Here is a 56,602-nt window from a genome sequence, read left to right on the forward strand (position 1 = left end):
GCTGATGAACGCCGAGGCGCTGCTGTAGCCCAGGTCCAGGCCAATGGTTTCCACGCTCTGGCCACGCTCGAGCAGGGCCAGGGCCTCGATGACTTTCAGGCGCTGGCGCCATTCCACCAGAGACATGCCCAGGTCCCGCTGGGCCCGGCGCATCAGCGTGCGTTCGGTGGTGTTGGCGGCGCGGGCCAGTTGCGGCAAGGAGCGCGGGTCGCTGGGATTCGCCTCCAGGGCCCGCAATACGGGGCCCAGCAGTGGATCATCCGAGAAGGGCAGGTAGCTACCGGCCTGGGGCGCCTGAGTCAGCTTGTCCACCAGCACCTGCAACAAGCGCTGCTGCTCGGGTGTCTGCGGTTGGCTCGGCGGGTAGCAGCGCAGCTCTTCCAGCAATGCGCGGATCAGTGGGCTCAAGGTCAGCGCGCAGGGTACGGCCGGCAGCGCAGCGCACAGTTCGGCCGCCAGGTACAACGAGCAATGACAGGCCTCATGCCGATTGAACCCAACGTGTTCCATGTCCGGCGGCAGCCAGATGCCGTACTGCGGTGGCGCCAGGTAGTGGTGCTGGGCGATCTCGATTTCCATCACACCGCTGTAGGAATAGACGAACTCGCCCCAGGCATGCCGATGCCGAGGGTAAGTGGCGTGGGCCGGCATGCAGGCGCTGCGAAAGAAAATCGGCGAGGGCAGGGCCGCGTCGAACGGAGGCATTTTCAGATGTTGGGCTGGAGGCTGCATATCGACCGCAATGGCGGATTACCGGGATGGCTTGTCGGGTAATCACTATATCCAGCAAAGGTGTCAGGCAGACAATCCTTTCATCCATTTCTGCCCAAGGACCTTTGCCATGACCACCCGCCGCGCCCTGGATGGCCAGGTCAGTGCCCTGATGACTGGACTCTGTGCCATCTGGGGTTTCCAGCAAGTCGCGATCAAGGCCAGCGCCGCCGACATGGCGCCGATGCTGCAACTGGGCGTGCGCTCGGCCATCGCCGCGGTACTGGTCTGGCTGTTGGTGCTGGCGCGGGGTGAACGCCTGTCCCTGGCCGATGGCAGTTGGCGTCCTGGCCTGTTGGTGGGGTTGTTGTTTGCCCTGGAGTTTGTGATGGTGGGCGAAGGCCTGCGTCATACGACGGCTTCGCACATGGTGATTTTCCTGTACACCGCCCCGATGTTCGCCGCCCTCGGCTTGCACTGGAAACTGCCGAGCGAACGCCTCAAGCCGGCGCAATGGTTGGGCATCGCCGTCGCATTCGCCGGAATCGTAGTGGCCTTCAGTGGCGGCTCGGGGGCGGCGAACGGCAGTTCATTGCTCGGTGACGGCTTGGGGTTGTTGGCCGGTGCGCTGTGGGGCGCGACTACGGTGACCGTCCGTTGTTCGCGATTGACGAACCTGCCCGCCAGCCAGACGCTGCTGTATCAATTGGTCGGCGCCGGGGTGCTGCTGATCGGGATGTCGGTGGCGTTGGCGCAAACGACGATCAACCCCACGCCGCAACTCATTGCCAGCCTGGCGTTCCAGGTGTTGCTGGTGTCCTTCGCCAGTTTCCTGATCTGGTTCTCGCTGCTGCGCCACTACCTGGCTTCGCAGTTGGGCGTGCTGTCGTTCATGACGCCGCTGTTTGGCATCGGTTTTGGTGTCTGGTTGCTGGATGAGCCGCTGGAGGCGAACTTTATCGTTGGCGCGGTTCTGGTGCTGGGCGGGATCTTGCTGGTCAGCGGTTACGGCTGGTTTCGCCAGCGTTGGGGGCGGTGGTTGGTACTGCGTCGGGGGTAGCCGAAGCAGCCAGTAAAAAGCCCACCCTTGCCGAGGCAGGGGTGGGCTTTTTCATGCAGGCACTGAGCAGGCGGGTGCTTAGGTCAAACCTTGACGATCCAACCCGCCGGCGCTTCCACGTCGCCGGTCTGCACGCCGGTCAGTTCTTTGTAGAGCTTCTGGGTGATCGGGCCGACTTCGGTTTCACTGTGGAACACGTGCAGCTTGTCCTTGTAGCTGATGCCGCCAATCGGTGTGATCACCGCCGCAGTACCACAGGCACCGGCTTCCTTGAAGTCCGACAGCTTGTCGATGAACACGTCGCCTTCGATCACTTCCAGGCCCAGACGCGATTTGGCCAGTTCGATCAACGACAGGCGAGTGATACCCGGCAGGACCGAAGGGGATTTGGGGGTGACGAATTTGTCGTCGTGGGTGATGCCGAAGAAGTTGGCCGAGCCGACTTCCTCGATTTTCGAATGGGTCATCGGGTCCAGGTAGATGCAGTCGGCGAAACTGGCTTTCTTGGCCTGGGAGCCGGGCATCAGGCTGGCGGCATAGTTGCCACCGACCTTGGCCGCGCCGGTGCCTTGCGGGGCGGCGCGGTCGAAGCTGGAGATCAGGAAGTTGTGCGGGGTCAGGCCGCCCTTGAAGTAGGCGCCGACCGGGATGCAGAAAATAGAGAAGATGAACTCGGGTGCGGTGCGCACGCCGATGTTGTCCCCCACGCCGATCACGAACGGGCGCAGGTACAGCGCGCCGCCGGTGCCATACGGCGGGATGAAGCGCTCGTTGGCGCGGACCACTTGCTTGCAGGCTTCGACGAACTGCTCGGTCTCGACCTGCGGCATCAGCAGGCGGGCGCAGCTGCGCTGCATGCGGGCGGCGTTCTGGTCCGGGCGGAACAGGTTGATCGAACCGTCCTTGCAGCGATAGGCCTTCAGGCCTTCGAAGCACTGCTGACCGTAGTGCAGGGCGGTGGAGCCCTCGCTGATGTGCAGCACGTTGTCGTCGGTCAGGGTGCCCGCGTCCCAGGCGCCATCGCGCCAGTGCGACAGGTAGCGCTTGTCGGTCTTGATGTAGTCAAAGCCCAGTTTGTCCCAATTGATGCTCTCGTTACCCATGACACCCTCTATTACTTAACAACCGTCGAAACGGTTCAAGGCTTCTGACGTTTTTTGGATGGGGACAACAATACTTCATTCCGGGGCTGTTTCGCAGCCCGCTCGACAAGGTGCAGACAGATAAATGATGGTGTTCTTGAAAATCGCGAGCAAGCTCGCTCCCACATGGGATTGTGTTCCCATGAACGACCGATATCACCTGTGGGAGCGAGCTTGCTCGCGATAGGGCCCTCGCTCACACCATCAATTCCCCTGAATCACAGATGCAACGCATGCCCCAACGCCCGCAACGCCGCTTCCTGCACAGCCTCGCCCAGCGTCGGATGGGCGTGGATGGTGCCGGCGATGTCCTCCAGGCGCGCCCCCATTTCCAGGGACTGGCCGAATGCCGTGGACAGCTCCGATACGCCGACGCCGACCGCTTGCCAGCCGACGATCAGGTGATTGTCCCGGCGCGCCACGACCCGGACGAAACCGCTTTTCGATTCCAGGGTCATGGCCCGGCCGTTGGCGGCGAACGGGAAGCTGGAAACCAGGCAGTCCAGCCCGGCAGCCTTGGCCTCGTCCGGCGTCTTGCCGACCACCACCAGTTCCGGGTCGGTGAAGCACACCGCGGCGATGGCGGTCGGGTTGAATTCCCGATGCTGGCCGGCGATCAGTTCGGCGACCATTTCGCCCTGGGCCATGGCCCGGTGGGCGAGCATCGGTTCGCCGCTCAGGTCGCCGATGGCCCAGACGTTGCGCATGCTGGTCTGGCAACGGCTGTCGATGTTCACCGCCGAACCGTTCATCGCCAGGTCCAGCGCTTCAAGGTTCCAGCCCTGGGTGTTGGGTTTGCGCCCGACCGCCACCAGCACCCGGTCGGTGTCCAGGTTCAGCGTGTCGCCATTGGGATCACGCACTTGCAAGGTGCTGGCCTGGGCATCGAACCCTTCGACGCTGTGCTTGAGGTACAGCTTCACGCCCAGTTGCTTGAGCGCCTCGTGCACCGGCTGCGTCAACTCGCCGTCGTAAGCTGGCAGGATCCGCTCCTGGGCCTCGACCACGCTGACCTCGGCGCCGAGCTTGCGATAGGCGATGCCCAACTCCAGGCCGATGTAGCCGCCGCCGACCACCGCCAGGTGCTTGGGCACCGAGGTGGGGGCGAGGGCTTCGGTGGAGGAAATGATCGGCCCGCCCAGTGGCAGCATCGGCAGGTTGACGCTTTTCGAACCGGTGGCGAGCAGCAGGTGTTCGCATTGGATGCGGGTGTCACCGACCTCGACCGTCTTGCCATCGATCGCCTTGGCCCAGCCATGAATGACCTGGACCTTGTGCTTTTTCAGCAATGCCGCGACGCCGGTGGTCAGGCGATCGACGATGCCGTCCTTCCATTCCACGCTCTTGCCGATGTCCAGCGTTGGCGCCGCCACCGTGATGCCCAGGGCCGAGCCCTGACTGTGATGTCGGGTCTGGTGGAACTGCTCGGCCACATGGATCAACGCCTTGGACGGGATGCAGCCGATGTTCAGGCAGGTCCCGCCCAACGCCTGGCCTTCCACCAGGATGGTCGGGATACCCAGCTGGCCGGCGCGGATCGCCGCCACATAACCGCCAGGACCGCCGCCGATGATCAGCAGCGTAGTGTTCAAAGTTTGCATTGCCTGCTCCATTGATGATTAGTCCACGAACAGGGTGGCGGGTTGTTCGAGCAGGCCGCGCAGGGCCTGGATGAATTGCGCCGCGTCCATGCCGTCGACCACCCGGTGATCGAAGGAGCTGGAGAGGTTCATCATCTTGCGGATCACGATCTGGCCCTTGATCACCATGGGCCGCTCGACGATTTTGTTCACGCCGACAATCGCCACTTCCGGCAGGTTCAGCACCGGCGTGCTGACAATGCCGCCGAGGGCACCGAGGCTGGTCAGGGTGATGGTCGAGCCGGACAACTCGTCGCGACTGGCCTTGCCCGTGCGCGCTGCTTTGGCCAAGCGGGCGATTTCCGCCGCGCTGTCCCATAGGCTACGGGCTTCGGCGTGACGCACCACCGGCACCATCAAGCCTACGTCGCTCTGGGTGGCGACGCCCACATGCACCGCGCCTGAGCGGTGGATGACCTGGGCTTCGTCGTCGTAGCGGGCATTCATCTGCGGAAAGTCCCGCAGGGCCACGACCAGCGCGCGGACCAGGAACGGCAACAAGGTCAGCTTGCCGCGACTGGCGCCGTGTTTTTCATTCAAGTGAACCCGCAGCTCTTCCAGGGCTGTGACGTCGATTTCCTCGACGTAGCTGAAATGAGCCGCGCGCTGGGTCGCTTCCTGCATGCGCTGGGCGATCTTGCGGCGCATGCCGATCACCGGGATCTGCTGCTCGTCGTGGCGTTCGGCATAACCCGAACCGCCCTTGGCCTGGGACGACGGCCCCTGGGCCAGATAGGCTTCGAGGTCCTCGTGCAGGATCCGCCCGGCCGGGCCGCTGCCCTGGACCAGGCGCAATTGAATGCCCAGGTCCAGCGCGTGTTTGCGCACGGCCGGCGAGGCCAGTGGACGCTCGTCGGGGTCGCGGGCCACCGGGGCTTGCGGCGCCGGGCGAGGGGCGGCGGTCTTTTCCAGCACCGGTTCAGGGGTGGCCACTGGCGTCGGCTTCGGCGCCTGCGCTGTCGCCACTGGTGCCGTCTGTGCCGACTCTTTCAAGTTACCCGCACCCTCGACTTCAATGCGGATCAGTTCGCTGCCCACCGCCATGACTTCACCCGGCTCGCCACCCAGGGCGATGACCCGGCCATGCACCGGCGAAGGGATGTCCACCATTGCCTTGTCGGTCATGACATCGGCCAGTACCTGGTCTTCGACCACCATGTCGCCGACCTTGACGTGCCACACCGACAGTTCCACTTCGGCAATGCCTTCGCCGATGTCCGGCATCTTGATAACGTGCGTGCCCATTCAGACCTCCATGACCCGTTTCAACGCCGCGCCCACTCGGGACGGCCCAGGGAAATACGCCCACTCCTGCGCATGCGGGTAGGGGGTGTCCCAACCGGTGACACGCTCGATGGGCGCTTCCAGGTGGTGGAAGCAGTGTTCTTGCACCAACGACACCAGTTCGGCGCCGAAACCACAGGTGCGGGTGGCTTCGTGGACGACCACGCAACGGCCGGTCTTCTTCACGGATTTGACGATGGTTTCAAGGTCCAGCGGCCAGAGGCTGCGCAGGTCGATGACTTCGGCGTCGATGCCGGTTTCTTCGGCCGCCACTTGGGAAACGTAGACCGTGGTGCCATAGGTGAGAACGGTCACGTCCTTGCCCGGACGGGTGATGGCGGCGACGTCCAGCGGCACGGTGTAGTAACCGTCCGGCACCTGGGCCGAGGGGTGTTTCGACCACGGGGTTACCGGGCGGTCGTGGTGGCCGTCGAACGGGCCGTTATACAGGCGCTTGGGTTCGAGGAAGATCACCGGGTCATCGTTTTCGATGGAGGCGATCAGCAAGCCCTTGGCGTCGTAGGGGTTGGAGGGCATCACGGTGCGCAGGCCGCAGACCTGGGTGAACATCGCCTCGATGCTCTGGCTGTGGGTCTGGCCGCCATAGATGCCGCCGCCGCAGGGCATGCGCAGGGTCATCGGCGCGGTGAACTCGCCGGCCGAGCGATAGCGCAGGCGCGCCGCCTCGGAAATGATCTGGTCCGAGGCCGGGTAGACGTAGTCGGCGAACTGGATCTCGGCCACCGGCCGCAATCCGTAGGCGCCCATTCCGACGGCCACGCCAACGATGCCGCTTTCGGAAATCGGGGCGTCAAACACCCGCGAAGTGCCGTACTTGTTCTGCAGGCCTTCGGTGCAGCGGAACACGCCGCCGAAGTAGCCCACGTCCTGGCCGAACACCACGACGTTGTCGTCGCGCTCGAGCATCACGTCCATGGCCGAGCGCAGGGCTTGGATCATGGTCATGGTGGTAGTGGTCATGGCGGTGTCCAACGCAATATTGTTGTTGTGATCGTTCATGTCAGATCCCCAACTGCTGACGCTGGCGCTTCAAGTGCTCCGGCATCTCTTTGTAGACGTCTTCGAACATGGTCGCGGCGCTTGGAATCTGCCCCCCGGCGAGGGTGCCGTACTGTTCGGCTTCCTTCTGCGCAGCGATCACCTCGGCTTCGAGTTCGGCGCTGACCGCCGCATGTTCCTCTTCGGACCACTGCCCGATCTTGACCATGTGCTGCTTGAGACGGGCAATCGGATCGCCCAGCGGGAAGTGGCTCCAGTCGTCGGCGGGGCGGTACTTGGAGGGATCGTCCGAGGTGGAGTGCGGGCCGGCGCGGTAAGTGACCCATTCGATCAGGGCCGGGCCGAGGTTGCGGCGGGCGCGTTCGGCGGCCCAGCGCGAGGCGGCGTAGACCGCCATGAAATCGTTGCCATCGACACGCAGGGAGGCGATGCCGCAACCGACACCGCGTCCGGCGAACGTCGTGGCTTCACCGCCGGCAATGGCCTGGAAGGTGGAAATCGCCCATTGGTTGTTGACCACGTTGAGGATCACCGGCGCCCGGTAGACGTGGGCGAAGGTGAGGGCGGTGTGGAAGTCCGATTCGGCGGTGGCGCCGTCACCGATCCAGGCCGAGGCGATCTTGGTGTCGCCCTTGATCGCCGAGGCCATGCCCCAGCCCACGCCCTGGATGAATTGCGTGGCGAGGTTGCCGGAAATGGTAAAGAAACCGGCGTCCTTGACCGAGTACATGATCGGCAACTGCCGGCCCTTGAGCGGATCGCGCTCATTGGACAGCAGTTGGCAGATCATGCCCACCAGCGGCACGTCGCGGGCCATCAGGATGCTTTGCTGGCGGTAGGTGGGAAAGCACATGTCATCGATGTTCAGCGCCAGGGCCTGGCCGCTGCCGATGGCTTCCTCGCCAAGGCTTTGCATGTAGAACGACATTTTTTTCTGGCGCTGGGCGACCACCATGCGGTTGTCGTAGATACGCGTCTTGAGCATGGCGCGCATGCCTTTGCGCAGGATCTCGACGGGAATGTCCGCCGCCCAGTCGCCCAAGGCATTGCCCTGGTCATCGAGCACGCGGATCAGGCTGCGGGCCAGGTCGGCGGTGTCGGCGGGTTCGACGTCGATGGGAGGTTTGCGCACCGTGCCGGCATCGGACAGATGCAGGTAGGAAAAGTCGGTCTTGCAGCCGGGACGGCCCGAGGGTTCGGGGACGTGCAGGCGTAGCGGTTCATACGCTGGGTTCATGGCTTTCTACGCTCGATCTTGTGAATTTCTTGTAGTGGGCGCGCTAGCTGACGAATGTCCCCGGGTAGGGGAAATTGTCCTACAACAATCATAGGCTCGGCGAAGAAGAATATTTTTCTCTGTTGGCTTGCTGTTCAGATCATTTGCAGATAAAAAATCTGCACAACGATAAAAAACAGGATTATTTGTCTCATGCGTAAATTGGATCGCACCGACATCGGCATTCTGAACAGCCTTCAGGAAAACGCCCGCATCACCAACGCCGATCTTGCCCGTTCGGTCAATCTGTCGCCGACGCCGTGCTTCAACCGCGTCCGGGCGATGGAGGAGCTGGGGGTGATCCGCGAGCAGGTCACGCTGCTGGATGCCGACCTGCTGGGGTTGCACGTCAACGTGTTCATCCATGTGAGCCTGGAGAAGCAGGTGGAGGAAGCGTTGCAGCACTTCGAGGAGGCGATTTCCGACCGGCCGGAGGTGATGGAGTGCTACCTGATGGCCGGCGATCCGGACTACCTGATCCGCGTGCTGGTGCCGACCATCCAGTCGCTGGAGCGGTTCATGATGGACTTCCTGACCAAGGTCCCGGGGGTGGCGAACATCCGTTCGAGCTTTGCCCTCAAGCAGGTGCGCTACAAGACCGCGCTGCCGTTGCCGGCCAATGGGCTGACCTTGGGGACCTGAGGCTCCATTGTTGCCTGACCCACTGCCATCGCGAGCAAGCTCGCTCCTACATGGGATTTGCAGTGTTGCCGGGTTCTGCGACCCCCCGCCAATCCCTGTGGGAGCGAGCTTGCTCGCGATGAGGCCATTACATTCAGTACAAGCTTCTAAAGCTGATTGATCGGAATCTTCAGATAGGTCACGCCATTGTCCTCGGCCGGCGGCAGGTGGCCGGCCCGCACGTTGACCTGGATCGCCGGCAACAGCAGCGTCGGCATGCCCAGTGTCTTGTCGCGCTGGGTCCGCATGGCCACGAACGAGGCTTCATCGATGCCATCGCGGACATGAATGTTGTGCTGGCGCTGCTCACCCACGGTACTCACGCAGTGGGATTCGCGTTCCTCCGGTGGATAGTCGTGGCACACGTACAGCCGCACTCCGGCGGGGAAGGCCAGCAGCTTGCGGATCGAGGCGTAGAGCTGATGGGCATTGCCGCCGGGGAAGTCGCAACGGGCGGTGCCTACGTCGGGCATGAACAGCGTGTCGCCCACCAGGATCACGTCGCCGTCGATCAGGTAGGCCATGTCCGCCGGGGTGTGGCCGGGCACGTGCAGGGCGGTGGCCTTGAGGTTGCCGATCAGGAAGGACTCGTCGGGCGCGAACAGACGGTCGAACTGCGAACCGTCGACGGCGAAGTGCGGCTCTAGGTTGAACAGGGTCTTGAACACGTTCTGCACCTGGCCGATGGACTCGCCGATGGCGATCTTGCCGCCCAGCTCCCGCCGCAGATAAGGCGCGGCGGACAAGTGATCGGCATGGGCGTGGGTCTCCAGCAGCCATTGCACCGTCAGTTGATGTTCCCGCACAAACGCGATCACCCGATCCGCCTGCGCGGTGCCGCTGCGGCCCGAGGCCGGATCGTAGTCGAGCACCGGATCGACCACCGCGCAGTGCCCGCCATCGTGTTCATACACAACATGGGTATAGGTCTTGGAGGCGGGGTCGAGAAAACTTTGAATCTGCGCGGGCATGACAGCGAACCTGTACGGGAAGAACTCATGAAAGGGGCTGCTACGCAGCCCAGCGGGAGCAAGCTCCCTCGCCACATACCAATCTAAAATAGCTTGTTGCAACGCTTGGGACTTACAACATATGGTCCGCAGCTTAGTGAGGGACAAGGCGTCCTGCAAATGCGATCGCACCTGCCAACAGGTGTGCGCGGCTTGAGAGAACCTGAATGTTACTGGCAAGTTTTTTTGGTGTGGTCATGGGCCTGGTCCTTGGCCTGACGGGGGCGGGTGGCGGCATCCTGGCGGTGCCGGCGTTGGTGTTGGGCCTGGGCTGGAGCATGACCCAGGCCGCGCCAGTGGCGTTGTTCGCGGTGGGCAGCGCGGCGGCGGTGGGGGCCATCGACGGGCTGCGCCATGGCCTGGTGCGCTACCGTGCGGCCCTGCTGATCGCACTGCTGGGCGCGGTGTTTTCGCCGCTGGGCATCTACCTCGCCCACCAGCTCTCGGAAAAAATCCTGATGATGCTGTTCAGCCTGCTGATGGTGCTGGTGGCGGCGCGCATGTTGCGTCGCGAAACGCCGCAAGTCGGCCCCAGCGATCATGGCGCCGCCAGTTGGGGCCAGAAAAACTGCATGCTCGACCGCCAGACCGGCCGCCTGGCCTGGACGCCTCGTTGCACCGCCACGCTGTCGGCATTGGGCGCAGTGACGGGCATGGTCTCGGGGCTGCTGGGCGTGGGGGGCGGCTTCCTGATCGTGCCGGCGTTCAAGCAACTGACCGACGTGCAGATGCGCGGGATCGTCGCGACGTCCTTGATGGTCATCAGCCTGATTTCGTTGATTGGCGTGGTGGGCGCGTTCCATGCCGGGGTGAGCATCGACCGGGTAGGGATGGCGTTCATTGCGGCGAGCATTGTCGGGATGGTGCTCGGCCGGCAAGTGTCGGCCAAGGTTCCGGCCCGGGCGCTGCAGGTGGGGTTCGCCGGGGTGTGCCTGGGGGTGGCAGTGTTCATGTGGGTGCGGGCGTAGCGGTCATGAACCGGGACTGCCCATGGCCAGAGGGGTTACAGCAACCGGCACTGCATCGAAAACCCCAGCGCCACCGATTGCCCTTGCTCCAGCAAACGCAACCCCGGTCGTCCCGGCAAGTGGTGGGCGTTGACCGGGTGGCTGACCGGTTCGATGCAAAAGAAATCCAGGCCCACGGGGCAGTACAGCAGGAAGTAATCGCAGCCGCTGGCCTGGCACTCCAGCTCATAGCCCAGGTCCGGCTGCTGGATCAGGCAATGCCCGTCCCAGCCACCGAAGCCATTGTCCACGAGGGTGTCCGGCAGTAAACGGGCCTCCTGGAAATTCCAGTGTTCGGGAAGGTCGATCCGTTCCGTCGGCAGTTTCGTGGCGTCGCACAGCCAGGCTTCGCTCGCCCGGGTTTGCAGGCGCGTGCCGGCGGTGCGCGGGAAGTACGGGTGAAGGCCGAGCCCATGCCACGCCGGCTGTTTCGCCGTGTGGGTGACGAGCATCGCGATCTGCAACTGGCCGCCGCGCAAGCGGACACGCAAACTGGCGCAATAGCCGAACGGGTGCTGGGTGTCGAGTTGCAGCAGCGCTTCCTGGGCATTCTGTTCGGTCACTTGCCACGGTTGCTGCCAGGCGCTGCCATGGATGGGGAACGGGTCGTTGGGGCTGTTGGCGTCCAGGGCCAGCCAGCCATCAGGGCAATCGAAACCGCCGTTGGCGATCCGGTTCGACCAGGGGATCAACGGGAAGCCACCGAGCTTGCCGGGCAGGCCGTTTTCCAGGGCTTGGGGGGCCGGCGGGCGTAGCAATGGCGCGCCGCTGCTGCGCAAGGTCCAGTCCACCAGGCTGGCGCCCAGGTGCGGGGCCAGGGTGAGGCGGGTCAGTTCGTCTTCGAGATGGAGAAGGGGTGGGGTCATGGTGGTTGTCTGCTGGATTGAAAAGCAGTGAGGAAATGCAGATTTTGTGTGGACGCTGTTGTGGCGAGGGAGCTTGCTCCCGCTGGGTGGCGAAGCCGCCCCAAAATTTGTGCTGAAACAAATAACTTGGGCCTGCTTCGCAGTCCAGCGGGAGCAAGCTCCCTCGCCACAAGGGGGCTTGCTTGCTGATGGAATGGTTACAACACCAGGTGCGGCAACCACAGCGACAGGGCTGGCACGTAGGTCACGAGCATCAGCACCAGGAACAGCACGGCGTAGAACGGCAGCAGCGCCTTGACGGTGGCTTCGATGCTGACCTTGCCGATGGCGGAGCCGACGAACAGCACCGCCCCCACGGGCGGCGTTATCAGCCCGATGCCCAGGTTCACCAGCATGATCATGCCGAACTGCACCGGGTCTACGCCGATGCCGACGATAACCGGCATCAGGATGGGCGTCAGGATCAGGATCAGCGGCGCCATGTCCATCACGGTGCCCAACAGCAGCAACATCACGTTGATGCACATCAGGATCACGTAGCGGTTGTCCGACAGGGTCAGGAACATCGTGGTGATCTTCGCCGGGATCTGCATCAGCGTCATGATGTAGCCGAAGCTGGCGGCGAAGCCGATCAGGATCATCACGATGGAGATGGTGCGCACGGTGCGGTGCATCAGCTTCGGCAGTTCACGCCACTTGTAGTCGCGGTAGATGAACATGGTCACGAAGAACGACCACAGCACCGCGATGGCCGCCGATTCGGTGGCGGTGAAGATGCCCGACAGGATGCCGCCAAGGATGATCACCATCGCCATCAGGCCCCACAGGGCTTCGCCGACGATTTTCAACGCCTGGCGCATCGGGATCACTTCGCCCTTGGGGTAGTTGCGCTTTTTCGCGAAGATCAGGCACAACACCATCAGGCACGCGCTCATCAGCAAGCCCGGCACGATGCCCGCCATGAACAGCGAGGCAATCGAGACCGTGCCGCCGGCGGCCAGGGAGTAGAGCACCGAGTTATGGCTTGGCGGGGTGAGCAGAGCTTGCACCGAACCGCTGACGGTCACGGCGGTGGAAAAGTCCCGTGGATAGCCCTTGCGTTCCATTTCCGGAATCAGCACCGAGCCCACCGACGCGGTGTCGGCCACCGACGAACCGGAGATCGCACCGAAGAAGGTCGAGGCCACGATGTTGACCAGTGACAGGCCACCGCGCACAAAACCCACCAGCACCCCGGCACACGCCACCAAGCGGCGGGACATGCCGCCCTCGGCCATGATCGCACCGGCCAGCACGAAGAACGGAATGGCCAGCAGGGAGAACTTGTTCACCCCGCCCGCCACCTGGATCATCACGGCCTGGAACGGGATGTCGATCCACCACGCACCGATCAGGGCGGCAGCGCCCAAGGCGTAGGCGACCGGCATGCCGATCAGGATCAACACGATAAAACTGCCCAGCAGAATCAGAGCGTCCATTAAGCGGCACCTTCACTTTCTTCAACCAGGTCGAACTGCACGACCCGCCGTTTGCTCTGGTCACCGAGCAAGAGTTTTTCCAGGACGAAAACCAGCGTCAGCAAGCCGCCCAGGGGAATCGGCAAATAGGTCACGCCAACTCGCAGGCCGGGCAGGGAAGCCATGAACTGGTTCCAGGTGGACATGCACAGCTTGAAGCCCCAGATCGTCATGAAGATGCAGATCAGGGCCATGAGCAATTGGGAAAGAATCGACGCCGCGGATTTCAGGTGCGGTGGCATGCGGTCGGTGACCATGGCCACGGCCATGTGCGCACCGGCGCGGTAACTGGCGGCGGCACCAATGAAGGTGAACACCATCATCAGCAGGATCGCCGTGGGCTCGGGCCAGCTCGAGCCGGAACCCAGCACGTAGCGGGCGAACACGCCCCAGGGAATCATCAGGGAAATCGCCAGGACGGAAAGGCCGGCAACCCAGATGCACGTCATGTAGATCTTATCGTTGATACGCAGCAGCAAATTCTTCATCGGGTTCCACCGTAACCGGGCACGCCTTGGGCATCAGGCGTGCCGGGCCTTTTCATGAGTACAGAACGGGAGGCGTTACTGAACGGCTTCGATACGCTTGATCAGGTCGGCATAGGGCGCGCCGTACTTGGCCCGTACCGGTGCGGTGGCGTCGTAGAAGGGTTTTTTGTCGACCGTGATGAACTCGACACCCGCCGCCTTGAGTTTCTCTTCGCTGGCGGCGGACTTCTGGTCCCACAGCGCGCGTTCTTCGGCCTGGGCAGCCTTGGCGGCTTTCCTGACCATCCCCTGCTGATCCGGGGTCAGTTTTTCCCAAGTGATTTTCGACATCACGATCGGCTCTGGCAGGATCAGGTGTCCGGTGAGGCTGTAGTACTTGGCGTTTTGGTAGTGGTTGTGTTCGAGCAGGGTCGGGGGGTTGTTTTCCGCGCCGTCGATAACGCCGGTCTGCAGGGCGCTGAAGATTTCACCGGTGTCCATCGCGATACCGTTGGCGCCCATGGCGTTCATCATCTCGATGAACATCGGGTTGCCTTGCACACGGATTTTCATGCCCTTGAGGTCTTCGAGCTTGCGCACCGGCTTCTTGGTGTAGATGTTGCGCGTGCCGCCGTCCATCCAGGCCAGGGCCACCAGGCCGAACTCGGAATTGGTGATCCGGTCGAGGATCGCATCGCCCACATCACCGTCGATGACGGCGCGCATGTGGGCCTGGTCGCGGAAGATGAACGGCATGTTGAACACGTTCACATCCGGCACCACTGGACCGACGATGCCCAGGCTGACCCGGGACATCTGTATCGCGCCGACTTGCATCTGCTCGATGACTTCCTTCTCGGAACCCAATACACCGCCTGGGAAGTATTTGAAGGTCAGCTCGCCGTTGGTCTCTTTAGTCAGGGTATTGCCCATGCTTTCTTCGGCCATCACGGTGGGGTAGCCCTTGGGATGGATGTCGGCGATCTTGAGTTCAAGGGCATGGGCCGCCTGGGCCAGGAAGGCCAGGGGCAGGGCTGCGATCAAAAGCGTGCGTTTGAAATTCATGGTCCATCTCCAGTGTTGTTGTTTTTATGGCTCATCCAATGAAGCGGCACAGCAGGTCAGTTCGCGGAGTGCTTCAACCCTCCAAAAGCGGGTTCGGCCAGGCCCTTGACGCCGGGGTTGAGGGCGAACACGCCACCGGCCAGGGACTGTGGGTCGTTGTCGTCGCCGGGGCGGATCGAGGTGACGAAGAGGGTGTCCAGGCGGCTGCCGCCAAAGGCGCACATGGTGGGTTTTTTTACCGGCACTTCCAGTGAACGATCGAGACGTCCATCCGGGGTGAACCGGTGAATCAGCCCGGCGTCGTTGGCGCAGATCCAGTAGCAACCGTCGGCGTCGACTGCCGCGCCGTCCGGGCGACCGGCCAGGGGCAGCATGTCGACGAACAGCCGCCGGTTGGATGGGGTACCGCTGTCGATGTCGTAATCGAACGCCCAGATCTGCTGGACCAACGGATGCGAATCGGAGAGGTACATCGTCCGCCCGTCCGGGCTGAATCCCAGGCCGTTGGGCACGATGAAACCGCTCAGTTGCGCCTCGACCGGGCTGCGTTGCCCGGCTTCATAGCGATACATCCGGCCTTCGTCGACGTTGGCGGCCATGTTCAGCACCATGCTGCCGGCCCAGAAGCGACCCTGGCGGTCGCAACGGCCATCGTTGAGGCGCATGTCGACGCGGCTGTGCTCGACGCTCGCACAGCGTTCGCTGTCCAGGCTGCCGTCGTCATGGGGGTGCAGGCGGAAGAAACCGCTTTCCATGCCCGCGACCCAGCCGCCGTCCTGGTGACGGGCAATGCAGGCAAGCATTTCGGGGGCTTCCCAGCCCTGGATCTTTCCACTGCTGGCATTCCAGCGTTGCAGGCCACCGCTGGGGATGTTCACCCAATACAGCGCGTTTTCCTCGGGAACCCACACCGGGCTCTCCCCGACGGCGTTGCGTGCATCGACAATCAATTCGGCTTGCATGGTGATTCCTTTATCCGTTCGTATCCCATGGAAACAGGCCAATCAGTCGTCGAACGGGCCGGCTGCTACGAAGGCTCCGCCCTGGTAGATCCTGGCCGGGTCATCGGCGGCCGGCATTGGCTGGGCTTCGATCTTGTCGCGGAAAATCTCGGAAGTGTCCTTGGGTCGGTAACCCAGGTGCGCGGCGTGGCTGTTGTCCCACCAGACGTCGCGGTTGGCGGACACGCCGTAGACCACGGTGTGGCCGACCTTTGGCGTGTAGAGCGAGCATTCGATCAGTTGGGTGAGGTCGTCGAAGCTCAGCCAGGTGCTCATCATCCGGCGGTTCTGTGGCTCGGCGAACGAGGAGCCGATGCGGATGCTCACGGTCTCGATGCCGTAGCGATCGAAGTAGAAACTGGCGACGTCTTCGCCGTAGGACTTGGACAGGCCGTAGTAGCCATCCGGACGGCGAGGGGAGAGGGCGTCGAGGGCCTCGTCCTGCTTGTAGAAGCCGATGACGTGGTTGGAGCTGGCGAAGATCACACGCTTGACGCCGTGCTTGCGCGCCGCTTCGTAAATGTGGAAAACGCCGCTGATATTGGCGCCCAGGATTTCTTCGAACGGGCGCTCCACCGAAACACCCCCGAAATGCAGGATGGCGTCGACGCCTTCCACCAATCGGTGCACGGCCTGTTTATCGGACAGGTCACACGGCACCACTTCTTCGCTTTCATCGATGGCCGGGGCCATGTTGGCGATGTCCGACAGCCGGATGTGACGGGCGAAAGGCTTGAGGCGCTCGCGCAGGACTTTGCCCAGGCCGCCGGCGGCACCGGTCAGCAGCAGGCGATTGAGGGGTTGGCGAATCGGTGTCGTCGTCATGGCATTACCTGAGCAAACAGTGAGTGATATCCGTTGTATAGGCCATATGACCGCGGGCAAAGGGTGACCTTTCCTTGTGGGAGCGAGCCTGCTCGCGAAGGCGCCAGCCCAGCCGCCCCCTCACCAGCAGACCCACCCAACCGCCTTACAACAAACTGATCGGATAGCTGATGAAAATACGGTTCTCATCGAACTCGTTGGTGCTGAAATCCCGGCGCATTGTCGAGTTACGCCACTTCACGTTGAGGCTCTTCAACGCGCCGCTCTGCACGGTGTAGGCCAGCTCACTTTCCCGACCCCACTCCTTGCCATCGTCGACCGTAGCGGTGTGCACGTTGTCACCGCTGATGTAGCGGTTCATCAGGGTCAGGCCCGGCACGCCGACGGCGGCGAAGTTGAAGTCGTGGCGCAGTTGCCAGGATTTTTCCTTGGCGTTGTCGTAGCTGGAGTTGTAGCTGTCGTTGGCCAAGGTGCCGCCGCTGGTGCCGTTGACGCGCATCCAGGCGTCATCGCCACCGACTTTCTGCAGGCCGACGTAGAAGGTGTTGCCGCCGTACTTGGCCGAGAGCATGGCGAACGCGGTTTTGTTGTCCAGGTCGCCGGCCAGGGCGCTGCCGTCTTCCTTGCCGATGAAGTAGCCGAGGTTGGCGCCCAGGGTCCAGTCGCCGATGGGCTGGCTGTGGGTCAGGTTGAAATATTGCTGCTGGTAGATGTCGGACAGTTCCGCGTACCAGACACCGACCTGGGTGCGTTTTTCATTGAAGGCGTATTCACCGCCACCGAAATTGAAACGGTCGGAGGTGAACGCACCGCGGCCGTTCATGGACATGTCTTCCATGCTCGCGTCATTGCGCGGGCTGTTGCCACGGAACTGGCCGCCGTAGAGGCTCAGGCCGTTGATTTCGGTGGAGGTCACCTGGCCGCCACGGAAGGTTTGCGGCAGGGAGCGGCCGTCGTCGGAACGCAGGATCGGCAGCACCGGCATCCATTCACCGACCTTCAATTCAGTCTTCGACACCTTGGCCTTCAGCGCCACGCCCAAACGGCCGAAGTCATCAGCCGGACGACCGTCGTCATGCACCGGCAACAATTGCGTGCCCGCCGTGCCACGGCCGCCATCGAGCTTCACCGAATACAGGCCCAGCACATCCACACCGAAACCAACCACACCCTGGGTGAAGCCGGACTTGGCGTCGAGGATGAAGTTCTGGGTCCATTCCTCGGCCTTGCCCTGGGCGTTGTTCGGGTTGGTGAAGTTGCGGTTGAAGTAGGCGTTGCGCAGGTTCAGCGTGGCCTTGGCGTCATCGACGAAGCCTTCGGCGCTGGCGGCCGTTGGTAGAAAGGCGGCAAGGCCGCTGCAACCAAGCAGGATCAGGGCGGGGCTGGTGTTGAGAAGGGTATGGCGGTTTGGACGTTGGTCGGGCGAAAAACGGACACATGTGCTCACTTTGACGCTCCCTACTTTTTTGTTGTTCTTATTTTTGTCATACGTCGTCGTACAACATTAGAGGGATTATTTGGAAGCGACTGCTAATTGTCAACTGGCCATTATCGGAATTATCCAACTCGGCTGTGCTTCAAGATGAGGCGTTTCAATGGCTGTCGCTGGACGAGGTCAAGATCCCAGGCGTAGCGCCGGGCAGATCTGTGGTTTGAGGATAGTGGGGAGGGTGCTTGGTTGTGCGATGACTGGTCTAAGACATTAGTCGAATGTGGGCGATCGGAAGACTTGAGCGGGCTCTTGTGGCGAGGGAGCTTGCTCCCGCTGGACTGCGAAGCAGGCCCAAGTGCTTTGCTTCAACACAATTTTTGGGGGCGGCTTCGCCACCCAGCGGGAGCAAGCTCCCTCGCCACAGGTGTGTTGTTAAGCCAGGCTCCCAGTCCATCAGGGGAACCGTGTTTATTCAGATGTAGGATCGTTCTGGATCGGGCTACGTCGTCTTGCGCCATTGCCTACACCTGCGCCAGAATCCGCCGGCTTGTGCGCCTGGGGGCCAGGGCTCTATCGTTTTCGGGTCGCTGATTGAATCAGTGATCGGGTTTGGTAGCCCGGGTTGTCGGTGCATAGCGTCATCTCTTGCGAGTGCAATCATGCACTTCGCTTTTTGGTGGCCATGCGCAGGGCCTCTTCGGAGGCGCCGGCTCCGATGCCCGGTCTACCAACCTTCGTATGGCCGCCACCCTAATTCGTTTGGTAGCGAGAGGGTGTTGGCTCCCTTCTACAGCATCGGAGCTTCAACTATGTTCAAAGTAACCCCCAACCCACCCGATACAGATCCATCCAACGCCAAGGCATTCGACAAAGCCGCCGACCGCATCCTCGACGCCTACCTCAAGCCCAAACCCGGCAAACCCGAGGCCGATCCCGGCCAACTGTTCACCGTCGCCCATGGCGTCGACACCGAAACCCTGCTCGCCAACCTCAGCGAAAACCTGGCCTCGGCCAATGCCATGGTCAATGACCTGGCCTTCGACCTGGAAGGTCCCAGGCGTCACATCGCCCTGGGCATCCAACAATTGATTGAACTGAGCGGATTGCTGGCGAACCGTGCGCTGGATAACGTCGAAGCACGCTAGCCGACTCACCAACCCCCCCCTGTGGCGAGGGAGCTTGCTCCCGCTGGGCTGCGCAGCAGCCCCAAAATGAACTGACGCGGTTCTTCCAGGAACACCGCTCCAGCCGGTTTTACGACTGCTGCGCAGCCGAGCGGGAGCAAGCTCCCTCGCCACAGGGGCACTGTGTACATCCGCCTGAGCATGCACGGTCAAATAGGGAGCGAGCCCCCAGTGTTTTCAAAAGTGGGCGAATGCTAGTCTTGAGCAACGCTGTTGCCAGGGAGCCCTCATGGGCAATCACAAGATCGAGATTCGTCGCAGTAACGTCGAGAAAATCCTGTTGGCCGCCGAGAAGGTCTTTGCTGAGAAAGGCTTCGGCAGCACCGCCATGGCCGACATCGCCGCCGAAGTGCAATTGCCGCGTTCCAACCTGCATTACTACTTCAGTACCAAGAGCGAGCTATACAGCGCCGTGCTGTTCGATCTGCTGGAGGTGTGGAAGCAGGATGCCTTGTGCTTCGAAATGTTCGACGACCCGCGGGTGGTGCTCAGCAGCTACATCCGCGCCAAGATGAACCACTCCCGCAGCCGTCCCTACGGCTCCAAGGTCTGGGCCAACGAAATCATCCACGGTGCCCCGACCCTGGGCCAGGCGCTGGACGCCAGCCTCTATGACTGGGCCAAGATGAAGGAAGCGAAAATCCGCCAGTGGGTGGAGGACAAGCGCATCCTCCCGGTGGAGCCCTCGAGCCTGCTCTACATGATCTGGGCCTCGACCCAGCACTACGCCGACTTCGACCACCAGATCAATATTCTCAACGACCACCAGCCGCTGTCCGACATGCAATTCGAACGGGCGGTGCAGACGGTGACCGGTGTGATTTTGCGGGGGATCGGGTTGGAGCCTTGAGAATTTTTGGTGAGGCTGATGGCCCCTTCGCGGGCAAGCCCGCTCCCACATTGGGTCTGTAGTGAACACACTATCTGTGAACGACAGCGATCCATTTGTGGGAGCGAGCCTGCTCGCGATGGCGCCAGCCCTGACACCTCAAATTTCAAACCGCGACATGATAGGGATTGCGCGGATCATGGTTCCAATCCAGAAACGGCTTGCCGGTGTCCACCGTCACCATCTCGATGCAGTCCTGCACCGGGCAGGTGATCTGGCACAGGTTGCAACCCACGCACTCTTCATCGATCACTTCATATTTACGCGTACCGTCCGCCTGCTTGAGGCTGGCGATGGCCTGGTGTGAGGTGTCTTCGCAGGCGATGTGGCAGCGCCCGCAACCGATGCAGGCCTCCTGGTCGATCTTGGCGATGACCTGGTAGTTGATGTCCAGGTACTTCCAGTCAGTGGTGTTGCCCACTGCGCGACCGGAGAATGCTTGCAGATTGGCGTGACCTTGACTGTCCATCCAGCGTGACAGGCCGTCCTTCATCTCCTCCACAATGCGGAAACCATGCAGCATCGCCGCCGTGCAGACCTGCACCGCGCCGCTGCCCAGGGCGATGAATTCCGCCGCGTCGCGCCAACTGCCGATGCCGCCGATGCCGCAGATCGGCAAGCCTTGGGTCTGCGGGTCGCGGGCGATTTCGGCGACCATGTTCAAGGCGATGGGCTTGACCGCCGAACCACAGTAACCGCCATGGGTGCTCTGGCTGCCGACGCTGGGCAGGGCGACCATGCGCTCCAGGTCGACGCTGGTGATGGAGTTGATGGTGTTGATCAACGACACCGCGTCCGCACCGCCGCGATGGGCCGCCCGGGCGGCGACGCGGATGTCGGTGATGTTCGGCGTGAGCTTGACGATCACCGGCAGCGAGCAATAGGTCTTGCACCAGCGGGTCACTTGCTCGACGTATTCCGGCACCTGGCCGACCGCCGCGCCCATGCCCCGTTCCGGCATGCCGTGGGGGCAGCCGAAGTTCAGTTCGATGCCGTCGGCACCGGTGGCTTCCACCAGGGGCAGGATGCGTTTCCAGGATTCTTCGACGCAGGGCACCATCAGCGACACGATCAACGCCCGGTCCGGCCAGTCCTTTTTCACCTGGGTGATTTCCCGCAGGTTGATCTCCAGGGAACGGTCGGTGATCAGCTCGATGTTGTTGATGCCCAAGACCTCGCGATTGGCGCCGTAGTGGGCCGAATAACGCGAGGACACATTCACGGCCGCTGGATCCTCACCGAGGGTTTTCCAGACCACGCCACCCCAGCCGGCCTCGAAGGCGCGGACCACGTTGTAGGCCTTGTCGGTGGGTGGCGCGGAGGCCAGCCAGAACGGGTTGGGCGCTTTGATGCCGGCGAAGACAATCGACAGATCGGCCATTTACGCAGCCTCCACGTTAAGCATCAGTTGAGCGTTGATCGCCTCGGCGGCGAGCTTGCCGTGCTGCACGGCCTGCACGGTGAGGTCCTGGTCCAGGCTGGTGCAATCGCCGCCGGCGTAGACGCCGGGAACGCTGGTGCGCAGGTGTTCGTCCACCAGAATTCGCCCGTCCTGGCGCTTGAGTTCCCGGGCCAGTGGGTCCACCAGTGCGTTGTCATCGAAGGCTTGGCCGATGGCTTTGAAAACGGCGTCGGCGGCCAGGTCGAAGGTCTCGGCACCGATGACCAGTCGACCGTTTTCCAGGTGGGTACGGGAAAAGCGCATGCCGCGCACATGCCCGGCGTCGTCGAGCAACACCTGTTGCGGTTGGGCCCAGGTCAGCAGACGCACCTGATTGGCCTTGGCGATGTCTTGCTCATGCAAGGTGGCACCCATGTCTTCAAGGCCGCGACGGTAGACCAGGCTGACGTCCCGAGCGCCGAGGCGAGCCATCTGCACGGCCATATCGATGGCGGTGTTGCCGGCACCGAGCACGATGCAGCGGTCGGCCAGCGGCAACTGGCTGAGGTCGTCGGCCTGGCGCAGTTCGCGGATGTACTCGGTGGCGGCCAGCAGTCCCGGCGCCTGTTCGTCGCTCAGGCCCAGTTGTTTGCTGGCGGCCAGGCCGAGGCCGAGGAACACTGCGTCGAACTGCTGGTGCAGGTCGCTCAGGCTCAGGTTCTCGCCGAGTTTCTGGCCGTGACGGATTTCGATGCCGCCGATGCCCAGCAGGAAATCCAGCTCGCGCTGGGCGTAATCGTCCACCAGTTTGTACTTGGCGATCCCGTATTCGTTGAGGCCGCCGGCCTTGTCCCGGGCTTCGAAAATCACCACGTCATGGCCGTGCATCGCGCTGCGATGGGCGCAGAACAACCCTGCCGGGCCGGCCCCGACCACCGCGATGCGCTTGCCAGTGGCGGCGGCACGCTTGAACGGGTGTTCGCTGAAATGGGCGTTGTCTACGGCGTAGCGTTGCAGCTGGCCGATCAACACCGGCGCGCATTCATGGGCGTTGTTGCGCACGCAGGCTTGCTGGCACAGCACCTCCGTGGGGCAGACCCGGGCGCAACTGCCGCCGAGGATGTTGGCCGAAAGAATTTTCTGGGCCGCGCCTTGGACGTTGTCCTGGTGGATGTTGCGAATGAAAGAAGGAATGTCGATTTCGCTCGGGCAGGCGTTCACGCAGGGTGCGTCGTAGCAGTACAGGCAGCGAGACGCTTCCAGGTGGGCCTGGCGCGCGTTGAGCGGCGGCGCCAGGTCGCTGAAGCGGGCGGCGAGGGTGGCCGGGTCTTCCTGGGAATGGGGGAGGTGACTCAAGGGCTGGATCATGGAGTGGGCCTCACGGTGTTTGAGGTGCTGCCTCTGGTGGGCAGTGGTTTTTTCGGTGTCTGGACTGGCGCCTTCGCGGGCAAGCCCGCTCCCACAAGGGATTTGCGGCACACCACATATCTGCGTCTATCCCAGATCCAATGTGGGAGCGGGCTTGCTCGCGAAGGCCGAAGGCCTGGATTTCAGCGTTTCACGGCGGTTGGCTTATTCAACTCCGCCCGCTTGCTCAGCAAATCGAACACCGCCGGGTACGCCGGCCGTTCGATGTAGCGCCCGGCGCCGCGCTCGGCCCGCAGGTCGCCGTCGGCCCACACCAGCCGACCCTGGCTGATGGTGTGGCTGGGCACGCCGCGCACGGTCTTGCCTTCGAAGATGTTGAAGTCCACTTGCTGGTGGTGGGTCTTGGCTGAGATCGTGCGGCTGCCCTGGGGATCCCAGAGCACCAGGTCCGCATCGGCGCCGACGCGGATCGCCCCCTTGCGTGGGTAGAGGTTGAAGATTTTCGCGGTGTTGGTGGAGGTGAGGGCGACGAAGTCGTGCATCGACAATTTGCCGCTGTTGACCCCCTCGTCCCAGAGCACCGCCATGCGGTCTTCGATTCCGGCGGTGCCGTTGGGGATCTTGCTGAAGTCGTCACGCCCGGCGGCCTTCTGTTCGGCGCAGAAGCAGCAGTGATCGGTGGCGGTGGTGTGCAGGTTGCCGGACTGCAAGCCGTGCCAGAGTGCTTCTTGATGCCCGCGTGGGCGGAAGGGCGGGCTCATCACGTAGCCGGCGGCGGTCTGCCAGTCGGGATCGCGATAAACACTGTCGTCCAGCAGCAGATGCCCGGCCAGTACTTCACCGTAGACCGGTTGGCCCTTGCTGCGGGCGTAGGTGATTTCGTCCAGGGCTTCCTTGGTGGACACGTGCACCAGGTACAGCGGCGTGCCCAGGGTTTCGGCGATGCGGATGGCGCGGCTCGCGGCTTCGCCTTCCACTTGGGAAGGGCGTGACAACGGATGGGCTTCGGGGCCGGTGATGCCTTGGGCCAGCAGCTTGCGTTGCAGGTGGTAGACCAGTTCGCCGTTCTCGGCGTGCACGGTGGGCACCGCGCCCAATTCCAGGCAGCGCTCGAAGCTCGCCACCAAGGTGTCGTCGGCGGCCATGATTGCATTCTTGTAGGCCATGAAATGCTTGAAGCTGTTCACCCCGTGATGGCTGACCAGTTCGGCCATTTCTTCGCGCACCTGTTCGCTCCACCAGGTGATCGCCACGTGGAAACCGTAGTCACTGGCGCTTTTCTCGGCCCAGCCCCGCCATTGATGAAAGGCTTCCATCAGCGACTGTTGGGGGTTGGGAATCACGAAGTCGATGATCGAGGTGGTGCCGCCGGCGAGACCCGCCGCCGTGCCGCTGAAGAAGTCTTCACTGGCGACCGTGCCCATGAACGGCAATTGCATATGCGTATGGGGATCGATGCCGCCGGGCATCAGGTATTGACCGCTGCCATCGAGCACTTCGACAGCGGCGGGAACATCCAGGTTGTCACCGATGGCCTTGATCACGCCGTCGGCGCAAAACACATCGGCGCGATAACTTTCATCATGGGTAATAACGGTGGCGCCACGGATCAACAGAGACATTCCGAGTTCCTCGCAGGCATGACCGACTGTTGCCGGTTCTTTATGTTTTATCGATCACGGTAGATAAAGTCGTGCCGGTTTATATTCTTGTCACAACTGTCAGGATTAGACGCTAGCTGGAGTTTATGAAATGAGCAAGATTATTTTTTATAAGCTTATGCGTTGATTAAATTATTGAAATTTAAGGATTAAATTATAAATTCACCAAAATGGTGAGCCTGCTCACCATTTTGACGCACTTGACAGGATCGTTATTTGAGCGAGATTTGTCATGGTAAATCAGCGGCTTGAAAGCGTTGCAAGTGCGGCCTAGACACTTCCCGTCGATCCGGGGTGCACCACTTTGAATCCCTCACTCGACAGGGCGCGAAGGTCATCTAGCCTCTAGGGCGGTAGGCAGGAAGTGAAACAAGGCAATAACGTGGCTTTAAAACGTTAAACATCAAAAGGTTGAAAGGGTTATATCGATCATCCGGTCAGCTCGGCGCATTATCCGGCACGGTTATTGAGTGCCGTCGTGGGTCTGGCGGGGTGGTCGGTAGCACGCGTGCAAGTACTCCGGCCATCGCCCGTCGATGAGCAAAAATAATGAAAACAGTGGAGCGGACATGACCAGATCAACAGTGACCGAGCGCGATGGATTGTTCGAGCTTGAGGCCGGCAGCGACGTCCTCGACAGCCCCCGTTATAACCACGACATCGCGCCGACCAAGGTGCACGAGCGAACCTGGAACAAATGGCACATCACCGCACTGTGGGTGGGCATGGCGATCTGCGTGCCGACCTACACCCTCGGCGGCGTGCTCACCGCCTATTTCGGCCTGACGGTGGGCGAGGCGCTGCTGGCGATTCTGTTTGCCAACATCATCGTGCTGATCCCCCTGACCCTGAACGCCTTCGCCGGGACCAAGTACGGCATTCCGTTTCCGGTTCTCTTGCGCTCGTCCTTTGGGGTCATCGGTTCCAACGTACCGTGCCTGATCCGCGCCCTGGTGGCGTGCGGCTGGTTCGGCATCCAGACGATGTTCGGCGGGCTGGCGATCCACCTGTTTCTCGGCTCGGTGTTCGACGGCTGGAAGAGCCTGGGCGGCACCGGCGAAGTGATCGGCTTCATGGTGTTCTGGGTCATCAACCTGTGGGTGGTGTTGCGCGGCGCCGAGTCGATCAAGTGGCTGGAAACCTTGTCTGCGCCCCTGCTGGTGCTGGTGGGCGTCGGACTGTTGGTGTGGGCATTGCCCAACGTTTCATTGACTGAACTGATGGCGGTCCCGGCCAAGCGGCCCGAAGGCGCCGGGGTGACCGGCTATTTCCTCGCCGGGCTGACGGCCATGGTCGGTTTCTGGGCCACCCTGTCGTTGAACATTCCGGACTTCAGCCGGTATGCCAAGAGCCAGAAAGACCAAGTCGTGGGGCAGATCATCGGCCTGCCGTTGACCATGTTCCTGTTCGCCTCCCTCGGCGTGGTCATGACCGCCGCCTCGGAAAAACTGGTGGGGATGACCGTCTCCGACCCGGTGACCTTGATCGGGCACATCCATAGCCCGGTGTGGGTGGCGCTGGCCATGGTGCTGATCATCGTCGCCACGCTGTCGACCAACACCGCCGCCAACATCGTTTCCCCCACCAACGACTTCCAGAACCTGGCGCCGAAACTGATCGGCCGCACCAAGGCCGTGATGCTCACCGGGCTGGTGGGGCTGGCGCTGATGGCCCACGAACTGTTGAAGAAACTCGGCCTGATCGTCTCCGAGGTCAGCCTCGAGTCGGTCTATTCCAATTGGTTGCTGGGTTATTCCAGCCTGCTGGGGCCGATTGCCGGGATCATGGTGGTGGATTATTTCCTGATCAAGAAACAGCAACTGGACCTGGCCGGGTTGTACCGCGACGACATTTACCCGGCGTGGAACTGGAACGGCTTCATCGCCTTTGGCGTGCCGGTGGTGCTGACACTGTTGGCCCTGGGCAGCGATGCGTTCAGCTGGTTCTACAGCTACGGCTGGTTCACCGGCTCGGCGCTGGGCGGGGTGATTTATTACGGGCTGTGCAGTATGCGAACGAGCCCGTCCGTCGCTAAAACCGCGGTGTGAGGGAGGGCCTCATCGCGAGCAGGCTCGCTCCCACATTGGATTTGGGTGGATGCAAAGTCTGTGTGCACAGCAGATCCCCTGTGGGAGCGAGCTCGCTCGCGATAGCGGCCTCAAGTACACCGAAAACATGCCTGAAAAAATGGAGATCCCCATGAACGCAGCCATCGACGTCCTGCAATCCACCCATCCGCACATCAACCGCGACCGCCTGTGGCAATCGATCATGGACCTGGCCCAGCTCGGTGCCACGGTCAAGGGCGGTGTGTGCCGGCTGGCCCTGACCGACCTCGACCGCCAGGCCCGCGACCTGTTCGTGCAATGGACCCAGGCGGCGGGCTGCACCGTCAGCATCGATGGGGTGGGCAATATCTTCGCCCGGCGCCCGGGGCGCAATCCGAACCTGCCACCGGTCATGACCGGCAGCCACATCGACACCCAACCCACCGGCGGCAAGTTCGACGGCTGTTTCGGCGTACTGTCCGGCCTGGAGGTGATGCGCACCCTCAATGACCTGGACATCGAAACCGAAGCGCCGTTGGAGGTGGTGGTCTGGACCAACGAAGAAGGCTCGCGCTTCGCCCCGTGCATGATGGGCTCCGGGGTGTTCGCCGAGAAATTCACCCTCGAAGAAACCCTCGCCAAGACCGACGCCGAGGGCATCAGCGTGGGCCAGGCGCTCAACGCCATCGGCTATGCCGGCCCGCGTCCGGTCAGCGGGCATCCGGTGGGGGCGTATTTCGAGGCGCACATCGAACAGGGGCCGATCCTCGAGGACGAGGGCAAGACCATCGGCGTGGTGATGGGCGCCCTGGGGCAGAAGTGGTTCGACCTGACTTTGCGGGGCGTCGAGGCTCATGCCGGCCCGACCCCGATGCACCTGCGCAAGGACGCCCTGGTGGGCGCGTCGGTCATCGTCGGCGCCGTCAACCGCGCCGCCCTCGGTCATCAGCCCCATGCCTGCGGCACGGTCGGTTGCCTGCAGGCCTATCCGGGCTCGCGCAACGTCATCCCCGGCGAGGTGCGCATGACCCTGGATTTCCGTCATCTGGAACCGGCGCGCCTGGATTCGATGATCGCCGAGGTCAAGCAAGTGATCGAAGACACCTGCCGGCAGCACGGCCTGACCTTCGATTTGAAACCCACCGCCGACTTCCCACCGCTGTATTTCGACCAGGGCTGCGTCGACGCCGTGCGCGGGGCCGCCCAAGGGCTGGGCCTGTCCCACCTGGACATCGTCAGCGGTGCCGGCCATGACGCGATCTTCCTCGCCGAACTGGGCCCGGCCGGGATGATCTTCGTGCCTTGCGAAGGCGGCATCAGCCACAACGAAATCGAAAACGCCGCCCCGGATGACCTCGCCGCCGGCTGCGCGGTGTTGCTGCGGGCGATGCTGGCGGCCTCCCAGGCGATTGCCGAGGGGCGCATGGCGGCGTGAAGGGTGGAAGATCGCAACCTCGTTGCACGCGACAGCTCCTACACGGCTGCTACAGGGAACGTGTCATCAATGGGGATGGTCGTAACTTCCATGCGCGCCTGAATCACATGGAGACCCAATGAATCAGCAAGTCCCGACCACCGATACCAACCGTCGCCAATTGCTGCAGATCATTGCCGGACTGTCCGACGGGGTGATGTTGATCGAGGTCGACCAGACCATTGCCTGGGCCAACGCAGCGGTCTTGACCATGCACGGGGTCACTGATCTCAAGGCGCTGGGTGCTAATGCCGAGGAGTACGCCCAGCGCTTCAATTTGCGTTACCGCAACAATCATCCGCTGACGGAAGACAACTACCCCATCGCCCGGGTTGCCCGTGGCGATGAGTTCAGCGATGTGTTGGTGGAAGTCACGCCCAGGGCCGAGCCGGATCGTACCTGGGTGCATCGGATCCGCAGCATGGTCCTGGCCGACCGCAACGGCGAGCCGGAACTGCTCGTGTTGATCCTCAGCGATGCCACTGAATGGGCCAGCGCCGAGCAGCGCTTCGAGAAAACCTTTGGGGCCAACCCGGCGCCGGCGGTGATCTGTCGCCTCAGCGACCTGCGCTACATCAAGGTCAATCCGGGGTTCCTGGAGATGACCGGCTACAGCCGCGAGCAGGTGATCGGGCGTTCGGTGTACGAGCTGGATGTGCTCGAAGCCGCTGAAAAACGCGACCTGGCCGTCGAGCGCCTGGGGCAGGGCGCGACGATTCCGCAGATGCAGGCCGAGTTGAAATTGCCCGATGGCACCACCAAGCAGGTGGTCGTCGCCGGTCAGCCCCTGGACCTGCATGACGAAGACTGCATGCTGTTTTCCTTCATGGACATGGAGCCGCGCCGCAAGGCGGAAACGGCGCTGCGCCAGAGCGAGGAGCGTTTTGCCAAGTCGTTCCGTCTGTCGCCCGTGCCCACCCTGGTGTGCAGCGCCGAACAGCAATTGCTGGAAATCAACGAAGCGTTTCTCCAGACCACCGGTTACGCCAGCGAAGAGTTGCTGGGTAAAACCGTGGAGGAGATCGGTTTTCTCGACCCAGACGCCGGTGCCGCGCTGTTTGCCCGGTTGGAAAAGACCGCCGCAGTCTCCAGGATCGACGTCAAGGTGCATAAGAAAGGCGGTCAGCTCATCGATTGCGAGGTCGCCGCCGACACGTTGCTCATCCAGGACAAGCCCTGTTACCTGCTGGTGCTGATGAACATCACCGAACGCAAGCGCTCGGAGCTGGAGCTGGTGGCGGCCATTGAGGAGGTGATGAAAGACGCGTCCTGGTTCAGCCGGACCCTGATTGAAAAACTGGCCAACGTGAAGAGCATCAACGCCCAAGTGCCGAGTGTGTCATTCACCGAGCTGACGGCCCGGGAACGGGACGTGCTGGGGCTGATCTGCGAGGGGCTGGCAGACAAGGAAATCGCCGCGCGGCTGAAGCTGGCGCCCAACACCGTGCGCAATCACGTGGCGACCCTGTATTCGAAGCTGGATGTCCACAGCCGTAGCGAGGCGATTGTCTGGGCGCGAGAGCGGGGTTTGTTCGCCGGCGAACGGCGAATGAAGGCACCATGATAGCCAGTGCAAATGTACCGGGTGTACTGGTGCAAATTCGGGTTTTGCACGAGGGGGCGGTTCCTTAGGCTATGAGGGTGCGACATCGTTTGTGATGGCGCGTCCCCGCGAAACACTCAAGGAATATGCCACGATGTGCTGTGAACGAACCCGATACGAGCGCGACAGGATATCCATTCGGACCAGGAGGTCGGTACTGTCCATCGTTCATTTGTCCCCTCAGGGCTGAGGTGCATTCCATGACCCATTTGGCCCCCTTGCGTGCCCGCCTCGAACAAAGCTTTACGCCGCTGGCCTGCGAATGCAGCCTCAATGGCGACGGCACCCTCACCGTGCGTCTGTATCACCGTGAAAGCGGCGAGGTGGATTTGGTGGTGAGCGGCATGAGTGTCGACAGCGTCCGCTCGGAAGAAAGTATCGCGAAGTTGATCGATGAGCTGCGCTATGAACTGCAAAACACCCCGCTGCATCGCAGTGAGCTCTGATAGATAAAGATCAGGTACCCCACACCCACCCGCGGCTACAACAATGGCCCCCGGCAATCGAGCACCAACCGCGCGCCGCCCTGTTCGCTGCTGCCCACCTCCAACGTAAACCCGTGCAGGTTGACGATCGCTGCGACGATCGACAGGCCCAGGCCGAATCCGCCGTGCTGGCTGCTGCCCTCTGCACGGTAGAAACGACGGAACACCGCCTTGCGCTCCGCCTCGGGGATACCCGGGCCGGAGTCGAGCACTTCGATGCGCGTGCTATCGCCCTGGTCGACCCCACGCAGGATCACCGTGCCCCCCGGCGGGGTGAACTTGATGGAGTTGCTCAGCAGGTTCGACACGGCCTCGAACAGCAAGGCCCGGTCGCCGTTGAGCAGGGGCAGGGCGTCGGGCGCCTCCAGGATGAAGGTCAGTTCGCGTTCCTCGGCCAGGGGCAGGTAAAAATCATGCAACTCCTGCAATAACTGCAACGGATCGAGGCGTACGAAGCCCGAGCGCCGTTGTTGGTCTTCCAGTTCGGAAATCCGCAACAAACCGCGAAACCGCGCCATCAGGGTGTCGGTCTCGGCGATCACCTGGTCCATCTGCAAGGCCTCGGGGGAGCCGTCCGGCGCTTCCTGCTGGATGCGATAAAGCTGGGCACGCAGGCGCGTCAGCGGGGTGCGTAGGTCATGGGCGATGTTGTCGCACACACCCTTGACCTCATTCATCAGGCGCTCGATGCGCTCGAGCATGGCATTGACGATCGCCGCCAGCATGTCCAGCTCATCGCGCCGGCTCGACAGCGGCAGGCGGTGGGTCAGGTCGCCGGCGACGATGGCTTCGGCGCTGGCCTGCAACTGGCGAATCCGTTGCAGCGGTCGGCGGCGTAGCAGGTGCCAGCCAGCGATGCCCGGCAGGATAGTCAGCGATACGCCCCAGAACAGCGCGTGCAAGATGATCCGTGTCACCGCGAACAGCGAGCCGTTGTCCCGGGCCAGGACCAGCCAGCGGCCGTCCTGGGTACGGGTCGCCACCGCGTCGCAGCTGTCCGAAGGCACGCCCGGGTCATCGGAGTCGACGCAGCCGCCGAGCATGTGGATCTTGCCGTCAAGGGGCAGGTCGGCGGGCACGCGCAGGATCGGCCCGCTCAAATGGCGCAGTTGCGGATCGAACAGCCCGTAGGCGTCAACGCCGCGCTCGTCCAGCGTCAGGCTGGCCATGAGCGCATCTTCCAATTGGTCGCCGTGGATCCGGGCGAACAGGTGCTGGCGCTGCATCAGGGAGTGTTTGGCCAGGCTGTCGAGGTAACCAAACACTTCGTAATACATCACCCCCATCAGGATCGCGCTCCAGATCACGAACAGCGAACTGTACAGCGCCAGCAGGCGGCTGCTGGAGGAGCGCCAGCCCTTAGCGGGGTTCAGCAATGACATAGCCGGAACCCCGTACCGTGCGAATCAGCGGTTCCAGGCCCGGCGGGTCGATTTTCTTGCGCAGGCGGCCGATGTGGACGTCGATCAGGTTGGTGCCGGGGTCGAAGTGATAGCCCCAGACTTCCTCGAAAATCATCATGCGCGAGAGGATTTGCCCGCTGTTGCGCATCAGGAATTCCAGCAGCTTGTATTCGGTGGGCAGCAGGCTCAGCAGCTGCCCGTTGCGGCTGGCTTCGCGGCTGATCAGGTTCAGTTCCAGGTCGGCCACCCGCAGCGCGGTTTCCGGCTCGCGGGTGCCATTGTTGCGCCGCAGCAGCACTTCGACCCGGGCGGCCATTTCGTCGGTGGCGAACGGCTTGGTCAGGTAATCGTCGCCGCCGGCCCGCAGGCCACGCACGCGCTCATCCACATCGGAAAGAGCACTGATCATCAGGATCGGCGTGGCCACGCCCATGGTGCGCAGCGTGGTGACGATCACCAGGCCGTCGAGCTCAGGCAGCATGCGGTCCAGCGTGATCAAGTCGTAGTCGCCGCTGACCGCCCGTTCCAGGCCTTCGCGACCGTTGTCGACCCAATCGACGTCCAGGCCGTTGCGGGTCAGCTCGGCCACGATTTCACGGGCGGTCACGGCGTCGTCTTCGATGGTCAGGATGCGGTTCATGGGCGGTACCGTGTGGGGAAGTTGGAGCGATTGCGCAGCATTCTGCCAAAAATTACCTGTCGGCTTTCTGAAAAAAAGTTCATGGACCGACACGCCGATTCGCTGGCCTGGGTCAACACTTGGTCACAAATTATCGCTAACATGAATTTCGCTCGCACTATCATGTCGTGTCTGTTGCCCCGCCTCGGTGCGCTGTTGCCGGGTACCGACGCGAACCGGTGGATGTGTGCCGCAAGGAGCCGAAACCTCACTGAACCTTCAAGGAAGAGCAGCATGATGCAACCTCAAGACGTTCTACACCGAACATTCGATATCCAGCCGTTGACCCGCGCCGACATGACGGTGCGCCTGGACGGGCAAGCCGTCAACGCCGCCCACGGGGAAACCGTCCTCACCGTCATCCAGTCCCTGGGGCAACGCCAGGTCGCCCGCAACGACCACGACCAGATCAGCGGCGCCTACTGCGGCATGGGCGTGTGCCAGTGCTGCCTGGTCAAGATCGACGGCCGCCACAAGCGCCGCGCCTGCCAGACCCTGGTGCGCCCTGGCATGCAGATCGAAACCCGGGCCAACCGCATGACCGAAACGGAGGCGCCATGAGCCTCGATCCGGTGATTGTCGGCGGCGGGCCGGCGGGTATGGCTGCGGCCATCGAGCTGGCCACCCAGGGGGTGCGTTGCACCTTGCTCGAAGAAGCGCCACGCCTCGGCGGCGTCGTGTACCGCGGGCCGTTGCGCGATGGCGTCAGCCTGGATTACCTGGGGCCGCGCTACAGCGAAGCCCTGGAAAAACTCCACGGAGAATACCAGCGCCACGCCGGGTTGATCGAGGTGCGATTGGGCAATCGTGTCATCGGTGCCGAAGGCTTCCGGGCGTTGATGCTGCTGGATGCCGACGAGCGCCTGGAGGAGGTCGCCTATTCCCACCTGGTCCTGGCGGCCGGTTGTCACGAACGCAGCGTGCCGTTTCCTGGCTGGACGCTGCCGGGAGTGATGATGCTCGGAGGCCTGCAATTGCAGATCAAGAGCGGCGTGGTCCGGCCACCGAGCCCGGTGGTGATCGCCGGCACGGGGCCGTTGCTGCCGCTGGTGGCCTGCCAGCTGCACGCTTCGGGCGTGGCGGTGGCGGGTGTCTTCGAAGCCTGTGGGTTCGGCCGGATCGCCAAGGAAAGCCTGGCGTTGCTGAACAAGCCGCAGTTGTTCCTCGACGGCCTGAGCATGCTGGCCTACCTCAAGCTCAATCGCATTCCCGTGCGCTATGGCTGGGGCGTGGTGCAGGCTGACGGCGAGGGTGAGTTGAGCCACGTCACCGTCGCGCCTTATTCCGCGACCTGGGAGCCGGACCTCAAGCGCGCCGAACAGGTGCCGGCCCAGACCCTGGCGGTGGGCTACGGGTTTATCCCGCGGACTCAATTGAGCCAGCAGATGGGCCTGGAGCACGGTTTCAGCGGGGACGGCTATTTGCGGGCCGTGTCCGATGCCTGGCAACAAAGCAGCGAAGCGCACATTCACCTGGCCGGCGACATGGGCGGGATCCGTGGCGGTGAAGCGGCCATGCTCAGCGGGCGCATCGCGGCGTTGTCGATCCTCATGCAGCGCAACGTGCTGGATCCGTCCACGGCCCTGGCCCACCGGGAGCGCTACCAGGCGCAATTGGCGCGGATCATTCGCTTTCGCGCCGCCGTGGATCGCTACACCCAGCGTGGTGCCGGGCAAACCGCGTTGCCGGCCGCCGACACGGTGATCTGCCGCTGCGAGCACGCTACCCGCGCCGACATCGACCGGGCGCTGGAGCAAGGCGTGCAAGACATGGCCAGCCTGAAGATGCGCACCCGCGTGAGCATGGGCGATTGCCAGGGGCGGATGTGCGTCGGCTACTGCACCGACCGCTTGCGCGAAGCCACCGGGCGCGCCGACGTGGGTTGGCTGCGGCCGCGTTTCCCCATCGATCCGATTCCCTTTTCAGCGTTCCAGAATGCCGGCACGGAGGCCGTTTCCCATGATTAAGGACTACGACGTGGTCATCGCCGGTGGCGGTGTGATCGGGGCCTCGTGTGCCTATCAACTGTCCAAGCGCACACACCTGAAGATCGCCCTGATCGACGCCAAGCGCCCCGGCAACGCGACCCGCGCCTCGGCGGGTGGGCTGTGGGCCATCGGTGAGTCGGTGGGCCTGGGTTGCGGGGTGATCTTCTTTCGCATGATGTCGGCCAACCGCAAGCGCCAGACCCAGGGCGCCGCCGTGGCGGTGGATGCCAGCACGCCGCACATCCTGCCGCAGTCGTTCTTCGAGTTCGCCTTGCAGTCCAATGCGATGTACCCGCAGTTGCACCGCGAATTGATCGACCGCCATGGCATGGATTTCAAGTTCGAGGAGACCGGGCTCAAGTTCGTGATCTACGATGACGAAGACCGTTTGTACGCCGAGCACATCGTCGCCTGCATTCCCCACCTGGCGGACCAGGTGCGCTGGCTTGACCAGGCGGCCTTGCGTGCAGCAGAGCCGAATGTGAGCCATGAGGCCCTGGGTGCCCTGGAGTTTCTCTGCGATCACCAGCTCAGTCCGTTCCGCCTGGCCGACGCCTACACCGAAGGTGCCCGGCAGAACGGCGTCGACCTGTTCTTCAACACCAACGTGACCGAGGTGTTGCGCAGCGGCACGCGGGTGACCGGGGTGCAAACCGATGAGGCGGGGACTTTCCACTGCCGGACCCTGATCAACGCGGCCGGCGCCTGGGCGGCGGACCTGAGCGAGCAGGCCACCGGCGTGCGGATTCCGGTCAAGCCGGTCAAGGGCCAGATCCTGCTGACCGAGCGCATGCCGAAAATCCTCAACGGCTGCCTGACCACCAGCGACTGCTATGTGGCGCAGAAAGACAACGGTGAAATCCTCATCGGCAGTACCACCGAAGACAAGGGTTTTGACGTGACCACGACTTATCCGGAGATCGAAGGGCTGGTGCAAGGCGCGGTGCGCTGCATTCCGCAGTTGGTCGACATCAACCTGAAACGAACCTGGGCCGGCCTGCGCCCGGGTTCGCCTGATGAACTGCCGATCCTGGGGCCGATGCGCGGGGTGGAAGGCTATCTCAACGCGTGCGGGCATTTCCGCACCGGCATCCTGACCTCGGCCATCACCGGCGTGTTGCTGGACAAACTGGTGAACAACGAGCCCTTGCCGTTGGACATCACGCCGTTCCTGGCGGACCGTTTCGAGGTGGCGCCGAGGGTCGTCGAGGCAAAGGAAATGGAACTGGCCTGAGCAAATCCTGTGTGGAAGTCTGTGGTGAATACATATCCCGCAGACATCCGGGAACAAACTGTGGGAGCGAGCTTGCTCGCGATGGCGTCAGGTCAGTCAGTATCCCTGTTGACTGGTACACCGCTATCGCGAGCACGCTCGCTCCCACAGGGATCCAGGGTGAATCGGAATCCTGCGCTTACTCCATCGGCGTGCTGACAAACGCCTCCAACCCTTCTGCATAGGCGGTGAACGCGCTGATCGATGGGAATGACTTGCCCTGCACCTGGTCCGGTACCACCAGGTTGGTGAAGCTCCAGGCCACTGCCACGGTGATGCCCGCCTGATCGAGTGTGCCGTCGGTGGCCAGCGGCTGTTTCACCAGTTCCTGTTCGAGCATGTCATAGGCCGCCGCCAGTTGGCCTTCCACGCGTTCGACCCAAGGGGCATGTTGGATTTCTGTCGGCCGCAGGTTGCGTTCGTAGTAGATCTGCACCGACTTCTCGCACGCCGCCAGGGCCAGGCCGATCAGGCGCAGGGCGCGCAGCCGTTGCCCACTGTCCACCGGCATCAGGCTTTTGCCCGGCGCGGCCAAGGCCTCGAGGTGGTCGATGATCAACGTGGAATCCATCAGCACATTGTCATCGTCCAGCACCAGGGTCGGGGCCTTGACCACCGGGTTGATGCGCTGGAATCGTTCGAAATGCCTGAACACCGAAACGGACTCGTGTTCCAGGGCAACCTCCAGGCACTTGGCGGAAATGGCGACGCGGCGCACGTAGGGCGAGTCCAGCATGCCGATCAGTTTCATGACGTCTCCTTCAGAAAAATCTTGCGGGTGTTAATCCTCGAACCCGACCTGTTCATGGATTTCATCGACCTTGAGTTCCAGCCGGTAAGCCACGGCGATGAACAACGCCTGGCACAGGCACAACGTGGCGCTCAACGAACGAAAGGCGAACGAACTGCCTTCGTTCACCAGCAACACGGCGTTGGCCCGCTTGGCCAGGGGCGAGAGATTGCTGTCGGTGATGATCAGGGTCTTGGCCTGGTGATGCTGGGCAATGCGCAGGCAGTGCTGGGTTTCCTTGCCGTAGGGCGTAAAGCTGATGGCGATGACCAGGTCGTTGGCCCGCACACTGCGCATCTGCTCGCGGTAGCTGCCCCCCAGGCCGGACACCAGGTGAATGCGTTTGTTGGTGTGCTGCAGGTTGTAGACCAGGTAATCGGCGACCGCGAACGAGCGGCGTACGCCCACCACATAGATATTGTCGGCGTTGACCACCAGGTCCACGGCCTTTTCGAACGCCTGGTCGTCCAGCTCCAACCCCAGGCGCTCGATGCCCGACAGGGTCGCGTTGACGCACTCGCGGGCCAGGTCGCCGCCGCTGGCTTTTTGCGACTTGTTGGCGATCATGCTGCGGATGCGCTGCTGGTAGTTCTGCACCGGCGTGGTCTTGTGGGTGTAGGCCTCGCGGAACAAGGCCTGCATTTCGCTGAACCCGCTGAAGCCGAAGCGCTGGGAAAACCTGACGATGGCCGAGGGGTGTACTTCGCATTCCCGGGCGATGTCACTGATGCGGTCGACCATGATCCGGTCGCTTTGCTGGCTCATGTAGCTGGCGATGCGCTTGAGCTGGCGCGGCAGGCTTTCGTATTCGTCGGTGATCAGTTGCAGCAGGCGCTCGGCATTGATCGGTGGGCTCGGGAGGGCGGGTTCGGACGCGCTCTCGGACGGCGCCGGCAGATCATCGGGGCGGGTCATAAAAAATCCTTCTGGCTTGTTCTTATAGGGCGGCCTTAAAAAAGGCCGGCCCTCGACAATAGGTTGGCTGGTCGCAGTCTACAGCGTAGGCGCAGGGAAAATCATGGGCGGACAAATGTTGCAGCAGGTGCTGAAACGATGCACTGCGTCTGGTTCGCTTTGGTTATCGCGTATTGGAAAAAATATTCTACATAAAAAATTTATAGAATAATTATTGATTATTGCGCGCTGCTCGTTTTAGTCTGCATTCACCAACAGCGTTGGCGCCGTGTCGGCGACAAGCGCAGGCTGATAAAAATAACAGGAGCCAGCATGGGCCAGACTCGTTTTGCCAGTGGGCGTCAATTGGATGTGATTTGCCTGGGGCGCCTGGGCGTCGATCTCTACGCGCAGCAAGTCGGCGCGCGCCTGGAAGATGTTTCGAGCTTCGCCAAGTACCTGGGCGGTTCCTCGGCCAACATCGCGTTCGGCACGGCGCGCCTGGGCCTCAGGTCGGCGATGTTGAGCCGGGTAGGCGATGACCACATGGGCCGCTTCCTGGTGGAGTCCCTGGCCCGCGAAGGCTGCGATGTCAGTGGCATCAAGGTCGATCCCGAACGCCTGACGGCCATGGTCCTGCTGGGGATCAAGGACCGGGAAACCTTTCCCCTGGTGTTCTACCGGGAGAACTGCGCCGACATGGCGCTGCGCGCCGAAGACATCGACGAAACCTTTATTGCTTCCAGCAAGGCTTTGCTGATCACCGGCACGCATTTCTCCACCGACGGCGTCTACAAGGCCAGTCTCCAGGCGCTGGACTATGCGCAAAAACATCAGGTCAAGCGGGTCCTGGACATCGATTACCGGCCAGTGCTTTGGGGCCTGGCGGGCAAGGCCGATGGCGAAACGCGGTTTGTGGCCGATCAGAAAGTCAGCCAGCACGTGCAGAGCATCCTGCCGCGTTTCGATCTGATCGTCGGCACCGAAGAAGAATTTCTCATCGCCGGCGGCAGTGAAGACCTGCTGACCGCGTTGCGTACCGTGCGCTCGCTGACGGCGGCGACCCTGGTGGTCAAGCTCGGCCCCCAGGGTTGCACGGTGATCCATGGTGCCATTCCGGCCCGGCTCGAAGACGGCACCATTTACCCGGGCGTGCGGGTCGAAGTCTTGAATGTACTGGGCGCCGGCGATGCGTTCATGTCCGGATTTCTCGCTGGCTGGCTGGAGGACGCCAGCGATGAACGCTGCTGCCAGTTGGCCAATGCTTGCGGTGGGCTGGTGGTGTCGCGCCATGCCTGCGCCCCGGCAATGCCGACCCGCGCCGAACTCGACTATTTGTTCGACAGCCCGGTGCCCATCACCCGGCCGGACCAGGATGTCGTGTTGCAACGGCTGCATCAGGTCAGCGTGCCCCGCAAGACCTGGAAACAGCTGTTCATCTTCGCCTTCGACCATCGTGGACAACTGGTGGAACTGGCCCAGAAGGGCGGCCGCGAGTTGAGCAGCATCGGCGAACTCAAGCAACTGTTCATCCAGGCGGTGGCGCGGGTCGAAGCCGACCTGCGGCACCAGGGCATCGAGGCTGACGTCGGTCTGCTGGCCGACCAGCGCTTCGGCCAGGATTCGCTGAACGCTGCCACCGGCCGCGGCTGGTGGGTGGCGCGGCCGGTGGAAGTGCAGGGTTCGCGGCCACTGGCCTTCGAACACGGGCGCTCCATTGGCAGCAACCTGGTCGCCTGGCCACAGGAGCAGATCATCAAGTGCCTGGTGCAATTTCACCCGGACGACGAACCGCTGCTGCGCCTGGAGCAAGAGGCGCAATTGACGGGGTTGTACAAGGCCTCCCAGGCCAGCGGCCATGAATTGCTGCTGGAAGTCATTCCGCCCAAGGATCATCCGTCGCCGCACCCGGACGTGCTCTATCGCGCCCTCAAGCGCCTCTACAACCTGGGCATCTTTCCGGCGTGGTGGAAGATCGAAGCCCAGGGCGCGGATGAATGGCAGCAGCTCGATGAGCTGATCCAACAGCGCGACCCGTATTGCCGTGGCGTGGTCCTGCTGGGCCTCAACGCCCCGGCCGCCGCGTTGGCCGAAGGGTTTCGCCAGGCCAGCCAGAGCAGCACCTGCCGCGGTTTCGCCGTGGGCCGCACGATCTTCCAGGAACCGAGCCGGGCCTGGCTGGCCGGGGAAATCGATGATGAAACGCTGATCCAACAGGTGCAGGGCCGGTTTGTGGAGTTGATCGAGGCCTGGCGTGCTGCGCGAAGTCAGACATTGTGAATACTGAACCTGTGGGAGCGAGCTTGCTCGCGATAGCGGACTGACAGTTGACAACCAGTCGCCTGACCCACCGCTATCGCGAGCAAGCTCGCTCCCACAGGGTTCATTGCCGTCTTCAATGGTTATGAAAAAACAATAAAAGGTGCAGCCATGCCCGCTATTCGAATTGGCATCAACCCGATTTCCTGGAGCAACGACGACTTGCCATCGTTGGGCGGCGAGACGCCGTTGAGTACGGCGCTGAGTGAAGGCAAAGTCATCGGTTACGAAGGCTTCGAGCTCAACGGCAAGTTCCCCAAGGACGCCAAGGGCGTCGGCGATGTGCTGCGGCCGTACGACCTGGCGCTGGTCTCCGGCTGGTATTCCAGTCGCCTGGCCCGGCGCTCGGCGGCGCAGGAGATCGACGCCATCGCCAGCCACGTCGAGCTGTTGGCGCAGAACGGCGCCAACGTGCTGGTGTACGGCGAGGTCGCCGACTCCATTCAAGGCCAACGCATTCCATTGGTCGAGCGGCCGCGTTTTCACACCGACGAAGCCTGGCAAGCCTACGCCGACAAACTCACTGAGCTGGCGCGTTTCACCTTGTCCCAAGGCGTGCGCCTGGCCTACCACCACCACATGGGCGCCTACGTCGAGTCGCCCGCGGACATCGACAAATTGATGGCCCTGACCGGCAGCGAAGTCGGCCTGTTGTTCGATTCGGGTCACTGTTACATGGGCGGGGGCGAACCGCTGCATGTCTTGCGCAAGCACATCGAACGCATCTGCCATGTGCACTTCAAGGACGTGCGCAAACCGGTGGTGCAACTGGCGCGCAATAACCTCTGGAGCTTCCCCGACTGCATCATCAACGGCACCTTCACCGTGCCGGGGGATGGCGATATCGACTTCGCCGCGTTGCTCGATGTGCTGCTGGCCGCCGACTACCAGGGCTGGCTGGTGGTGGAAGCCGAGCAGGACCCCGCCGTAGCGCCGAGTTATGCCTACGCCAAGAAGGGCTACGACACCCTGCGCGCCCTGCTGCAAGAAAGGAGTGCGTCATGAGCCTGTTGATCAAGAGCCATTCCAGCGGCCGAACCATGGTCCAGTTGCCAGCGGGTGAGCTGGAATACGTCGGGTTCGCCGCCTATCGCCTGAGCCTGGGTGAAACCCTGCCGGTGGCCGCTGGCGACAAGGAGCTGTGCCTGGTGCTGCTCAGCGGGCGCATCAGCCTCAAGGGCGAAGCGCCGGGGCAGGGCGCCTTCGATTGGGACAACCTTGGAGATCGCCAGTCGGTGTTCGAGGACAAGTCGCCTTATGCCGCTTACCTGCCACTGGGCAGCCAGGCCCAGGTCACCGCCCTGAGCGATGTGCAGGTGGCGGTGTGTGCCGCGCCGGGTTCGGCGCGTAATGAATACGGCCCACGGCTGATCCGCCCGGAGAGCATGAAGCGCAGCGTGCGCGGCAAGGGCGCCAACACCCGTTATGTCTGCGACATTCTGCCGGACAGCGAACCGGCCCACTCACTGCTGGTGGTGGAAGTGCGCACGCCGTCGGGGCACTCCTCGAGTTACCCGCCGCACAAGCACGACACCGACGACCTGCCGCACCAGAGCTTCTTGGAGGAAACCTATTACCACCAAGTCAACCCGTCCCAGGGCTTCGTGTTTCAGCGGGTCTACACCGACGACCGCAGCATCGACCAGGCCATGGCCGTGGAGAACAGCGACCTGGTGGTGGTGCCCAAGGGTTATCACCCGGTCAGCGTGCCCTATGGGTATGAGTCGTACTACCTGAACGTCATGGCCGGCCCGAAGCGGGTCTGGCAGTTCCATAACGACCCGCAGCACAGTTGGCTGCTCGACCTCTGAATGCCACACTTTCCACGGAGAACAAGAACAATGAGTGACGCCCCGGTAGTAGGCCATTACATCGACGGTCGAGTGCAGGCCAGCGACAGCGCGCGCCTGAGCAATGTCTTCAACCCGGCCACTGGCGCGGTGCAGGCCAGGGTGGCCCTGGCCGAACCGAGTACCGTCGACGCGGCGGTGGCGTCGGCGCTGGCGGCGTTCCCGGCCTGGTCCGAGCAGTCGTCCCTGCGCCGTTCGCGGGTGATGTTCAAGTTCAAGGAATTGCTCGATCGGCATCACGACGAACTGGCGCAGATCATCAGCCGTGAACACGGCAAGGTGCTGTCCGACGCCCACGGTGAAGTCACCCGGGGCATCGAGATCGTCGAGTACGCCTGCGGTGCGCCGAACCTGCTCAAGACCGATTTCAGCGACAACATCGGCGGTGGCATCGACAACTGGAACCTGCGTCAGCCCCTGGGTGTTTGCGCCGGGGTCACACCGTTCAACTTCCCGGTGATGGTGCCCTTGTGGATGATTCCCCTGGCGCTGGTCGCCGGCAACTGCTTCATCCTCAAGCCTTCGGAGCGCGACCCGTCCGCCAGCTTGCTGATGGCCCGCTTGCTGACGGAAGCCGGCCTGCCGGATGGCGTGTTCAACGTTGTCCAAGGTGACAAGGTAGCGGTGGATGCGCTGTTGCAGCACCCGGACATCGAAGCGATTTCCTTTGTCGGCTCCACACCGATCGCCGAGTACATCCACCAGCAGGGCACGGCGCACGGCAAGCGCGTCCAGGCCCTGGGCGGGGCGAAGAACCACATGATCGTCATGCCCGATGCCGACCTCGACCAGGCGGCGGATGCGTTGATCGGTGCGGCCTACGGCTCGGCCGGCGAGCGCTGCATGGCGATTTCCATCGCCGTGGCGGTGGGTGAGGTGGGCGATGAACTGATTGCCAGACTGTTGCCCCGCATTGATCAACTGAAGATCGGCAACGGCCAGCAGCCCGGTACCGACATGGGACCGCTGGTCACCGCCGAACACAAGGCCAAGGTGGAAGGTTTCATCGACGCCGGCGTGGCCGAGGGCGCCCGACTGATCGTCGATGGCCGTGGTTTCACGGTGCCGGGGGCCGAGCAGGGGTTCTTTGTCGGCGCGACGCTGTTCGACCAGGTCACCGCCGAGATGAGCATCTACCAGCAAGAGATTTTCGGGCCGGTGCTGGGGATTGTCCGTGTGCCGGACTTCGCCACGGCGGTGGCGCTGATCAATGCCCATGAGTTCGGCAACGGCGTGTCGTGCTTCACCCGTGACGGCGGCATCGCCCGGGCGTTCGCCCGCAGCATCAAGGTCGGCATGGTGGGCATCAACGTGCCGATCCCGGTGCCCATGGCCTGGCATTCCTTTGGCGGCTGGAAGCGTTCGCTGTTCGGCGATCACCATGCCTACGGCGAAGAAGGCCTGCGCTTCTACAGCCGCTACAAAAGCGTGATGCAGCGCTGGCCCGACAGCATCGCCAAGGGTCCTGAATTCAGCATGCCGACTGCCCAATAACCCGTTTTTTACAGTGCCGGAGGGAGAACAACAAATGAATAAGCCCCTGCGTTTTGCCTTGAATCGAATGGTTGCCCCGCGCCTGTCACTGCCCGAATTCATTGACCTGGCCCTGGCGTTGAAAACCGATGCCATCGAGATCCGCAACGATTTGAAGGGCGTCGAGATCGAGGATGGCATGCCGCCCGGCCGTGTGCGTGAGTTGTGTGAGGAAAGGGGCATCAAGGTGCTGTCGATCAATGCCCTTTACCCTTTCGACGTGTGGAACGAGGAGCGTCGCGCCCAGGCCGTGCGGCTGGCCGATTACGCCCGTGAATGCGGCGCCGAGGGGCTGGTGGTGTGCCCGCTCAACGACCGGGCCGACCCGCGCAGCGAGGCTGAGCGGGCGGCGGGGCTGCGTACCGCCCTCAGCGAACTGGCGCCGATCCTGCGCGCCTTCGGCATCTACGGCTTCATCGAACCCCTGGGTTTCGAAGAGTGCTCGCTGCGCCGCAAGCGTACCGCCGTGGACGCGATCCAGGCCATCGGCGGGCTGGATGTGTTCCGCCTGGTGCACGACACCTTTCACCATCATCTGGCGGGGGAGCAGGCATTCTTTCCCGAACTGACCGGGCTGGTACACATCTCCGGCGTCGAAGATGCCCAGGTGCCTTTGGCGACGATTCGTGACGGCCATCGGGTGCTGGTGGGCGCGGCTGACATCCTGGGCAATGCCGCGCAGATCGAGGCGCTGCGGGCCGGTGGCTACGAGGGCTACCTGTCCTTCGAACCGTTTGCCGAGAGTGTCCATGAACTGGCCGATATCCGCCAGGCGTTGGGGGCGAGCATGAATCACCTGCAACGCTCACAGGCCTGACCCGACTTCCTGAACGATGGAGAACCCCTTGTGGGAGCGAGCTTGCTCGCGATGACGGCGCCCCAATCAATACATGCGTCGCCTGACACACCGCTATCGCGAGCAAGCTCGCTCCCACACTTGACCGAGTTGCGTTTGAAAAGGTGCAAGCATGACCACAACACGACTGACCATGGCCCAGGCCCTGGTGAAATTCCTCGATAACCAGTACGTCGAGGTCGATGGCGTCCAGAGCAAGTTCGTCGCCGGAGTCTTTACCATTTTCGGCCACGGCAACGTGCTGGGCCTGGGCCAGGCGCTGGAGCAGGACAGCGGCGACCTGGTGGTCCATCAGGGCCGCAACGAACAGGGCATGGCCCATGCCGCCATCGGGTTTGCCAAGCAGCACCTGCGGCGCAAGATCTACGCCTGCAGCGCGTCGGTCGGCCCCGGTGCGGCGAACATGCTGACCGCCGCGGCCACCGCCACGGCCAATCGCATTCCGTTGCTGCTATTGCCCGGCGATGTCTATGCCAGTCGCCAGCCAGACCCGGTGTTGCAGCAGATCGAACAGTTCCACGACCTGAGCATCAGCACCAACGACGCCTTCAAGGCCGTGAGCAAATACTGGGACCGCATCAACCGCCCCGAGCAGTTGATGACTGCGGCGATCCAGGCCATGCGCGTGCTCACCGACCCGGCCGAAACCGGCGCGGTGACCCTGGCGCTGCCCCAGGACGTGCAGGCCGAAGCCTACGATTACCCGGACTACTTCCTGCAAAAACGCGTGCACCGCATCGACCGTCGCCCGGCCACCGAGGCAATGCTCGGCGACGCCCTGGCGCTGCTCAAAGGCAAGCGCAAGCCGTTGATCATCTGTGGTGGCGGCGTGCGGTATTCCGGGGCCAATGCGGCATTGCAGGCCTTCGCCGAGCGTTTCGACATTCCCTTCGCCGAGACCCAGGCTGGCAAGAGCGCCGTGGTGTCGAGCCATCCGTTGAACGTCGGTGGCGTCGGCGAGACCGGCTGCCTGGCGGCGAACCTGCTGGCCAAGGACGCCGACCTGGTCATTGGCGTCGGGACGCGCTACAGCGACTTCACCACCGGCTCCAAATGGTTGTTCCAGCACCCGGACGTGCAGTTCCTCAATCTCAATATCAGCCCCTGCGACGCCCTGAAGCTCGACGGCGTGCAGTTGCTGGCCGACGCCCGCTCAGGCCTGGAGGCGCTGTCTGCGGCGATGGGCGACTACCGCGCCGAGTGGGGCGGGCAGATTGCCGATGCCAAGGCTCGCTTGGACGCCGAGGTGGACCGCGTCTACCAGGCCGATTACCGCGTCGAGGCGTTCCTCCCGGAAATCGACGACCACATGGACCCGGCGGTGTTTCGCGAATTCATCGAACTCACCGGTTCCTGCCTGACCCAGAGCCGCGTGCTGGGCACCCTCAACGAAACCCTGGCCGACGATGCGATCATCGTCGCCGCCGCCGGCAGCTTGCCCGGCGACTTGCAGCGCGCCTGGCGCAGCAAGGGCGTGAACTCCTATCACGTCGAGTACGGCTATTCGTGCATGGGTTATGAGGTGAACGCGGCTTTGGGTGTGAAACTCGCCGAGCCCGATAAAGAGGTGTACGCCCTGGTGGGCGATGGCTCCTACATGATGCTGCACTCGGAACTGGCGACCTCGATCCAGGAACGACGCAAGATCAACGTAGTGCTGCTGGACAACATGGCCTTCGGCTGCATCAACAATTTGCAGATGGGAAATGGCATGGACAGCTTCGGCACCGAGTTCCGTTTCCGCAACCCGGACACCGGCAAGCTCGACGGCGCCTTCGTGCCGGTGGACTTCGCCATGAGTGCCGCGGCCTACGGCTGCAAGACCTACAAGGCGACGACCCTGGAGGAACTGCGCGCGGCCCTGGCGGATGCGCGGCGCCAGACGGTCTCCACCTTGATCGACATCAAGGTCCTGCCCAAGACCATGATTCACAGCTACCTGTCGTGGTGGCGGGTGGGCGTGGCGCAAGTCTCCACCAGCGCCCGCACCGATGCCGTCGCCAAGACCCTCAATGAACGACTGGCCAAGGCCCGTCAATACTGATTGCCCCAACCCTACGAAAGGAGTTCCACATGTCTTTGAAGCTGGGCGTCATTGGCACCGGGGCCATCGGCCAGGACCATATCCGTCGTTGCAGCCAGACCTTGCTCAACAGCCAGGTGGTGGCGGTGACCGACATCAACCTGCAACAAGCGGCCAAGGTCGTGGCCGATCTCAAGCTGACCGCCGAGGTCTACCCCGACGGTCATGCGTTGATCAAGGCGCCGGACGTGGAGGCGATCCTCGTCACCTCCTGGGGCCCGAGCCATGAAGAATTCGTGCTGGCGGCGATTGCGGCGGGCAAACCGGTATTCTGCGAAAAGCCCCTGGCGGTCACGGCCGAAGGTTGCCGCAAGATCGTTGACGCCGAAGTGGCCCATGGCAAGCGCCTGGTGCAAGTCGGTTTCATGCGTCCCTACGATGAAGGCTATCGCGCGCTCAAGGCGGTGATCGACAGCGGCCAGATCGGTGAGCCGCTGATGCTGCACTGCGCCCACCGTAACCCGCGCGTGGGCGAGAACTACAAGACCGACATGGCGATCACCGACACCCTGATCCACGAGCTGGATGTGTTGCGCTGGTTGCTGGCCGATGACTACGTGTCGGTGCAGGTGGTGTTCCCACGCAAGACCAGCAAGGCCCTGGCTCACTTGCGGGACCCACAGATCGTCCTGTTGGAAACCGCCCGGGGCACGCGCATCGACGTCGAGGTGTTCGTCAACTGCCAGTACGGCTATGACATCCAGTGCGAAGTGGTGGGGGAGACCGGCATCGCCAAGCTACCGGAACCGTCCCAGGTGCAACTGCGCAGCGGCGCCAAGCTGTCCAATGCGATCCTGATGGATTGGAAAGACCGCTTCATCGCCGCTTATGACGTCGAACTGCAGGCCTTCATCGACGGCGTGCGCGCGGGGCAAGTGGGCGGGCCCTCGGCCTGGGATGGGTTTGCCGCGGCGGTGGCGGCGGATGCCTGTATCCAGGCGCAGCAGAGTGGGCAGATCGTCAAGGTCGACCTGCCCGAGCGCCCGCGTTTCTACGGCTAACCCCAATCCCCTTTGGGTATGCAGTCAAATGGTGGGAGCGAGCTTGCTCGCGATAGCGGTGGGTCAGTCAACCTGATGCAGGCTGATCCGCCGCCATCGCGAGCAAGCTCGCTCCCACAGGGAGTGTTTATCCAATGACTTTCAAGGAGCTTTCATGCGAATCGGGCTAGTCGGCTACGGCAAGGGTGGGCGGTTCTTTCATGCGCCGATGATCAGCAGTCTGCCGGGGGCTACGTTCGTCGGCGTGGTGACCCGGTCCGTCGAGCGCCGCCAACAATTGGCCAGCGATCACCCGCAGGCCCAGGCCTTCGACACCCTCGAGCAATTGGTGGCCGCGGGCGTCGATGCGGTGGTGGTGTCCACGCCTTTGGACGGTCGCCCGGCCATTGTGATGCACGCCATCGAACTCGGCGTGGCGGTGGTCAGCGACAAACCGTTCGCCCCTGACGCCGCGCAGGCCGAGGCGATGGTGTTGGCCGCCGAACGTCGTAACGTGCCTTTGAGCGTGTACCAGAACCGCCGCTGGGATTCGGATTTCCTGACCCTGCGCAAGCTGTTGGCCTCCGGGGCCCTCGGGCAAGTCATTCGTTTTGAGTCGAGTGTCGAACGTTATTCGCCAACCTCGGTAGGCAAAGGCAGCGGTGGTGGATTCCTGCGCGATTTGGGCAGCCACTTGGTGGACCAGGCGCTGCAATTGTTCGGGCCGGTGACCAGGGTCTACGCCGAGCTGGATTACCGCCAGCCGGATCAGGTGTTCGACAACGGCTTCTTCATGTCCTTGACCCATGCCAGCGGCGTCATCTCCCACTTGAGCGGCAATTGCGTGCAAAACGCACCGCGCCCGCGCTTTCGGGTCAGCGGTACCCAGGGCTGCTACACCGTCGAAGGTTTGGACGGGCAGGAGGCTCAGGCATTGGCCGGGTTGAGCCCGGCGACCGAGGGCGAACGCTGGGGGGCTGAAGAACATCGGCGCTGGGGCTGGTTCGAACACGGCACCGAGCGCGAGCGGGTGGCCTCGGAGCGTGGCTGCTGGCTGGCGTTCTATCAACACCTGCAAACCGCGTCGCAGGGCACTGGCCCGCTGCCGGTGGAGGCCCGTGATGCGCTGGCGACCACCCGCATCCTCGACGCCGCCAGGCAGAGTGCCGGGCAGGGCGAAGTGGTGCGGTTGTCCACGCCGGTGGGTCATGGAATAAAAAACGAATAAAATTCTAAAATCAGTTGATATGGAAAATATTTTCCAATAAAGTCGATTCCAGGTTACCGACAACCCTGTTTGTCTTCCGCCAAGCCAGCCTTGAACGGACGACAGGCGAAACAAAAACAAGAAACACAGCTAGGTACCGTCGATGAAAACCTTCAGCCGTTCTGCGTTTCACCTGCCACGTCTACTGCGTCTGTCCGCAGTCTTTCCCCTGTTCGAATCCCTGTGTATCCAGCGCAACGGCGCCGTGGTCTGCTGCATGCCCGGCGCGCCCATCGTGCGTTTGCCCCGTTCCTGATCCGCTACGCCTTATCCATAAAACCAACAAAAAAGTGGAGAAAGACCGTTCATGAAGACCAAGACCCGTATCGCCTCGCTGGCCCTGTCGCTGATGCTCACCAGCGGCGCTGCCCTGGCGGACCTGAAGATCGGCGTCAGCATGTCCCAGTTCGATGACACCTGGTTGACCTACCTGCGCGAATCCATGGACAAGAAAGCCAAGTCCCTGCCGGACGGCGTCACCCTGCAGTTCGAGGACGCCCGCAGCGATGTGGTCAAGCAGTTGAGCCAGGTGGAAAGCTTCATCAGCCAGAAGGTCGATGCGCTCATCGTCAACCCGGTGGACACCGCCGCGACCCAGCGCATCACCAAGGCCGCCGTGGCGGCCGGCATCCCGCTGGTGTACGTCAACCGCCGCCCGGACGATCCGAAGTTACCGGAAGGGGTGGTCACCGTGGCCTCCGATGACCTGGAAGCCGGGCGCATGCAGATGCAATACCTGGCTGAAAAAATGGGCGGCAAGGGCAACATCGTGATCCTGTTGGGTGACCTGGCCAATAATTCCACCACCAACCGCACCAAGGGCGTCAAGGACGTGCTGGCCAAGTATCCGGGCATCAAGATCGAACAGGAACAGACCGGCACCTGGTCACGTGACAAGGGCATGACCCTGGTTAACGACTGGCTGACCCAGGGACGCGAATTCCAGGCGGTGGTGGCCAACAATGACGAGATGGCCATCGGCGCCGCCATGGCCCTCAAGCAAGCGGGCACTGAGTCGGGCACGGTATTGATCGCCGGGGTTGACGGCACGCCGGACGGTTTGAACGCCATCAAGAAAGGCGAAATGGCGGTCTCGGTGTTCCAGGACGCCAAGGGCCAGGCCGATGGCTCGATCGACACGGCGGTGAAAATGGTCAAGAAGCAGCCGGTCGAGCAGGCTGTCTGGGTGCCGTACCGCCTGATCACGCCGGAAAACGTCGATCAGTTCAAGTGACGTTCAACCCGGCCCCACCACAATAATAAGCAGGCAAGGTCGCAACGCCGACCTTGCCGAGGGAGTACCTGATCATGTTCGCTTCAGCGACTGCTTCGAGCGCCCCGGCCGTGACTTTCCAGCCGGATGTATCACTTGATGAGCCGTACCTGCTGGAAGTCGTCAATGTCAGCAAGGGCTTTCCCGGTGTGGTGGCCCTGTCCGATGTCCAATTGCGGGTACGCCCCGGCTCCGTGCTGGCCCTGATGGGCGAGAACGGTGCGGGCAAATCCACCTTGATGAAGATCATTGCCGGCATCTACCAGCCCGACGCCGGTGAACTGCGCCTGCGCGGCAAGCCGGTGACGTTCGACACGCCGCTGGCGGCGTTGCAGGCCGGCATCGCGATGATCCATCAGGAACTGAACCTGATGCCCCACATGAGCATCGCCGAAAACATCTGGATCGGCCGCGAGCAGCTCAACGGCCTGCACATGGTCGACCATGGCGAGATGCACCGTTGCACCGCCCGGCTGCTGGAACGCCTGCGCATCAAGCTCGATCCCGAGGAGCTGGTGGGCAACCTGAGCATCGCCGAGCGGCAGATGGTGGAGATTGCCAAGGCCGTCTCTTATGACTCCGACATCCTGATCATGGACGAGCCGACCTCGGCCATCACCGAGACCGAAGTCGCCCACCTGTTCTCGATCATTGCCGACCTCAAGTCCCAGGGTAAGGGCATCATCTACATCACCCATAAGATGAACGAAGTGTTCGCCATCGCCGATGAAGTGGCGGTGTTTCGCGACGGCGCCTACATCGGCCTGCAACGGGCCGACAGCATGGATGGCGACAGCCTGATTTCGATGATGGTCGGGCGCGAACTGAGCCAGTTGTTCCCGGTGCGGGAGCAACCCATCGGTGAGTTGGTGCTGTCGGTGCGCGACCTGAGCCTGGACGGCATTTTCAAAGGCGTGTCCTTCGACCTGCATGCCGGGGAGATCCTGGGCATCGCCGGGTTGATGGGCTCGGGCCGGACCAACGTGGCCGAGGCGATTTTCGGCGTGACCCCGAGCACCGGCGGCGAGATCCGGCTGGACGGCCAACCCGTGCGCATCAGCGACCCCCACATGGCCATCGAGAAGGGCTTCGCGCTGTTGACCGAGGACCGCAAGCTCAGCGGCCTGTTCCCGTGCCTGTCGGTGCTGGAGAACATGGAGATGGCGGTGCTGCCCCATTATGTCGGCAACGGCTTCATCCAGCAGAAAGCCCTGCGCACCTTGTGTGAGGACATGTGCAAGAAGCTGCGGGTCAAGACCCCGTCGCTGGAACAGTGCATCGACACCCTGTCCGGCGGCAACCAGCAGAAAGCGCTGCTGGCGCGCTGGCTGATGACCAACCCGCGCATCCTGATTCTCGACGAGCCGACCCGCGGCATCGATGTCGGCGCCAAGGCCGAGATCTATCGGCTGATTTCCTACCTCGCCAGCGAAGGCATGGCGGTGATCATGATTTCCTCGGAACTGCCGGAAGTATTGGGCATGAGCGACCGGGTCATGGTGATGCACGAAGGTGACCTGATGGGCACCCTCGACCGCAGCGAAGCGACCCAGGAACGAGTGATGCAACTGGCTTCGGGCCTGTCCTGATGCTCGTCAGTCCAGATAAAAAAGGTAAGTGGCTATGAACGCAATACTGGAAAACAAACCCGCGGCCGCACCGACCAGGTCCCGGCGGCGCCTGCCGACGGAGCTGAGCATCTTCCTGGTGCTGATCGGCATCGGCCTGGTGTTCGAAATGTTCGGCTGGATCATGCGTGATCAGAGTTTCCTGATGAACTCCCAGCGCCTGGTGTTGATGATCCTGCAAGTCTCGATCATCGGCCTGCTGGCCATCGGCGTGACCCAGGTGATCATCACCACCGGTATCGATTTGTCGTCCGGCTCGGTGCTGGCGCTGTCGGCCATGATCGCCGCCAGCCTGGCCCAGACGTCGGACTTCGCCCGGGCGGTGTTTCCCTCGCTGACGGATTTGCCGGTGTGGATACCGGTGGTGGCGGGGCTCGGGGTGGGGCTGCTGGCCGGGGCGATCAACGGCAGCATCATTGCTATTACCGGCATCCCGCCATTCATCGCCACCCTCGGCATGATGGTCTCGGCCCGTGGCCTGGCGCGCTACTACACCGAAGGCCAGCCGGTGAGCATGTTGTCCGATTCCTACACCGCCATTGGCCATGGCGCCATGCCGGTGATCATCTTCCTGGTGGTGGCGGTGATCTTCCACATCGCCCTGCGCTACACCAAGTATGGCAAGTACACCTACGCCATTGGCGGCAACATGCAGGCGGCGCGGACCTCGGGCATCAACGTCAAGCGCCACTTGGTGATCGTCTACAGCATTGCCGGGTTGCTGGCGGGCTTGGCCGGCGTGGTGGCTTCGGCGCGAGCGGCGACCGGGCAGGCGGGCATGGGCATGTCCTACGAGCTGGACGCGATTGCGGCGGCGGTGATCGGCGGCACCAGCCTGGCGGGCGGGGTGGGGCGCATCACCGGGACCGTGATCGGGGCGCTGATCCTCGGGGTGATGGCCAGCGGCTTTACCTTCGTCGGCGTCGATGCCTATATCCAGGACATCATCAAGGGCTTGATCATCGTGGTGGCGGTGGTCATCGACCAGTACCGCAACAAGCGCAAACTCAAGCGCTGATTCCCCTGAGGTTGCGACAAAGCGCCACGCCTGACCCGCGTGGCGTAGCCATTTGTCTTCTTAATACAGCTATTGCAGCGAATTTCTTGTTATAAACGCACTCCGATGACTGCCAAAAGCCTGTCAGAGAACATTTGAGGGGGTTGTCGGACATTTTCCCTATGTTTTCAGTTGCTGAGGCCTCGACTCGGCCTTAGACTGCCGCCCCTCGTAAATTGAGTGCCGGGTGGCGCTTGGAATAGACGGCGCCTTCCCGATGAGCGTGGCAGCTGCGCTGCGGGACGCTCCATAATTCGCCTTAATGCACGTTTTTTTATAGAGAAATCAATGACAAAGGAAAAGTTGCTGGCCATGCCGGCGGATGACTACATGAATGCCGAGCAGCTGGCTTTCTTCACCAAGCTGTTGCAGAACATGAAGGTCGAAACCCACGAGCGCATCGAACAGAACCGAATCGCCATTGAAAGCCTGGACACCCCGGCCGACCCGGCGGACGCTGCTTCCGTAGAAGAAGAGCGTACCTGGCTGGTCAACGCCATCGATCGCGACCAGCGCATGCTGCCTCAACTGGAGCAGGCCCTGGACCGTATCAACGACGACAGCTTCGGCTGGTGCGACGACAGCGGCGAGCCGATCGGCCTCAAGCGCCTGCTGATCAGCCCGACCACCAAGTACTGCATCGAAGCCCAGGAACGTCACGAACAGATCGACAAGCACCAGCGTCAGGCCTGATTCGCGTTTTCCGAAAAAAGATCGCGACCTTCTGACGAAGGCCGCGATCTTTTGCTTTCGCCCGTGCCTGTTCGTCTACTTCCGTTGACCTGCTGCAAGAACACGACTAATGGACCATGGATAATGGCTCGGTAGTGGCGTTTAATGCGGCCATAACAACGAAAATGTGGGTGACGGACATGGCGACAGACGGAACGCTGGCGGGTGCGGTGCCGGCCTCGGTACCTGCGATAAAGAGCGCGGCACGCTGGCTGACGCCGACCTTGCAGAGCCTCGCCCTGGCGTTGCTGCTGTGCGGCATGGCCCTGGGCGGCTGGTCGCTGTACCTGGGCCTGCCGCTGGTCATGCTCATCGTCTGGTTGCCGCGCCTGCGTTCGCGCGAGGCCGCGGCACCCGCAGCCACGACCGACCCATTGGCCGAGCTGACCCGCGACCTGTCCTACACCACCAGCCATAACGCGCTGTCGGCGGCCGGTGTCGCCTATTCGGTCAAGCAACTGGCCGGCAAGGTCCAGTCCCAACTCGATGCGGCGGCGCAGATCGTCAGCAATGCCGAATCGATGATCGCCACCGAACAGGCCACTTCGCAACTCAGCCAGCAGGCCTTGGGCGCTGCCAGCGAGGCCCATCGCAGCAGCGTGGCCGGGCGTAGCGAACTGGTGGAGTCCATCAGCCGCATGCACCAGCTCAGCCAGCGCGCGAATGACAGCCGTGAGTTGATCGAGGCCTTGAGCGTACGCAGCGATGAAATCCAGCGAGTCAGCCTGGTGATCCAATCGATTGCCAGCCAGACCAACCTGCTGGCGCTGAACGCGGCCATCGAGGCGGCCCGCGCCGGTGAGCATGGCCGCGGGTTCGCGGTGGTGGCCGATGAGGTCCGCGGCCTGGCCGGGCGCACCGCCGCGGCGACCGGCGAAGTCGGGGTGATGGTGGCCGACATCCAGCAGCGCACGACCCAGGTGGTGGAGCAGATCCGTCAATTGGCCGCTGACCTGGACAGTGGCGTGCAGCAGGTGGAGCACACCGGCCAGCACCTGGAAAACATTGCCCGGCTCGCCGCTGGCGTCGAAACCCAGGTCAGCGCCATCGCCCAAGGCACCGACACTAATCGCGAACAACTCGACAGCCTGTTCCACGCCATCGAACAGATGCGCAGCGACCTGTCCATCAGCGACCAGCAGACCCAGCGTCTGGCCGAGGCGGCGGTGCAGATGGAAGGCCAGGCCGAAACCATCAGCGAACGCCTGGCCGAGGTGGGGCTCGACGATTATCACCAACGGGTTTACGACCTGGCGCGGGAAGGGGCGAGCCAGATCGCCGCGCAGTTCGAGGCCGACATCGACCAGGGCCGTGTCAGCCTGGAGGACTTGTTCGACCGTAATTACCAGCCGATCCCCAATACCCAACCGGCCAAATTCCAGACCCGTTTCGACCGCTACACCGACCAGGTCCTGCCGGCGATCCAGGAGCCGTTGCTGGCCCGCCACGAGGGGCTGGTGTTTGCGATTGCCTGCACCCAGCAGGGCTACGTGCCGACCCACAACAAGGCGTTCAGCCAGCCACTGACCGGCGATCCCCAGGTGGACACGCTGAATAACCGCACCAAGCGCAAATTCTCCGATCGCACCGGGATTCGTTGCGGCAGCCACCAGCAACCTGTATTGCTCCAGACCTACACCCGGGACACGGGGGAGTTGATGCACGATCTTTCCGTGCCGATCATGCTCAAGGGGCGTCACTGGGGTGGTTTGCGGTTGGGCTACAAACCTGAGAAACCGCGTTAGGCCTGATTGCAGGTGGTGGGATGCCTGCCACCACAATCCTGTGGCGAGGGAGCTTGCTCCCGCTGGGCTGCGCAGCAGCAGCCCCAAAGAGCTGGATGCAGCCAATAGGGTGAAATACCGAGCCGGCAGCACTCAGGGCGACTGCTACGCAGTCGAGCGGGAGCAAGCTCCCTCGCCACAAGAGCTGCCTTGCACTCAGTCAAAGGTCTTGGCGGCTATAGCCGTCTTGGCCCTGGCCAAAGGTCTGGCTGCTATTTACCGTCGTGCAGCCGCACATTCAGTTGATCCACCAGCACCGCTTCTTCGCCGTCGGCCAACAGCCATTCGCGCAGCAGGTCTTTTTGCTGGTCCGACCAGAAGTCGGCTTCCACCAGCTTGATCTCCGGCGCCAATGGGTGTGCGACGATGAAATCGTCGATGGCTTTGCCGTCCGAGGGCAGGCCGAGTTGGTCGAACAGAGTGCTGAGGTCGTGAGAAGGCTGTTCCATGGAAGTCTCCTTTGGGTGGGGCGCCGTCGTGGCGCCTCGGGGCTTACCTTCATCTGAGGCAAGCGGTCATCAGGAGTTCGATTGGAATCAGGCTTTCAAGGCCCCTTCATCCACAGCGGCCTTCAACGCCCTGGCTGCTTCCCTGGCAGCCTCGGCCGCGAGCTGCGACGTCTTGAACCAGCGATCCTTTTCCACTTGGTGGCAACTGACGGTGGTCAACGGTGGCTTGGCACGCATCACGATGACGGCCTGGAACTCGCCTTCGACTTCTCTGGCTTCGCCCCGGATAAAAAACTCGCCAATATCAAATTCCGTCACGTCGCGCCTTCTCCTGGAACCATTATGGGTGCGCTATCCGCCGATTTACGACGGTCTTCGCTGGGCGGGCAGTATGGCAGCAGTTGCCCATCGGCGGCTGAGTTAACGCACGGACGGGCACGTAAGCGTTTCAGGCGCTGTTTTCGAGGCGCCTGGCGAGGTAGCAGGCCTCGTTATGGTCGGTGCGGAATCCTCTTACACGTCCAGTCGATGTTTCTTCAATGTGAAAAAAACACTTGCCGGCCAAGACGACCCGATAACGCGGTTGAATCAACGAAATTGGCAGGCAATCGGCTCCGTCAGGGCTGTTGGCTGGTTCAGCGATGCACGGGGTGGTGGGGAGGGCTTGGGTGGTGAAAGTGGCCATTGTGAATTCCTTTTCATGGTTTACCGACGAATTGCCGGGTACTTCGAGTAGTCTCCACGCCTTCGGCTACTCTAGAATCGGCAGCGTCGTGTGGACGGTTGCGCCTATCTAAAGCAATTTTTTTTGGGCTCGATGTCAGAAAAATGCTTTTTTAAGTGAGAAATTTCCCTAAAGTTAGTAGTCCCATCTTTTCCGATGCTCAGAGTGGCGTTTTCCTTCAGCCTCTGGCGACCCCCCGGGAAAGACGGCGAGAGCGGCAACCTTTAGTCTGCTCTCGGCCTGGGACAGAGGCGCGCCGTTCATTTCGAATTTCAGTGACAGGTCCATTACGACACTACAGTCGGTACGGGTTCTCGTGGTCCGTCCTTTGCGCAGGGCGGGTCTTTTTCAAAAATGGGGATGTTTCCTTGGCAGTAAGTAATCTCGACATGCATGCGTTATTTGTACTTGGCGACTTGCGGGCAAAACTGGTCAAACAATTCCAGTCACGTTTCGTCTACATCACCGAGCAGACCGCCGAAGGTATTTATGTCGCCGAAATCGACACCGAGTCGGCCCTGGTGGTCGATGACAAGCCCAGGCTCGAGCTCAAGGTCGGTGATCATTTTCGTGCAGCGGTATTGCCCAGCCGTGAAGGTGGCAAGTTTGAAATTCGCTTTCGCGAAATCAAGCTGACGGTCTATGGCCTGGGCGATTACGCCTTCGTCACGACCCCGGGTGGTCATGCCATTCTGTTCAAGGAAGGCCACAGCGTGGTGACCGTGTTTGCGGCCAACGAGCAGTTGCAGGAAGGCTTGACCAAGACCTTGAAGGCGGTGACCGCCAAGGCCGCCAAGTGGCGCAAGGGCGAGCTGGTGACTTTCAAGGCCAGTGAGTGACCGTTTCGGGGCCTGTGCGCCCAAACCAATGACAGTTTCGCAAGAACTCGCTGGAACCTCGGCTACAGTCAATTGACTGAACTATTCATGGGCTTGCGTTCGGT

Annotated in this window: 51 protein-coding genes (1 of these 51 only partly in view); 27 read left to right on the plus strand and 24 right to left on the minus strand. The window is 62.5% G+C overall.

Features of this window, described 5'->3' with window-relative positions:
• Nucleotides 1-732, minus strand: partial view of an AraC family transcriptional regulator gene (locus tag BLO80_RS12955; protein ID WP_092328021.1) — the 5' portion only. The gene continues 63 nt to the left of window position 1, outside the view; the window shows 732 of its 795 coding nt (coding positions 1-732); it begins with the start codon at nt 730-732; its stop codon lies off the left edge, out of view.
• A 109-nt stretch (nt 733-841) separates the two neighbouring features.
• Here BLO80_RS12955 and BLO80_RS12960 point away from each other — a divergent pair, with 109 nt between their 5' ends.
• A complete protein-coding gene (locus BLO80_RS12960) occupies nt 842-1,771 on the plus strand; it encodes a DMT family transporter (RefSeq protein ID WP_092328019.1) in 930 nt (309 codons plus the stop codon).
• A gap of 83 nt (nt 1,772-1,854) precedes the next feature.
• On the opposite strand, the gene BLO80_RS12965 is transcribed toward BLO80_RS12960, so the two are convergent.
• The 5 genes from BLO80_RS12965 to BLO80_RS12985 all read right to left on the minus strand — a co-directional run bounded on the left by BLO80_RS12965 (nt 1,855) and on the right by BLO80_RS12985 (nt 8,094).
• Entirely contained in the window at nt 1,855-2,874 is a 1,020-nt protein-coding gene (locus BLO80_RS12965) for a branched-chain amino acid aminotransferase (protein ID WP_092196546.1), read from the minus strand.
• 257 nt (nt 2,875-3,131) lie between these two features.
• Entirely contained in the window at nt 3,132-4,514 is a 1,383-nt protein-coding gene (gene lpdA, locus BLO80_RS12970; RefSeq protein ID WP_092328018.1) for a dihydrolipoyl dehydrogenase, read from the minus strand.
• 18 nt (nt 4,515-4,532) lie between these two features.
• Complete coding sequence (locus tag BLO80_RS12975; protein WP_092328016.1) at nt 4,533-5,798, minus strand: dihydrolipoamide acetyltransferase family protein; 1,266 nt, start codon at nt 5,796-5,798, stop codon at nt 4,533-4,535.
• Nucleotides 5,799-6,857: an alpha-ketoacid dehydrogenase subunit beta gene (locus BLO80_RS12980; RefSeq protein ID WP_018605866.1), complete on the minus strand. Its 1,059-nt coding sequence runs from the start codon at nt 6,855-6,857 to the stop codon at nt 5,799-5,801.
• A gap of 1 nt (nt 6,858) precedes the next feature.
• Nucleotides 6,859-8,094 (minus strand): 3-methyl-2-oxobutanoate dehydrogenase (2-methylpropanoyl-transferring) subunit alpha, encoded by a 1,236-nt coding sequence (locus BLO80_RS12985; RefSeq protein WP_092328015.1) that lies wholly within the window; start codon nt 8,092-8,094, stop codon nt 6,859-6,861.
• 192 nt (nt 8,095-8,286) lie between these two features.
• On the opposite strand from BLO80_RS12985, the gene bkdR reads away from it, so the two are divergent.
• Entirely contained in the window at nt 8,287-8,775 is a 489-nt protein-coding gene (gene bkdR / locus BLO80_RS12990; RefSeq protein ID WP_003202929.1) for a Bkd operon transcriptional regulator BkdR, read from the plus strand.
• A 146-nt stretch (nt 8,776-8,921) separates the two neighbouring features.
• Here the strand turns inward: bkdR and BLO80_RS12995 are convergent, their stop codons facing one another.
• On the minus strand, nt 8,922-9,785 hold the full coding sequence (locus BLO80_RS12995) for an MBL fold metallo-hydrolase (RefSeq protein ID WP_092328013.1): 864 nt from the start codon (nt 9,783-9,785) through the stop codon (nt 8,922-8,924).
• Nucleotides 9,786-9,991: 206 nt separating this feature from the next.
• Between BLO80_RS12995 and BLO80_RS13000 the strand changes: the two genes are divergently transcribed.
• On the plus strand, nt 9,992-10,792 hold the full coding sequence (locus BLO80_RS13000; protein ID WP_092328012.1) for a sulfite exporter TauE/SafE family protein: 801 nt from the start codon (nt 9,992-9,994) through the stop codon (nt 10,790-10,792).
• A 35-nt stretch (nt 10,793-10,827) separates the two neighbouring features.
• On the opposite strand, the gene BLO80_RS13005 is transcribed toward BLO80_RS13000, so the two are convergent.
• The 7 genes from BLO80_RS13005 to BLO80_RS13035 form a co-directional block, all read right to left on the minus strand.
• Nucleotides 10,828-11,697: an aldose 1-epimerase gene (locus tag BLO80_RS13005; RefSeq protein WP_092328010.1), complete on the minus strand. Its 870-nt coding sequence runs from the start codon at nt 11,695-11,697 to the stop codon at nt 10,828-10,830.
• Between the two features lie 197 nt (nt 11,698-11,894).
• The gene (locus tag BLO80_RS13010) at nt 11,895-13,175 is read right to left on the minus strand and encodes a TRAP transporter large permease (RefSeq protein ID WP_072411600.1); all 1,281 of its coding nucleotides are present in this window, start codon (nt 13,173-13,175) and stop codon (nt 11,895-11,897) included.
• The gene (locus BLO80_RS13015; protein ID WP_092328009.1) at nt 13,175-13,702 is read right to left on the minus strand and encodes a TRAP transporter small permease; all 528 of its coding nucleotides are present in this window, start codon (nt 13,700-13,702) and stop codon (nt 13,175-13,177) included. Before BLO80_RS13015 ends, BLO80_RS13010 begins: the two co-directional genes overlap by 1 nt.
• Before the next feature lie 75 nt (nt 13,703-13,777).
• Entirely contained in the window at nt 13,778-14,746 is a 969-nt protein-coding gene (locus BLO80_RS13020; RefSeq protein WP_092328007.1) for a TRAP transporter substrate-binding protein, read from the minus strand.
• Between the two features lie 56 nt (nt 14,747-14,802).
• On the minus strand, nt 14,803-15,708 hold the full coding sequence (locus BLO80_RS13025; RefSeq protein ID WP_092328006.1) for an SMP-30/gluconolactonase/LRE family protein: 906 nt from the start codon (nt 15,706-15,708) through the stop codon (nt 14,803-14,805).
• A gap of 42 nt (nt 15,709-15,750) precedes the next feature.
• Entirely contained in the window at nt 15,751-16,572 is an 822-nt protein-coding gene (locus BLO80_RS13030; RefSeq protein ID WP_092328004.1) for an NAD-dependent epimerase/dehydratase family protein, read from the minus strand.
• Between the two features lie 145 nt (nt 16,573-16,717).
• On the minus strand, nt 16,718-18,019 hold the full coding sequence (locus tag BLO80_RS13035) for an OprD family porin (protein ID WP_092340915.1): 1,302 nt from the start codon (nt 18,017-18,019) through the stop codon (nt 16,718-16,720).
• Between the two features lie 794 nt (nt 18,020-18,813).
• On the opposite strand from BLO80_RS13035, the gene BLO80_RS13040 reads away from it, so the two are divergent.
• On the plus strand, nt 18,814-19,149 hold the full coding sequence (locus BLO80_RS13040) for a DUF6124 family protein (RefSeq protein ID WP_092328001.1): 336 nt from the start codon (nt 18,814-18,816) through the stop codon (nt 19,147-19,149).
• A gap of 268 nt (nt 19,150-19,417) precedes the next feature.
• The gene (locus tag BLO80_RS13045; protein ID WP_060741719.1) at nt 19,418-20,038 is read left to right on the plus strand and encodes a TetR/AcrR family transcriptional regulator; all 621 of its coding nucleotides are present in this window, start codon (nt 19,418-19,420) and stop codon (nt 20,036-20,038) included.
• A gap of 145 nt (nt 20,039-20,183) precedes the next feature.
• Here the strand turns inward: BLO80_RS13045 and preA are convergent, their stop codons facing one another.
• From preA to hydA, 3 genes are all read right to left on the minus strand, one after another.
• Nucleotides 20,184-21,458: an NAD-dependent dihydropyrimidine dehydrogenase subunit PreA gene (gene preA, locus BLO80_RS13050; protein WP_092328000.1), complete on the minus strand. Its 1,275-nt coding sequence runs from the start codon at nt 21,456-21,458 to the stop codon at nt 20,184-20,186.
• Nucleotides 21,459-22,826: an NAD(P)-dependent oxidoreductase gene (locus BLO80_RS13055; protein ID WP_092327998.1), complete on the minus strand. Its 1,368-nt coding sequence runs from the start codon at nt 22,824-22,826 to the stop codon at nt 21,459-21,461. It lies immediately after the preceding gene.
• 182 nt (nt 22,827-23,008) lie between these two features.
• The gene (gene hydA / locus BLO80_RS13060) at nt 23,009-24,448 is read right to left on the minus strand and encodes a dihydropyrimidinase (protein WP_092327996.1); all 1,440 of its coding nucleotides are present in this window, start codon (nt 24,446-24,448) and stop codon (nt 23,009-23,011) included.
• A 608-nt stretch (nt 24,449-25,056) separates the two neighbouring features.
• Between hydA and BLO80_RS13065 the strand changes: the two genes are divergently transcribed.
• From BLO80_RS13065 to BLO80_RS13080, 4 genes are all read left to right on the plus strand, one after another.
• Complete coding sequence (locus tag BLO80_RS13065; protein WP_092327995.1) at nt 25,057-26,535, plus strand: NCS1 family nucleobase:cation symporter-1; 1,479 nt, start codon at nt 25,057-25,059, stop codon at nt 26,533-26,535.
• A gap of 151 nt (nt 26,536-26,686) precedes the next feature.
• On the plus strand, nt 26,687-27,970 hold the full coding sequence (locus tag BLO80_RS13070; protein WP_092327993.1) for a Zn-dependent hydrolase: 1,284 nt from the start codon (nt 26,687-26,689) through the stop codon (nt 27,968-27,970).
• Between the two features lie 118 nt (nt 27,971-28,088).
• Nucleotides 28,089-29,573, plus strand: coding sequence for a helix-turn-helix transcriptional regulator (locus tag BLO80_RS13075; RefSeq protein WP_092327992.1), 1,485 nt, complete (start codon nt 28,089-28,091; stop codon nt 29,571-29,573).
• 239 nt (nt 29,574-29,812) lie between these two features.
• Complete coding sequence (locus BLO80_RS13080; RefSeq protein WP_092327991.1) at nt 29,813-30,058, plus strand: DUF1652 domain-containing protein; 246 nt, start codon at nt 29,813-29,815, stop codon at nt 30,056-30,058.
• A 35-nt stretch (nt 30,059-30,093) separates the two neighbouring features.
• Here the strand turns inward: BLO80_RS13080 and BLO80_RS13085 are convergent, their stop codons facing one another.
• Complete coding sequence (locus BLO80_RS13085; protein ID WP_092327989.1) at nt 30,094-31,479, minus strand: sensor histidine kinase; 1,386 nt, start codon at nt 31,477-31,479, stop codon at nt 30,094-30,096.
• On the minus strand, nt 31,457-32,140 hold the full coding sequence (locus tag BLO80_RS13090) for a response regulator transcription factor (RefSeq protein WP_053122824.1): 684 nt from the start codon (nt 32,138-32,140) through the stop codon (nt 31,457-31,459). The genes BLO80_RS13085 and BLO80_RS13090 overlap by 23 nt, the downstream gene beginning before the upstream one ends.
• Nucleotides 32,141-32,416: 276 nt before the next feature.
• Between BLO80_RS13090 and hcnA the strand changes: the two genes are divergently transcribed.
• The 3 genes from hcnA to hcnC are packed head-to-tail and all read left to right on the plus strand — an operon-like array spanning nt 32,417 to nt 35,401.
• Nucleotides 32,417-32,740 (plus strand): cyanide-forming glycine dehydrogenase subunit HcnA, encoded by a 324-nt coding sequence (gene hcnA / locus BLO80_RS13100; protein ID WP_092204872.1) that lies wholly within the window; start codon nt 32,417-32,419, stop codon nt 32,738-32,740.
• The gene (gene hcnB / locus BLO80_RS13105) at nt 32,737-34,146 is read left to right on the plus strand and encodes a cyanide-forming glycine dehydrogenase subunit HcnB (RefSeq protein WP_092327986.1); all 1,410 of its coding nucleotides are present in this window, start codon (nt 32,737-32,739) and stop codon (nt 34,144-34,146) included. Before hcnA ends, hcnB begins: the two co-directional genes overlap by 4 nt.
• Nucleotides 34,139-35,401, plus strand: coding sequence for a cyanide-forming glycine dehydrogenase subunit HcnC (hcnC, locus tag BLO80_RS13110; RefSeq protein ID WP_092327984.1), 1,263 nt, complete (start codon nt 34,139-34,141; stop codon nt 35,399-35,401). Before hcnB ends, hcnC begins: the two co-directional genes overlap by 8 nt.
• A gap of 178 nt (nt 35,402-35,579) precedes the next feature.
• Here the strand turns inward: hcnC and BLO80_RS13115 are convergent, their stop codons facing one another.
• Both BLO80_RS13115 and BLO80_RS13120 read right to left on the minus strand, forming a co-directional pair.
• Nucleotides 35,580-36,191, minus strand: a complete 612-nt coding sequence (locus BLO80_RS13115; protein WP_092327983.1) for a glutathione S-transferase — start codon at nt 36,189-36,191, stop codon at nt 35,580-35,582.
• 30 nt (nt 36,192-36,221) lie between these two features.
• Complete coding sequence (locus tag BLO80_RS13120) at nt 36,222-37,145, minus strand: MurR/RpiR family transcriptional regulator (protein WP_003202885.1); 924 nt, start codon at nt 37,143-37,145, stop codon at nt 36,222-36,224.
• 312 nt (nt 37,146-37,457) lie between these two features.
• On the opposite strand from BLO80_RS13120, the gene iolC reads away from it, so the two are divergent.
• From iolC to BLO80_RS13185, 14 genes are all read left to right on the plus strand, one after another.
• Nucleotides 37,458-39,404 carry a bifunctional 5-dehydro-2-deoxygluconokinase/5-dehydro-2-deoxyphosphogluconate aldolase gene (gene iolC / locus BLO80_RS13125; RefSeq protein ID WP_092327981.1) on the plus strand — a complete coding sequence of 649 codons (1,947 nt, stop codon included), beginning with the start codon at nt 37,458-37,460 and terminating at the stop codon, nt 39,402-39,404.
• 150 nt (nt 39,405-39,554) lie between these two features.
• Nucleotides 39,555-40,448 (plus strand): myo-inosose-2 dehydratase, encoded by an 894-nt coding sequence (gene iolE, locus BLO80_RS13130; RefSeq protein WP_092327980.1) that lies wholly within the window; start codon nt 39,555-39,557, stop codon nt 40,446-40,448.
• Entirely contained in the window at nt 40,445-41,254 is an 810-nt protein-coding gene (gene iolB / locus BLO80_RS13135) for a 5-deoxy-glucuronate isomerase (RefSeq protein ID WP_092327978.1), read from the plus strand. The genes iolE and iolB overlap by 4 nt, the downstream gene beginning before the upstream one ends.
• Before the next feature lie 30 nt (nt 41,255-41,284).
• Complete coding sequence (locus BLO80_RS13140; protein WP_092327977.1) at nt 41,285-42,787, plus strand: CoA-acylating methylmalonate-semialdehyde dehydrogenase; 1,503 nt, start codon at nt 41,285-41,287, stop codon at nt 42,785-42,787.
• Nucleotides 42,788-42,821: 34 nt separating this feature from the next.
• The gene (locus BLO80_RS13145) at nt 42,822-43,643 is read left to right on the plus strand and encodes a TIM barrel protein (RefSeq protein WP_092327975.1); all 822 of its coding nucleotides are present in this window, start codon (nt 42,822-42,824) and stop codon (nt 43,641-43,643) included.
• A 151-nt stretch (nt 43,644-43,794) separates the two neighbouring features.
• Entirely contained in the window at nt 43,795-45,726 is a 1,932-nt protein-coding gene (gene iolD / locus BLO80_RS13150) for a 3D-(3,5/4)-trihydroxycyclohexane-1,2-dione acylhydrolase (decyclizing) (RefSeq protein WP_092327974.1), read from the plus strand.
• A gap of 29 nt (nt 45,727-45,755) precedes the next feature.
• Complete coding sequence (locus BLO80_RS13155; RefSeq protein ID WP_092327972.1) at nt 45,756-46,766, plus strand: bifunctional inositol 2-dehydrogenase/D-chiro-inositol 1-dehydrogenase; 1,011 nt, start codon at nt 45,756-45,758, stop codon at nt 46,764-46,766.
• A 154-nt stretch (nt 46,767-46,920) separates the two neighbouring features.
• Nucleotides 46,921-47,973 (plus strand): Gfo/Idh/MocA family protein, encoded by a 1,053-nt coding sequence (locus BLO80_RS13160; protein ID WP_092327971.1) that lies wholly within the window; start codon nt 46,921-46,923, stop codon nt 47,971-47,973.
• Between the two features lie 142 nt (nt 47,974-48,115).
• Complete coding sequence (locus tag BLO80_RS29950) at nt 48,116-48,268, plus strand: hypothetical protein (protein WP_170842345.1); 153 nt, start codon at nt 48,116-48,118, stop codon at nt 48,266-48,268.
• Between the two features lie 51 nt (nt 48,269-48,319).
• Entirely contained in the window at nt 48,320-49,246 is a 927-nt protein-coding gene (locus BLO80_RS13165) for a sugar ABC transporter substrate-binding protein (protein WP_092327969.1), read from the plus strand.
• A gap of 74 nt (nt 49,247-49,320) precedes the next feature.
• Entirely contained in the window at nt 49,321-50,874 is a 1,554-nt protein-coding gene (locus BLO80_RS13170) for a sugar ABC transporter ATP-binding protein (protein WP_092327968.1), read from the plus strand.
• Between the two features lie 34 nt (nt 50,875-50,908).
• A complete protein-coding gene (locus BLO80_RS13175) occupies nt 50,909-51,931 on the plus strand; it encodes an ABC transporter permease (protein WP_060741741.1) in 1,023 nt (340 codons plus the stop codon).
• 327 nt (nt 51,932-52,258) lie between these two features.
• Entirely contained in the window at nt 52,259-52,663 is a 405-nt protein-coding gene (locus BLO80_RS13180) for a TraR/DksA family transcriptional regulator (protein ID WP_003202859.1), read from the plus strand.
• Between the two features lie 179 nt (nt 52,664-52,842).
• The gene (locus BLO80_RS13185) at nt 52,843-54,447 is read left to right on the plus strand and encodes a methyl-accepting chemotaxis protein (RefSeq protein ID WP_092328222.1); all 1,605 of its coding nucleotides are present in this window, start codon (nt 52,843-52,845) and stop codon (nt 54,445-54,447) included.
• Nucleotides 54,448-54,698: 251 nt separating this feature from the next.
• Here BLO80_RS13185 and BLO80_RS13190 read toward each other — a convergent pair whose 3' ends face one another.
• From BLO80_RS13190 to BLO80_RS13200, 3 genes are all read right to left on the minus strand, one after another.
• Nucleotides 54,699-54,935: a DUF2789 family protein gene (locus BLO80_RS13190; protein WP_092327966.1), complete on the minus strand. Its 237-nt coding sequence runs from the start codon at nt 54,933-54,935 to the stop codon at nt 54,699-54,701.
• An 87-nt stretch (nt 54,936-55,022) separates the two neighbouring features.
• Nucleotides 55,023-55,253: a hypothetical protein gene (locus BLO80_RS13195; RefSeq protein WP_060741744.1), complete on the minus strand. Its 231-nt coding sequence runs from the start codon at nt 55,251-55,253 to the stop codon at nt 55,023-55,025.
• 130 nt (nt 55,254-55,383) lie between these two features.
• Nucleotides 55,384-55,620: a hypothetical protein gene (locus BLO80_RS13200; RefSeq protein ID WP_092327964.1), complete on the minus strand. Its 237-nt coding sequence runs from the start codon at nt 55,618-55,620 to the stop codon at nt 55,384-55,386.
• Between the two features lie 428 nt (nt 55,621-56,048).
• Between BLO80_RS13200 and BLO80_RS13205 the strand changes: the two genes are divergently transcribed.
• Nucleotides 56,049-56,498, plus strand: coding sequence for a hypothetical protein (locus BLO80_RS13205; RefSeq protein ID WP_060741745.1), 450 nt, complete (start codon nt 56,049-56,051; stop codon nt 56,496-56,498).
• Nucleotides 56,499-56,602: the final 104 nt, after the last annotated feature.

Origin of the sequence: Pseudomonas sp. NFACC56-3, assembly GCF_900100025.1 — a bacterium.
Taxonomy (GTDB): Bacteria; Pseudomonadota; Gammaproteobacteria; order Pseudomonadales; family Pseudomonadaceae; genus Aquipseudomonas; species Aquipseudomonas fluorescens_AA.

Excerpts from the sequence above, each read along its gene's own strand:
- BLO80_RS12960 (WP_092328019.1), top strand. The coding sequence starts at position 842 with ATGACCACCCGCCGCGCCCTGGATGGCCAGGTCAGTGCCCTGATGACT.
- BLO80_RS12965 (WP_092196546.1), bottom strand. The coding sequence starts at position 2,874 with ATGGGTAACGAGAGCATCAATTGGGACAAACTGGGCTTTGACTACATC.
- lpdA (WP_092328018.1), bottom strand. The coding sequence starts at position 4,514 with ATGCAAACTTTGAACACTACGCTGCTGATCATCGGCGGCGGTCCTGGC.
- BLO80_RS12975 (WP_092328016.1), bottom strand. The coding sequence starts at position 5,798 with ATGGGCACGCACGTTATCAAGATGCCGGACATCGGCGAAGGCATTGCC.
- BLO80_RS12980 (WP_018605866.1), bottom strand. The coding sequence starts at position 6,857 with ATGAACGATCACAACAACAATATTGCGTTGGACACCGCCATGACCACT.
- BLO80_RS12985 (WP_092328015.1), bottom strand. The coding sequence starts at position 8,094 with ATGAACCCAGCGTATGAACCGCTACGCCTGCACGTCCCCGAACCCTCG.
- bkdR (WP_003202929.1), top strand. The coding sequence starts at position 8,287 with ATGCGTAAATTGGATCGCACCGACATCGGCATTCTGAACAGCCTTCAG.
- BLO80_RS12995 (WP_092328013.1), bottom strand. The coding sequence starts at position 9,785 with ATGCCCGCGCAGATTCAAAGTTTTCTCGACCCCGCCTCCAAGACCTAT.
- BLO80_RS13000 (WP_092328012.1), top strand. The coding sequence starts at position 9,992 with ATGTTACTGGCAAGTTTTTTTGGTGTGGTCATGGGCCTGGTCCTTGGC.
- BLO80_RS13005 (WP_092328010.1), bottom strand. The coding sequence starts at position 11,697 with ATGACCCCACCCCTTCTCCATCTCGAAGACGAACTGACCCGCCTCACC.
- BLO80_RS13010 (WP_072411600.1), bottom strand. The coding sequence starts at position 13,175 with ATGGACGCTCTGATTCTGCTGGGCAGTTTTATCGTGTTGATCCTGATC.
- BLO80_RS13015 (WP_092328009.1), bottom strand. The coding sequence starts at position 13,702 with ATGAAGAATTTGCTGCTGCGTATCAACGATAAGATCTACATGACGTGC.
- BLO80_RS13020 (WP_092328007.1), bottom strand. The coding sequence starts at position 14,746 with ATGAATTTCAAACGCACGCTTTTGATCGCAGCCCTGCCCCTGGCCTTC.
- BLO80_RS13025 (WP_092328006.1), bottom strand. The coding sequence starts at position 15,708 with ATGCAAGCCGAATTGATTGTCGATGCACGCAACGCCGTCGGGGAGAGC.
- BLO80_RS13030 (WP_092328004.1), bottom strand. The coding sequence starts at position 16,572 with ATGACGACGACACCGATTCGCCAACCCCTCAATCGCCTGCTGCTGACC.
- BLO80_RS13040 (WP_092328001.1), top strand. The coding sequence starts at position 18,814 with ATGTTCAAAGTAACCCCCAACCCACCCGATACAGATCCATCCAACGCC.
- BLO80_RS13045 (WP_060741719.1), top strand. The coding sequence starts at position 19,418 with ATGGGCAATCACAAGATCGAGATTCGTCGCAGTAACGTCGAGAAAATC.
- preA (WP_092328000.1), bottom strand. The coding sequence starts at position 21,458 with ATGGCCGATCTGTCGATTGTCTTCGCCGGCATCAAAGCGCCCAACCCG.
- BLO80_RS13055 (WP_092327998.1), bottom strand. The coding sequence starts at position 22,826 with ATGATCCAGCCCTTGAGTCACCTCCCCCATTCCCAGGAAGACCCGGCC.
- hydA (WP_092327996.1), bottom strand. The coding sequence starts at position 24,448 with ATGTCTCTGTTGATCCGTGGCGCCACCGTTATTACCCATGATGAAAGT.
- BLO80_RS13065 (WP_092327995.1), top strand. The coding sequence starts at position 25,057 with ATGACCAGATCAACAGTGACCGAGCGCGATGGATTGTTCGAGCTTGAG.
- BLO80_RS13070 (WP_092327993.1), top strand. The coding sequence starts at position 26,687 with ATGAACGCAGCCATCGACGTCCTGCAATCCACCCATCCGCACATCAAC.
- BLO80_RS13075 (WP_092327992.1), top strand. The coding sequence starts at position 28,089 with ATGAATCAGCAAGTCCCGACCACCGATACCAACCGTCGCCAATTGCTG.
- BLO80_RS13080 (WP_092327991.1), top strand. The coding sequence starts at position 29,813 with ATGACCCATTTGGCCCCCTTGCGTGCCCGCCTCGAACAAAGCTTTACG.
- BLO80_RS13085 (WP_092327989.1), bottom strand. The coding sequence starts at position 31,479 with ATGTCATTGCTGAACCCCGCTAAGGGCTGGCGCTCCTCCAGCAGCCGC.
- BLO80_RS13090 (WP_053122824.1), bottom strand. The coding sequence starts at position 32,140 with ATGAACCGCATCCTGACCATCGAAGACGACGCCGTGACCGCCCGTGAA.
- hcnA (WP_092204872.1), top strand. The coding sequence starts at position 32,417 with ATGCAACCTCAAGACGTTCTACACCGAACATTCGATATCCAGCCGTTG.
- hcnB (WP_092327986.1), top strand. The coding sequence starts at position 32,737 with ATGAGCCTCGATCCGGTGATTGTCGGCGGCGGGCCGGCGGGTATGGCT.
- hcnC (WP_092327984.1), top strand. The coding sequence starts at position 34,139 with ATGATTAAGGACTACGACGTGGTCATCGCCGGTGGCGGTGTGATCGGG.
- BLO80_RS13115 (WP_092327983.1), bottom strand. The coding sequence starts at position 36,191 with ATGAAACTGATCGGCATGCTGGACTCGCCCTACGTGCGCCGCGTCGCC.
- BLO80_RS13120 (WP_003202885.1), bottom strand. The coding sequence starts at position 37,145 with ATGACCCGCCCCGATGATCTGCCGGCGCCGTCCGAGAGCGCGTCCGAA.
- iolC (WP_092327981.1), top strand. The coding sequence starts at position 37,458 with ATGGGCCAGACTCGTTTTGCCAGTGGGCGTCAATTGGATGTGATTTGC.
- iolE (WP_092327980.1), top strand. The coding sequence starts at position 39,555 with ATGCCCGCTATTCGAATTGGCATCAACCCGATTTCCTGGAGCAACGAC.
- iolB (WP_092327978.1), top strand. The coding sequence starts at position 40,445 with ATGAGCCTGTTGATCAAGAGCCATTCCAGCGGCCGAACCATGGTCCAG.
- BLO80_RS13140 (WP_092327977.1), top strand. The coding sequence starts at position 41,285 with ATGAGTGACGCCCCGGTAGTAGGCCATTACATCGACGGTCGAGTGCAG.
- BLO80_RS13145 (WP_092327975.1), top strand. The coding sequence starts at position 42,822 with ATGAATAAGCCCCTGCGTTTTGCCTTGAATCGAATGGTTGCCCCGCGC.
- iolD (WP_092327974.1), top strand. The coding sequence starts at position 43,795 with ATGACCACAACACGACTGACCATGGCCCAGGCCCTGGTGAAATTCCTC.
- BLO80_RS13155 (WP_092327972.1), top strand. The coding sequence starts at position 45,756 with ATGTCTTTGAAGCTGGGCGTCATTGGCACCGGGGCCATCGGCCAGGAC.
- BLO80_RS13160 (WP_092327971.1), top strand. The coding sequence starts at position 46,921 with ATGCGAATCGGGCTAGTCGGCTACGGCAAGGGTGGGCGGTTCTTTCAT.
- BLO80_RS29950 (WP_170842345.1), top strand. The coding sequence starts at position 48,116 with ATGAAAACCTTCAGCCGTTCTGCGTTTCACCTGCCACGTCTACTGCGT.
- BLO80_RS13165 (WP_092327969.1), top strand. The coding sequence starts at position 48,320 with ATGAAGACCAAGACCCGTATCGCCTCGCTGGCCCTGTCGCTGATGCTC.
- BLO80_RS13170 (WP_092327968.1), top strand. The coding sequence starts at position 49,321 with ATGTTCGCTTCAGCGACTGCTTCGAGCGCCCCGGCCGTGACTTTCCAG.
- BLO80_RS13175 (WP_060741741.1), top strand. The coding sequence starts at position 50,909 with ATGAACGCAATACTGGAAAACAAACCCGCGGCCGCACCGACCAGGTCC.
- BLO80_RS13180 (WP_003202859.1), top strand. The coding sequence starts at position 52,259 with ATGACAAAGGAAAAGTTGCTGGCCATGCCGGCGGATGACTACATGAAT.
- BLO80_RS13185 (WP_092328222.1), top strand. The coding sequence starts at position 52,843 with ATGGCGACAGACGGAACGCTGGCGGGTGCGGTGCCGGCCTCGGTACCT.
- BLO80_RS13190 (WP_092327966.1), bottom strand. The coding sequence starts at position 54,935 with ATGGAACAGCCTTCTCACGACCTCAGCACTCTGTTCGACCAACTCGGC.
- BLO80_RS13200 (WP_092327964.1), bottom strand. The coding sequence starts at position 55,620 with ATGGCCACTTTCACCACCCAAGCCCTCCCCACCACCCCGTGCATCGCT.
- BLO80_RS13205 (WP_060741745.1), top strand. The coding sequence starts at position 56,049 with ATGCATGCGTTATTTGTACTTGGCGACTTGCGGGCAAAACTGGTCAAA.